Annotated in this window: 45 protein-coding genes; 39 read left to right on the forward strand and 6 right to left on the reverse strand. The window is 54.6% G+C overall.

Going from position 1 to position 46429, the window contains the following annotated elements; translation table 11 throughout:
* Positions 1-370 precede the first annotated feature (370 nt).
* From PFRI_RS07435 to PFRI_RS07445, 3 genes are all read right to left on the reverse strand, one after another.
* Positions 371-1345 carry an ABC transporter permease gene (locus PFRI_RS07435; protein WP_072630075.1) on the reverse strand — a complete coding sequence of 325 codons (975 nt, stop codon included), beginning with the start codon at positions 1343-1345 and terminating at the stop codon, positions 371-373.
* Positions 1338-2345, reverse strand: a complete 1008-nt coding sequence (locus PFRI_RS07440; RefSeq protein ID WP_072630117.1) for an ABC transporter permease — start codon at positions 2343-2345, stop codon at positions 1338-1340. Before PFRI_RS07440 ends, PFRI_RS07435 begins: the two co-directional genes overlap by 8 nt.
* A gap of 132 nt (positions 2346-2477) precedes the next feature.
* Positions 2478-4181 carry a peptide ABC transporter substrate-binding protein gene (locus PFRI_RS07445; RefSeq protein ID WP_072630076.1) on the reverse strand — a complete coding sequence of 568 codons (1704 nt, stop codon included), beginning with the start codon at positions 4179-4181 and terminating at the stop codon, positions 2478-2480.
* Between the two features lie 328 nt (positions 4182-4509).
* Here PFRI_RS07445 and PFRI_RS07450 point away from each other — a divergent pair, with 328 nt between their 5' ends.
* The 38 genes from PFRI_RS07450 to PFRI_RS07635 all read left to right on the forward strand — a co-directional run bounded on the left by PFRI_RS07450 (position 4510) and on the right by PFRI_RS07635 (position 42918).
* Positions 4510-6330: an ABC transporter ATP-binding protein gene (locus tag PFRI_RS07450; protein WP_072630077.1), complete on the forward strand. Its 1821-nt coding sequence runs from the start codon at positions 4510-4512 to the stop codon at positions 6328-6330.
* A gap of 1 nt (position 6331) precedes the next feature.
* The gene (locus PFRI_RS07455; protein WP_072630078.1) at positions 6332-6706 is read left to right on the forward strand and encodes a bleomycin resistance protein; all 375 of its coding nucleotides are present in this window, start codon (positions 6332-6334) and stop codon (positions 6704-6706) included.
* A 7-nt stretch (positions 6707-6713) separates the two neighbouring features.
* Entirely contained in the window at positions 6714-7886 is a 1173-nt protein-coding gene (gene argE / locus PFRI_RS07460) for an acetylornithine deacetylase (protein ID WP_072630079.1), read from the forward strand.
* Positions 7886-9226 carry an NAD(P)/FAD-dependent oxidoreductase gene (locus tag PFRI_RS07465; protein WP_072630080.1) on the forward strand — a complete coding sequence of 447 codons (1341 nt, stop codon included), beginning with the start codon at positions 7886-7888 and terminating at the stop codon, positions 9224-9226. The genes argE and PFRI_RS07465 overlap by 1 nt, the downstream gene beginning before the upstream one ends.
* Positions 9227-9283: 57 nt before the next feature.
* Entirely contained in the window at positions 9284-10459 is a 1176-nt protein-coding gene (locus PFRI_RS07470) for a M20 aminoacylase family protein (protein WP_072630081.1), read from the forward strand.
* Positions 10460-10472: 13 nt separating this feature from the next.
* Positions 10473-11639 carry a M20 aminoacylase family protein gene (locus PFRI_RS07475; protein ID WP_072630082.1) on the forward strand — a complete coding sequence of 389 codons (1167 nt, stop codon included), beginning with the start codon at positions 10473-10475 and terminating at the stop codon, positions 11637-11639.
* A 67-nt stretch (positions 11640-11706) separates the two neighbouring features.
* Positions 11707-12501 (forward strand): glycosyl transferase, encoded by a 795-nt coding sequence (locus tag PFRI_RS07480; protein ID WP_072630083.1) that lies wholly within the window; start codon positions 11707-11709, stop codon positions 12499-12501.
* Positions 12502-12625: 124 nt separating this feature from the next.
* Positions 12626-13789 carry an isovaleryl-CoA dehydrogenase gene (locus PFRI_RS07485; RefSeq protein WP_072630084.1) on the forward strand — a complete coding sequence of 388 codons (1164 nt, stop codon included), beginning with the start codon at positions 12626-12628 and terminating at the stop codon, positions 13787-13789.
* Positions 13789-14097 carry a hypothetical protein gene (locus PFRI_RS07490; RefSeq protein WP_072630085.1) on the forward strand — a complete coding sequence of 103 codons (309 nt, stop codon included), beginning with the start codon at positions 13789-13791 and terminating at the stop codon, positions 14095-14097. Before PFRI_RS07485 ends, PFRI_RS07490 begins: the two co-directional genes overlap by 1 nt.
* Position 14098: 1 nt before the next feature.
* On the forward strand, positions 14099-15640 hold the full coding sequence (locus PFRI_RS07495; protein ID WP_072630086.1) for an AMP-binding protein: 1542 nt from the start codon (positions 14099-14101) through the stop codon (positions 15638-15640).
* Positions 15637-17241, forward strand: coding sequence for a carboxyl transferase domain-containing protein (locus PFRI_RS07500; protein ID WP_072630087.1), 1605 nt, complete (start codon positions 15637-15639; stop codon positions 17239-17241). The genes PFRI_RS07495 and PFRI_RS07500 overlap by 4 nt, the downstream gene beginning before the upstream one ends.
* A 65-nt stretch (positions 17242-17306) precedes the next feature.
* On the forward strand, positions 17307-19253 hold the full coding sequence (locus PFRI_RS07505) for an acetyl/propionyl/methylcrotonyl-CoA carboxylase subunit alpha (protein ID WP_072630088.1): 1947 nt from the start codon (positions 17307-17309) through the stop codon (positions 19251-19253).
* Positions 19250-19927: a glutathione S-transferase family protein gene (locus tag PFRI_RS07510; protein ID WP_072630089.1), complete on the forward strand. Its 678-nt coding sequence runs from the start codon at positions 19250-19252 to the stop codon at positions 19925-19927. The genes PFRI_RS07505 and PFRI_RS07510 overlap by 4 nt, the downstream gene beginning before the upstream one ends.
* Positions 19924-20787 (forward strand): hydroxymethylglutaryl-CoA lyase, encoded by an 864-nt coding sequence (locus tag PFRI_RS07515; protein ID WP_072630090.1) that lies wholly within the window; start codon positions 19924-19926, stop codon positions 20785-20787. The genes PFRI_RS07510 and PFRI_RS07515 overlap by 4 nt, the downstream gene beginning before the upstream one ends.
* The gene (locus PFRI_RS07520) at positions 20787-21575 is read left to right on the forward strand and encodes a crotonase/enoyl-CoA hydratase family protein (protein ID WP_072630118.1); all 789 of its coding nucleotides are present in this window, start codon (positions 20787-20789) and stop codon (positions 21573-21575) included. The genes PFRI_RS07515 and PFRI_RS07520 overlap by 1 nt, the downstream gene beginning before the upstream one ends.
* Positions 21576-21904: 329 nt before the next feature.
* Entirely contained in the window at positions 21905-22270 is a 366-nt protein-coding gene (locus tag PFRI_RS07525; RefSeq protein ID WP_072630091.1) for an NADH-quinone oxidoreductase subunit A, read from the forward strand.
* On the forward strand, positions 22261-22794 hold the full coding sequence (locus PFRI_RS07530) for a NuoB/complex I 20 kDa subunit family protein (protein ID WP_072630092.1): 534 nt from the start codon (positions 22261-22263) through the stop codon (positions 22792-22794). Before PFRI_RS07525 ends, PFRI_RS07530 begins: the two co-directional genes overlap by 10 nt.
* Before the next feature lie 21 nt (positions 22795-22815).
* The gene (locus tag PFRI_RS07535) at positions 22816-23424 is read left to right on the forward strand and encodes an NADH-quinone oxidoreductase subunit C (protein ID WP_072630093.1); all 609 of its coding nucleotides are present in this window, start codon (positions 22816-22818) and stop codon (positions 23422-23424) included.
* A 172-nt stretch (positions 23425-23596) separates the two neighbouring features.
* Entirely contained in the window at positions 23597-24820 is a 1224-nt protein-coding gene (locus PFRI_RS07540; protein ID WP_175549239.1) for an NADH-quinone oxidoreductase subunit D, read from the forward strand.
* Positions 24821-24906: 86 nt separating this feature from the next.
* Positions 24907-26082, forward strand: coding sequence for an NADH-quinone oxidoreductase subunit E (locus PFRI_RS07545; RefSeq protein ID WP_072630095.1), 1176 nt, complete (start codon positions 24907-24909; stop codon positions 26080-26082).
* Between the two features lie 27 nt (positions 26083-26109).
* Positions 26110-26838: a helix-hairpin-helix domain-containing protein gene (locus tag PFRI_RS21345; RefSeq protein ID WP_072630096.1), complete on the forward strand. Its 729-nt coding sequence runs from the start codon at positions 26110-26112 to the stop codon at positions 26836-26838.
* A 12-nt stretch (positions 26839-26850) separates the two neighbouring features.
* The gene (locus PFRI_RS07555) at positions 26851-27078 is read left to right on the forward strand and encodes a DUF5337 domain-containing protein (RefSeq protein WP_072630097.1); all 228 of its coding nucleotides are present in this window, start codon (positions 26851-26853) and stop codon (positions 27076-27078) included.
* 7 nt (positions 27079-27085) lie between these two features.
* The gene (nuoF, locus tag PFRI_RS07560) at positions 27086-28387 is read left to right on the forward strand and encodes an NADH-quinone oxidoreductase subunit NuoF (protein WP_072630098.1); all 1302 of its coding nucleotides are present in this window, start codon (positions 27086-27088) and stop codon (positions 28385-28387) included.
* Positions 28384-28713: a hypothetical protein gene (locus PFRI_RS07565; RefSeq protein WP_084649640.1), complete on the forward strand. Its 330-nt coding sequence runs from the start codon at positions 28384-28386 to the stop codon at positions 28711-28713. Before nuoF ends, PFRI_RS07565 begins: the two co-directional genes overlap by 4 nt.
* Positions 28714-28832: 119 nt before the next feature.
* Positions 28833-29255 (forward strand): DUF5333 domain-containing protein, encoded by a 423-nt coding sequence (locus tag PFRI_RS07570; protein WP_072630099.1) that lies wholly within the window; start codon positions 28833-28835, stop codon positions 29253-29255.
* A 3-nt stretch (positions 29256-29258) separates the two neighbouring features.
* On the forward strand, positions 29259-31253 hold the full coding sequence (nuoG, locus tag PFRI_RS07575; RefSeq protein ID WP_072630100.1) for an NADH-quinone oxidoreductase subunit NuoG: 1995 nt from the start codon (positions 29259-29261) through the stop codon (positions 31251-31253).
* On the forward strand, positions 31250-31654 hold the full coding sequence (locus tag PFRI_RS07580; RefSeq protein WP_072630101.1) for a YNQ4 family lipoprotein: 405 nt from the start codon (positions 31250-31252) through the stop codon (positions 31652-31654). The genes nuoG and PFRI_RS07580 overlap by 4 nt, the downstream gene beginning before the upstream one ends.
* A 7-nt stretch (positions 31655-31661) precedes the next feature.
* Positions 31662-32702: an NADH-quinone oxidoreductase subunit NuoH gene (gene nuoH, locus PFRI_RS07585; protein WP_072630102.1), complete on the forward strand. Its 1041-nt coding sequence runs from the start codon at positions 31662-31664 to the stop codon at positions 32700-32702.
* Between the two features lie 3 nt (positions 32703-32705).
* Entirely contained in the window at positions 32706-33200 is a 495-nt protein-coding gene (gene nuoI / locus PFRI_RS07590; RefSeq protein WP_072630103.1) for an NADH-quinone oxidoreductase subunit NuoI, read from the forward strand.
* The gene (locus PFRI_RS07595) at positions 33197-33604 is read left to right on the forward strand and encodes a carboxymuconolactone decarboxylase family protein (RefSeq protein ID WP_072630104.1); all 408 of its coding nucleotides are present in this window, start codon (positions 33197-33199) and stop codon (positions 33602-33604) included. Before nuoI ends, PFRI_RS07595 begins: the two co-directional genes overlap by 4 nt.
* Entirely contained in the window at positions 33601-34209 is a 609-nt protein-coding gene (locus PFRI_RS07600) for an NADH-quinone oxidoreductase subunit J (protein WP_072630105.1), read from the forward strand. The genes PFRI_RS07595 and PFRI_RS07600 overlap by 4 nt, the downstream gene beginning before the upstream one ends.
* Positions 34210-34293: 84 nt before the next feature.
* Entirely contained in the window at positions 34294-34599 is a 306-nt protein-coding gene (gene nuoK / locus PFRI_RS07605) for an NADH-quinone oxidoreductase subunit NuoK (RefSeq protein ID WP_072630106.1), read from the forward strand.
* Positions 34600-34603: 4 nt separating this feature from the next.
* Positions 34604-36706 (forward strand): NADH-quinone oxidoreductase subunit L, encoded by a 2103-nt coding sequence (gene nuoL, locus PFRI_RS07610; RefSeq protein ID WP_072630107.1) that lies wholly within the window; start codon positions 34604-34606, stop codon positions 36704-36706.
* A complete protein-coding gene (locus tag PFRI_RS07615; RefSeq protein ID WP_072630108.1) occupies positions 36706-38250 on the forward strand; it encodes an NADH-quinone oxidoreductase subunit M in 1545 nt (514 codons plus the stop codon). Before nuoL ends, PFRI_RS07615 begins: the two co-directional genes overlap by 1 nt.
* A gap of 14 nt (positions 38251-38264) precedes the next feature.
* Positions 38265-39707 (forward strand): NADH-quinone oxidoreductase subunit NuoN, encoded by a 1443-nt coding sequence (gene nuoN / locus PFRI_RS07620; protein WP_072630109.1) that lies wholly within the window; start codon positions 38265-38267, stop codon positions 39705-39707.
* The gene (locus PFRI_RS07625; RefSeq protein WP_072630110.1) at positions 39697-40455 is read left to right on the forward strand and encodes a biotin--[acetyl-CoA-carboxylase] ligase; all 759 of its coding nucleotides are present in this window, start codon (positions 39697-39699) and stop codon (positions 40453-40455) included. Before nuoN ends, PFRI_RS07625 begins: the two co-directional genes overlap by 11 nt.
* Before the next feature lie 15 nt (positions 40456-40470).
* The gene (locus PFRI_RS07630) at positions 40471-41244 is read left to right on the forward strand and encodes a type III pantothenate kinase (RefSeq protein ID WP_072630111.1); all 774 of its coding nucleotides are present in this window, start codon (positions 40471-40473) and stop codon (positions 41242-41244) included.
* Positions 41245-41250: 6 nt separating this feature from the next.
* Positions 41251-42918: a ribonuclease J gene (locus PFRI_RS07635; RefSeq protein ID WP_072630112.1), complete on the forward strand. Its 1668-nt coding sequence runs from the start codon at positions 41251-41253 to the stop codon at positions 42916-42918.
* 3 nt (positions 42919-42921) lie between these two features.
* Here the strand turns inward: PFRI_RS07635 and PFRI_RS07640 are convergent, their stop codons facing one another.
* Positions 42922-43389: a MarR family winged helix-turn-helix transcriptional regulator gene (locus tag PFRI_RS07640; RefSeq protein WP_072630113.1), complete on the reverse strand. Its 468-nt coding sequence runs from the start codon at positions 43387-43389 to the stop codon at positions 42922-42924.
* Positions 43390-43616: 227 nt separating this feature from the next.
* Here PFRI_RS07640 and PFRI_RS07645 point away from each other — a divergent pair, with 227 nt between their 5' ends.
* Complete coding sequence (locus PFRI_RS07645) at positions 43617-44045, forward strand: hypothetical protein (protein ID WP_072630114.1); 429 nt, start codon at positions 43617-43619, stop codon at positions 44043-44045.
* 59 nt (positions 44046-44104) lie between these two features.
* Here the strand turns inward: PFRI_RS07645 and PFRI_RS07650 are convergent, their stop codons facing one another.
* Both PFRI_RS07650 and PFRI_RS07655 read right to left on the reverse strand, forming a co-directional pair.
* Complete coding sequence (locus PFRI_RS07650; protein WP_072630115.1) at positions 44105-45568, reverse strand: DEAD/DEAH box helicase; 1464 nt, start codon at positions 45566-45568, stop codon at positions 44105-44107.
* 209 nt (positions 45569-45777) lie between these two features.
* Complete coding sequence (locus PFRI_RS07655) at positions 45778-46356, reverse strand: hypothetical protein (RefSeq protein ID WP_111445492.1); 579 nt, start codon at positions 46354-46356, stop codon at positions 45778-45780.
* Positions 46357-46429 lie beyond the last annotated feature (73 nt).

Below are 46429 nucleotides of genomic sequence, written 5' to 3' on the forward strand. Positions count from 1 at the left end.
GAAAACAACGTCAGATCAGGAAGTAGAACGACCGCAACAAGCGCCACTGCCGCGCGAGCGGCTTAGTCCCAGTCCGCACACCCGACCTTCGACACTTCTTGCTCGACAGTCATTTCAACGGTTCAAAATCCGGTAACCGCTGTTATGTGATGCAGCTACATTGTCGTGATGCTGTCTAATCATTTCGCTAAGCCGCGCAGATGCTGACCGTGGGGGGCATATCGACATGGTTTCTATGCGCTTAATGTTGGCAACATCCGCAATACATTTGAGCAAAGCACCAAACTCACCATATATGCCGCCCATGGGGCGGTCGGCATATGCGCGGCGGGCTTGAAAGCCCTTGATTCCGCGTGTTGTCGTTGTTGCGTTACCGCCCTCTAATCCGAGGATCGAGTGCATCCCGCAGACCATCGCCCAAGTAATTCACCGACAAAACCGTCAATGAAATCGCAATACCGGGCAAAACAACGCGCTCAGGGTATTCGGTCATGCGCGGCACGCTATCGGCCAGCATCTTGCCCCATGTGGGGAAGTCGGACGGGAAGCCTACACCGAGGAAGGACAAAGCGCTTTCGGTAATGATCGCGGTCGCCAGACCCAAGGTTGCAGAAACCATAATGGGGGACATGATATTGGGCAGCAAATGCCGTGTGATGATCTTGTAGGGCGTCGTGCCGATAGAGCGGGCGGCGAGGATGAATTCGCGCTCTTTCAGGGCCAATATCTCGCCCCGCACGATGCGGGCTGTTTGCATCCAGCTTGTGATGCCGATGATGCCGACGATGAGCACGAACATACCGCCCTCTGGGCCATAGGCCGCGCGGAGAGGTTGGCGGAAGAGGGTAACTGCGACCAGCAAAAGGGGCAGCAAAGGCAAGGACAGCACGAGGTCCGTGAAGCGCATCAGCACACCGTCGAGGCGTTTGAAGTAGCCGGAGAGGACGCCGATGAGCGTTCCAAGAACCAGCGCAAGGATCATCGCGGCCCAGCCAACGGCCAAGGACGTGCGCCCCCCTTTGATCATATTGGCGAGCCCATCACGCCCTAGATTGTCGGTGCCAAGCGGGCGGTTCCACGAGACCTTCGCATCACCATCCCAGAGCCAAGTGTAGATCGGGCGAATGTCTTTATTGCGGATGTCGAGTTTTTGCGGATCGATCTGCCAGATCAGCGGGCCAAGGATCACAAATAGCGTGATAAAGATTAAGAAGCCGCCGCCAAACAGAGCCCCTTTGTGCTTGCGGAACTGGTCCCAAACGTCTTTCCACTGGCTGCGTGGGGGCTTTTGCGGCTCTTTGTCTTGTAGGGCCGCAATCGGATCTATCTGGGCGATATCAGTCATAGCGGATCCTCGGATCAAGTACGCCGTAGAGAATATCGGCAATCAGGTTAAACAGCACGATCAGGATCGCAAAGATGAAGGTGAGCGTCAGAACCATGGGTATATCATTGGCGAACAAAGCGGTGAGCAATAGTTGCCCGATGCCGTTCACCTTGAACACGTTCTCTGTGATGATCGCGCCGCCAAAGATCGCGGGCACGCCGAGCGCGATGACGGTGACCACTGGGATCATTGAGTTTCTGAGCACATGCACCATGACGACGACGGCTTCTGAGAGGCCTTTGGCGCGGGCCGTGCGCACATAATCTTGGTTCAGGTTCTCGAGCATGGACGCGCGCATGTAGCGGCTGATCTGCGCGGTGGTTTGCAAGGCGAGCACCATAACCGGCATGATCATCTGCATGAACTGCACTTTGAAGCTGGCCCAATCGGTGACCACATGGGTGGTGTCATAGATCGAAGGGAGCCAACCAAGCTGCACAGAGAAAAGCACAATGAGCAGGGGGCCCGTGAAGAACGGCGGGATTGAAAAGCCGATCATCGAAACAAACGTACCGGTCTGATCAAAGACAGAGTACTGACGATACGCGGAATAGATGCCAATCGGCAAGGCGATCAAAACACCAACAATATAGGCCATCGCAACAACCCAAAGTGTCTGTGGCATACGCTGGATTACGATGTCCATCACCGGGCTGCGGGTCTGCCAAGAGATGACGCGCTGCACGCCTTCTGTGTAGGTTGTACCCCACATCCAATCCCAAAACACCATCGGTTCGATGATGAAGAACTGATAGAGCCATTTGAAGAAACGGATATGCGATGGCTGACCAAGGCCAAGCGCTTCGCGCATTTTTTCTTTCACTTCGGGGGGGACTGTCAGGGGAACCTGCGCCATGGGATCGCCGGGCGCGAGTTCCATAAGCATAAAGATCACGAGCGCAATGAACAAAAGCGTCGGAATAGACAGAAGCAGACGTCGTATCGTGAAAGTCAGCATGGGCGTCCAGACTTGAAGTTCAGGTGTGTTAGCGACTGTGCCTCGATAGGCAGAACGGCAAACAAACCAAGTTGGTGAAAGAATGCGCCCCGCCAGCAAATAACCGGCAGGGCGCAAGACCGTTAGGTCGATTTAGTCAACACGGTGCCAGTCTGCGATATTCCACAGCTCTGAGTCCCAAACGTTCAGGACAACACCACCAAGTGAATTGGCATGTGCAGAAACACGTGCACGGTTCACCAGTGGGATGATCGTGTTTGTGTCTTTCGTTACCATGTCGTTCATTTTACGCGCGATTTCGCCACGCTTGTCGATGTCGCCTGTGCGGCCAAGCTCGTCGATCAACTCGTCATATGCTGGATCGCAGAAACGGTTGATGTTCTCACCCTGCCACTGGCTGGATGGCTTAGGCTCGTTACCACAACGGTACGCTGCAAGGTACTGCTGCGGGTCTGTGCCGTTGAAGGTGTTGGCATACATTTCCACGTCCGCGTAGAACTTCTGGAACGTGTCGGGCGACCCTGGGTCACCGCCGAAGAAGACAGACGCGTCAAGATTGCGCAGCTCTGTTTCAACACCGATCTGGCTCCACCAGTCTTTGATCAACGCTTGGAAGTCCTGACGAACAGCGTTTGTAGATGTCTGGTACAGAAGGGAAAGCTTCATGCCGTCCTTTTCACGTACGCCGTCACCGTCGCTGTCAACCCAGCCAGCACCTTCGAGCAACGCTTTCGCTTTGTCGAGATCCTGTGTCAGGCAGGATGTGTTGTCAGATGCATAGATCGCTGGTGCAGGCACGAGGTTACAAGTCGGTGTACCTGCCTTGCCGTAGCCAACTTCTGTCAGCAATGCACGGTCGATAGAGATCGACAGAGCTTCACGAACAGCCGCATCGCTGAGGATCGGGTGTGGTTCTGCAACAGTTGAACGTGTCTCTGCTGGCAGATCTGGGCTAGGGTTCGTCATGTTCATCTCAAGACGCTCAACCAACGGGCCGAAACCTGCGATTGCTTTACCTTTGCCGGCTTCTTCCATCTTTGCGATGACGTCTGGTGCCAACTGAAGGTTCCAAGCGTAATCGAATTCGCCTGTCTCAAGAACAGAACGACCCGCGCCGTTTGCGTCGCCGCCACCTTTGAAGTTCACTTTCGCGAACGCAGGCTTAGCTGGGTCACGGTAGTTCGGGTTTGCAGACATCTGGATCACGTCGTTTGGACGGAAATCGTCAACGACGAAGGGGCCTGTGCCGATCGGCTTGAAGTTCGCGTCTGTGCACTCGGGTGCTTTGGCACCAAGGCAATCAGCAAACTGTGCTGCCTGAATGATTGGGGACTGACCACCAACAAACGGACCATATGGATTTGGCTTTGCCTCAGCGAATGACACTTTGACTGTAAGGTCATCAATCGCTTCAACGTTCTCAACACCGTCAAAGAATGCCAACTGCGCACAGCCGCCTTCTGGGTGCATACAGTATTCAGCCGTAAATTTTACGTCTGCGGATGTCACAGGCGTGCCGTCCGACCAAAGCAAACCCGCTTTGAGTTTCCATGTGATCGACTTGAGATCTTCAGAAACGCCGCCGTTTGCGACTGTTGGGACTTCCTCTGCGAGGAAAGGCACCATTGCACCGGTTTCATTGTAGCGCGCGAGCGGCTCGATCACGAGCGACGCTGATTCGACATCCTTGGTACCGCCCGAAAGGAACGGGTTCAGGATGGAAGGCGCTTGCCAATAGATGATGTTGACAGTGCCGTCTGATCCGCGCTCAGCCATAGCCATAGGGGCCATCACAAAGCTCGCAGCCGCACCCAACATGAGTGTACGAAGCATCATAAAAAGTTCTCCTTGTTGAATGAAATCAACGCCCTAACGGCACGATCCCATAGTCTTTTATAGTCAGCTTGCCGCTGACCTCTTCTCAACAGTCGAAGGATACAAATTGTCGCCGCTAGATCTGGATTACCCAAACAACGACACACAAACATCCCCCAACCACTACCCCTATCGAAACATAAGCTGAGGAAAATGCAAGCGTCTTCACGGCGAAAATTCTGAGGAAATTCAAAAAGCTGCTTTGTTGTGCACAACGCCGAGGAAAGGTTTTGACATCGCGTGTGATCTGCACTTAGCCTGATTCAATTCATCGTATGGGGAAGACAGAATGCTCGATCAACCAATCGCCCAAATCGAAAACCTGCGGGTCGAATTTCAGACCAAAGATGGTCCTGTGGTTGGGGTTGAGGATGTTTCTTTCTCGATCAATTCGGGTGAAACGGTTTGTGTCGTGGGCGAATCTGGCTCTGGTAAATCCGTGTCGTCGCTCTCTTTGATGCGGCTCGTGGAATATGGCGGTGGTGAAATCGCAGGCGGTCGCCTCATTTTTGATCGTAAAAATGACGGCCCTATGGATTTGCGCGAAGCCGGCCCTGATTTAATGCGCACGATTCGTGGCAACGAGATCGGCATGATTTTCCAAGAGCCGATGACAGCGTTGAACCCTGTTTTCACAATCGGACGTCAGTTGACTGAAGGCTTGCGCGTTCACAAAGGGCTAAGCAAAGCCGAAGCGCAAGAGCGCGCGCTAGAGCTAATGCGCCAAGTGCGTATTCCCGAGCCTGAGAAGCGCTTGGATCAATATCCACATGAGTTATCCGGTGGCATGCGCCAGCGTGTGGTCATCGCGATTGCATTGGCGTGCGAGCCACGTTTGTTGATCGCGGATGAGCCAACGACGGCTTTGGACGTGACGATCCAAGCTGAGATTTTGGCGCTGATGGATCGTCTCAAGCGCGAAACAGGCACCGCTGTTATGTTCATCACCCATGATATGGCCGTGGTCGCACAGATGGCGGATCGCGTCGTAGTGATGTTCCGCGGTAATAAGGTGGAAGAGGGCACAGTCGAGGAAATCTTCGAGAACCCGCAACATCCTTATACGAAAGCGTTGCTGGCGGCGGTTCCGAAACTTGGCGAGATGCGCGGTAAATCAGCGCCAGAGCCGATGAAACTGCTCGGCACGGATCAAGGCGAGATCAAGCCGATCCCCGGCACCAATGAGCCATTGCTTGCAGTCACTGGCCTGACGACGCGCTTTCCTGTCACGGGCGGTTTGCTGCGCCGTGTGGTTGCGAATGTGCACGCCGCCGAGGATATTTCGTTCACGATTAACAAAGGTCAAACCTTGTCGCTGGTAGGGGAGTCCGGTTGTGGCAAGTCTACTGTGGGTCGCTCTTTGTTACGTCTGGTAGAGCCGATGAGTGGTCAGATCACGCTCGATGGCAAAGAGATCATGGACATGAACCAATCCGAGCTGCGCGCGAGCCGTTTGGACATGCAGATGATTTTCCAAGACCCGTTTGCATCGCTCAATCCACAAATGCAGTTGATTGACCAAGTCGCGGAACCCATGCGCAATTATGGCACCGCGTCGGGAAAGGCGCTGACGGACCGTGTCGAGATGCTGTTTGATCGCGTTGAGCTCCCGCGCTCTTTCTTGCGCCGATTTCCACATGAGTTATCGGGCGGCCAACGCCAGCGCGTGGCAATTGCGCGGGCTTTGGCGCTGAACCCGAAGTTGATTGTTGCGGATGAGGCCGTCTCGGCCTTGGACGTGTCCGTGCAAGCGCAGGTGGTGAACCTGATGATGGAACTGCAAGCGGAATTGGGTCTGAGCTATCTGTTTATCAGCCACGACATGGCTGTGGTGGAACGCGTAAGCCATTATGTTGGCGTGATGTATCTGGGCCGTATTGTTGAAATGGGTCCGCGCGCGGCGGTGTTCGAGAACCCGCAGCACGCTTATACGCAGGCATTGATGAAGGCGGTTCCGATTGCCGATCCGCGCAAGCGCAAGGATGAACGCGATTTGAACTTCAAACCGATCCCGTCGCCGATGCATCCTGTTGGCTATGACCCTGAGCCGTCGAAATACTCAGAGGTGACGCCAGAGCATTTTGTTTTGTTGACGGATAGCGGATACTAAAATGCACCTTAAGCAGATCACACCTTTTGTGCCCTGCACGTCGCTCCAAAAGCAGATTGGCTTTTACCGAGATATTCTGGGCTTCGCGGTTGGGGGGCAAGCTTCGAACTATGCATTCTTGCGGCGCGATGATGTGGCGATCCGGCTTGTGGAAGTGTATGCATCCGTTGATCTGCACGCAGCAGAACGTGAGAGTTCATTTTACGTTGATGTAGTTGGCCTTGATGCACTCTATGCGACGCTTAAGCCAGCGCTTGATACGCTTGCGCAAGGCCGTGTTCGCGCGCCCTTTAATCAAGACTACGGGCAACGAGAATTCCATGTCACCGATGAAGACTGCACGCTGATCTTTTTTGGTGAAGCTTTAACAAACTGAGAGCCTTATGACCAAAACGCTGACGCCCTTTGAGTTGATGACCAAGCTCATCAGCTTCCCCACGGTCTCACGAGACAGCAATCTGCCTCTGATTAACTGGGTCGAAGAATACCTCAATTCCCACGGGATCACCTGCCATCGCTTTTACGACGACACCGAAGGGCGCATCGTCGAAAAGGCCGCACTCTTCGCCCATGTCGGTCCAGAACAGGACGGCGCAATCGTGCTCTCTGGTCACACGGATGTTGTGCCGATTGACGGCCAGCCTTGGGACACCGACCCGTGGACGGTCACTGAAAAAGAAGGCAAATACTACGGGCGCGGCACCTGTGACATGAAAGGCTTTGACGCGTTGGCGATCTGGGCCTTGGTTGAAGCGCATAAGCGCGGAGTGAAGCGGCCACTGCAAATCGCACTTAGTTTTGACGAGGAAATCGGCTGCATAGGCGCGCCGCCTATGATCAACCGTATGCTCGAAGTGCTGCCCAAAGCCTCTGCCGTGATCGTCGGCGAACCCAGCATGATGCAAGCGGTGACGGGTCACAAAGGCGGGCGCGGATATATGACCCATGTGAAGGGCTTTGAGGTGCATTCGTCGCTTATCCACACGGGCGTCAACGCGATCATGTATGGGGCCAAGCTGATTGAGTGGGCCAATGAGGTGAACGCGCAGAACATGGCGGCGGAACCGTCAGAGGTGGCGCTGCAATTTGATCCGCCGTTCACCACTGCCCATGTGGGCATCATCGAGGGCGGCACAGCCCATAACATCACCGCAAAAGATTGCCACTTCGGCGTCGATTTCCGCGTTGTTCCCGGCGAAAACCCACTGGACTACCGCGATCGCTATTTCGAGAAAGTGCGTGAAGTCGAAGCGTTGATGCAAGCCGTTGTACCCGAGACGTCAATCGCGTTGAAAGAGCGTTTCAACGTGCCGCCTTTGGTGCCCGAAGAGAACGGCGAAGCAGAAACACTCGTGCGCCAGATCACAGGTGACAACGCGTCCCACAAGGTCAGCTACGGCACCGAAGCAGGGCAATTTCAAGAGCGTGGATACTCCGCTGTCATTTGCGGCCCCGGTGACATTGCGCAGGCGCACCAACCAAATGAATATTGCACCGTTGCACAATTCAACGCGGGGCATGACTTCATGGAGAAGCTGCTTGAGCGCTTGATGTAATGGCCTTTCCGATCAACGATCAAAGCCCTGTTGAGCATAGTGCCGCGCTTCCGGCTGAGACCGATGCAGTCGTGATCGGCGGTGGCATTATCGGCGTTATGACCGCTTGGGAATTGGCGAAGGCGGGGCTTAAGACCGTACTCTTGGAAAAGGGGCGCGTCGCGGGGGAGCAATCTTCAAGAAATTGGGGCTGGATCCGCGCGCAAGGGCGCGACAAAGCGGAAATCCCGATCATGCTTGAAGCGCAAGCCATGTGGGGCGAACTCGACGCGCATGTGGGCGGTGTCGGTTTGGCGACGACTGGCACGTTGTTTATGGCCGCCAAGGACGAGGATATGGCAGGCTATCAAGACTGGCTCGATCTTGCGGCCCCCTATCAACTCAGTTCCCGCCTTTTGAGCGCGCATGAGTTGGCAGACCACATTCCACAAGCCAACGCGCGTTGGGCAGGGGCGCTTTATACGCCGAATGATCTGCGCGCGGAACCTTGGATTGCTGTCCCTGCCTTGGCGCGCGCAGCTGTGGATGCGGGTGTCACCATCATCGAAAATTGTGCGGTGCGGATGCTCGACATTGAGGCTGGTAAAGTCACTGGCGTTATCACCGAAATGGGCCGCATCAAAGCGCGCCAAGTGGCGCTTGCGGGTGGCTCGTGGTCCTCGCTTTTGCTGCGCCGTCATGGCGTTTCGATCCCGCAACTCTCTGTGCGTGCGACAGTGGCTGCGACGGACGTGCTGCCCGAAGTTGTCTCTGACAGCGGCGTCGATGATCGTATCGCGTGGCGTCGCCGCGCGGATGGGGGCTATTCGCTGGCCCCATCCGGTTTTCACGAGTTGTTCGTTGGTCCTGATGCCTTTCGCGCCGCGATGGGTTTTTTGCCGCAACTGATCCAAGATCCGCTCGGCACGCGCTATTTACCCGCCGCACCAAAGGGCTTTCCTGATGCATGGAGCACCAAACGCCGCTGGAGTGCGACGGAGCAAAGCCCGTTTGAGCAAATGCGCATCCTTAACCCTGCACCGAACGCGCGCAAAGTCACCAAACTCGCGCGCGATTTCGAAGACACGTTTCCGACCGTCGGCACGGTGAAGATAAAAGAGGCGTGGGGCGGCATGATCGACGTGATGCCTGATGTTGTGCCTGTGGTAGATACCTGCGCTGCACTGCCTGGCTTGACGATTTGCACAGGTATGTGTGGCCACGGCTTTGGCATCGGTCCCGCATTTGGACGTATCACAGCGAAACTTATGCAGGGCAAAGCGACAGGCCATGACCTCAGTCGTTTCCGCCTAAGCCGCTTTTCTGATGGTTCCAAACTAGAGTTGGGTCCAAACCTATAGCCCTTGCCCATCGCGCAGAGATAGGACAGGCTGCGCCTAAAGCTGGGGAGAAAACACATGCCAATTCACAACCGTTTCGCTGATTTACATCCCGAAATTACAGAGTGGCGCCGTCATTTACACACGATCCCCGAACTGGGCTTTGATCTGCCAAAAACGGCCGCTTATGTAGAGGAGCGCCTGCGCGAGATTGGCGTAGATAAGCTTGAGACGGGTGTTGCGCAGACAGGCATGGTGGCTGTGATCAAAGGCAAGACCGACACATCTGGTCGCGTGATTGCCCTGCGCGCGGATATGGATGCTCTGCCGATTCACGAGACGGCGAATGTCGATTACAAATCGACCCATGACGGAAAAATGCATGCTTGTGGCCATGACGGTCACACTGCCATGTTGCTTGGCGCTGCGAAATATCTGGCGGAGACGCGTAATTTTGATGGCACGGCTGTGCTGTTTTTCCAACCTGCGGAAGAGGGCGGGGGCGGCGGCAAAGTCATGGTCGATGACGGCGTAATGGATCGCTACAACGTCGACGAAGTCTACGGGCTGCACAATATGCCCGGTGGTCCTGCTGGCGCATTTGCTATTCGTTCCGGCGGCTTGCTCGCGGCGGCCGATGAGGTGGTGATCAAGATCACAGGCAAAGGCGGCCACGGCGCGGTTCCTCATGAGGCGATTGATCCCAACATTGCAGCGGCCCATATTCTGCTGGCCTTGCAAAGCATTACCAGCCGCAATGTAGACCCTCTGAAAAGCGCGGTTCTGTCGATTTGCACCATGAGCAATGACAGCGCTGCCTTTAACGTGATCCCGCAGACAGTTCAGCTTGGCGGCACTGTGCGTACGCTCGACCCTGAAGTGCGTGATTTGGTCGAGAAACGTTTCAAAAAGATCGTCGCTGCGACTGCCGACGCTTATGATTGCGCGGTCGAGGTTCACTATGAGCGCGGCTACCCCGTCACAGTAAACGCAGAGGCCAACACCGCCTTCGCCGCCGATGTCGCGCGCAAAGTTGCGGGTGAAAACGCGGTGGATGACAACACAGCACCCATCATGGCGGGCGAGGATTTCTCATATATGCTTGAAGCGCGCCCAGGTGCTTATATCTTCCTCGGTAACGGGGAAGGCGGCGCAATGGTTCACCACCCTGAATATGTCTTTAACGATGATGCGATCCCTGCGGGCTGTTCTTGGCTTGCGGGAATGGTCGAAACCCGAATGCCTGCTGCTTAAAGGAGCCTAACTGATGCCTATCAAAAACCGTCTCGCCGAAATGCTGCCCGAAATTACAGAGTGGCGCCGTGATCTGCACGAGCACCCTGAGATCCTGTTTGAGACGCACCGCACGTCTGCGATCGTTGAAGAAAAGCTCGCCGCTTTCGGTTGCGATGAGGTCGTCGGCAAGATTGGCCGCACAGGCGTCGTTGGTGTGATCAAAGGCAAGTCCAACACCTCTGGCAAAGTCATTGGCTTGCGCGCTGACATGGATGCGCTGCCGATCCACGAAGAAACGGGACTAGAGTATGCCTCTAAAACGCCTGAAGCGATGCACGCGTGTGGTCACGATGGCCACACTGCGATGTTGCTCGGCGCTGCGAAATATCTCGCGGAAACGCGCAATTTTGACGGCACAGTTGTTGTGATCTTCCAACCTGCTGAAGAGGGCGGCGGCGGTGGTCGCGAAATGTGCGAAGACGGCATGATGGATCGCTTTGGCATTCAGGAGGTCTACGGCATGCATAATTGGCCCGGTCTGCCGGTTGGTGAATTCGGCATCCGCTCAGGTGCTTTCTTCGCTGCGGCTGATTTGTTCACGATCGAACTCGAAGGGCGGGGCGGTCACGCGGCAAAGCCAAGTGAGACGATTGATACTACAGTGATGGCGAGCCAATTGGTGCTGTCTTTGCAAACCATTGCGTCGCGCAACCTTGATCCGGTCGAGCAATTGGTGGTCTCTGTCACGTCCTTCGAGACGTCCTCTAAGGCGCATAATGTGATCCCTCAAAAGGTCTACATGAAGGGTACCGTGCGCACGCTTAGTCCTGCAGTTCGCGATATGGCGGAACAGCGGATGGGCGAGATTTGCGCAGGCGTCGCGGCCACCTACGGCGGCACGATAAATCTAGATTACCAGCGCAATTACCCTGTGATGGTGAATTCCGAAGAGCAAACGGCCTTCGCCGCTTCCGTCGCTGAATCCGTTACAGGAAAACCCACCCGAGAAGAGCCACAAGTGATGGGGGGCGAGGATTTCGCCTTCATGCTTGAGGAACGCCCGGGCGCTTATATTGTCGTCGGGAATGGCGATTCCGCGGATGTGCATCACCCAAAATACAATTTCAACGATGAAGCCAGCCCTTTCGGCGCAAGCTGGTGGGCAGAAATCGTTGAACAACGCATGCCAGCCGCTTAAAGCGGCGGCTTTTCATATTGCTGCGCCTGCGTTAGAGCGTGCGCAGCAATCAAGAAGGACGACCACCATGATCACCGCATGCTGTATCAAATGGGGCAAACCCTTTGGCCCGGAATACGCGAACCGCCTCTATTCCGGCGTGCGCCGCAATACGACAGGTGATCTGCGTTTCGTCTGCGTGACCGAGCACCCTGAGGGGCTGCACCCAGATATCGAAGTTGTACCGCTCGAGTTCGAGACGTTCGATGATGAGATGACCAAAGCGCATACAGAAAACGGCTGGTCCAACGAGATGCGCAAGATCACTTTGTTCAAGCCCGGCTTGATCCCGAACCACTCAGGTCGCCTCATGGGGTTTGATCTGGATGTGGTGATCACAGGCGATTTGATGCCGATCTGGAACCACGCGCCGGGCAAAGTCTCTATGCGCCACGATTGGATCGAAAAGCGCAAAGGCAAGGGCACTGGCCACGGCTCCGTCTTCCTGTTTGACCCTGATCAGCACGACTATCTCTATGGCGATATGGCCAAAGACCCGCGTGGCCGCGTCATTGAATCGCGTGGCAACGAGCAGCGATACACCTGGAGCCGCGCGCTGGCGAATGGGGATTTTGAGTATCTTCCCGAAGATATGATTGTCTCTTTCAAGCATGGCTGTTTGCCCATGTGGCCCTTGAACTATTTCAAAGAGCCTGTGTTGCCTGAGGGGGCCAGCGTTGTCTGTACGCATGGCCGTCCCAAAACGGCAGAGGCTGTGACTGGATATCCGGGTTTTCTGCACCGCCATTCCCGTCCTTGCTCTTGGATGAAAGATCATTGGATTGACCGTGCAAAGGCTGATTTGGGCGACGCGTTCGCCTAAACCTCCTTTGCAAAGGAGGTTGCTTAGTCTTTTTGCAAAAAGACTGCCTGCGCGCTGCACTTGACGGAATCGCATAGCTCCGACATTATCTGAACAAGCGTTCAATAAAATCGGAGCCACCACAATGTTCATGCACTCAATGAGTTTCGATCTGGGCGAGGACGTCAACGCCCTACGCGATATGGTACACCGTTGGGCGCAAGAACGCGTAAAGCCAATGGCTGCTCAGATTGACAGCACCAATGTCTTTCCACATGAACTCTGGGCTGAAATGGGCGAACTTGGACTGCATGGTATCACTGTGGACGAAGACTTTGGTGGCTCGAAAATGGGCTACCTTGCCCATGTGATCGCTGTTGAGGAAATCGCACGCGCGTCTGCCTCTGTTTCCCTCAGCTACGGGGCACATTCCAATCTTTGCGTCAATCAGATCAGCTTGAACGGCACACCTGAGCAAAAGGCGAAATATCTGCCCAAACTGGTTTCCGGCGAACACGTCGGCGCACTTGCGATGTCCGAACCGAACGCAGGCTCTGACGTGGTTTCGATGAAACTCCACGCCGAAAAGCGTAATGATCACTACCGCCTCAATGGTAACAAATACTGGATTACCAACGGTCCCGATGCCGATACGCTCGTGGTCTACGCCAAGACTGACCCCGATGCGGGCTCCAAAGGAATGACCGCCTTTCTCATCGAAAAGTCGATGACAGGCTTCACAACATCGAACCATTTCGACAAACTCGGCATGCGCGGCTCCAACACCGCTGAGTTGATCTTTGAGGACGTCCAAGTCCCCTTTGAGAACGTGCTGGGCGAAGAGGGCAAAGGCGTGCGCGTGCTGATGTCAGGGCTAGATTACGAGCGCGTTGTGCTGTCTGGCATCGGAACTGGCATCATGGCCGCCTGCCTTGATGAAATCATGCCCTACATGGTCGAGCGCAAGCAATTTGGCCAAAGCATTGGCAATTTCCAACTGATGCAAGGCAAGATTGCGGATATGTACACGAAAATGAACACCGCGCGCGCCTATGTCTACGAGGTCGCGCGCGCTTGTGACAAAGGGCAGGTGACCCGCCAAGACGCGGCTGCCTGCGTGCTCTATGCATCTGAGGAAGCGATGGTTGTTGCGCACCAAGCCGTGCAAGCGATGGGCGGGGCAGGGTTCCTCAATGACAGTCCTGTTGCGCGCATCTTCCGCGATGCCAAGCTGATGGAAATTGGCGCAGGCACTTCAGAAATCCGCCGCATGCTGGTAGGTCGCGAATTGATGGGAGCGATGTCTTAATGCCCCGTTGGCTGCTCTGGACGCCGATTGTGGCGCTCACAGTGGCCACTGCGTTCCTTGGCCTGCGCGCGGGCTGGCATGTTTCGGCTTTGACCGAAAGCGATGTGATCAACCGCGCTGCTGCGGACTATCTCAGAGGAGACGTCAACCGCCGCGCAAGCGATTGCGAAGCAAGGCCGTCCGACGCAGGCGATATCTGGCTTATTGTGACCTGTACTTCACAAGCCGGCGAAACCGAAGTGTATCAAGCCAGTCGATACGGTCGCGTCCAGCTCGGTTCAGCCTCATACGGCAAACCTGAAACATGATATGCTAGACCCCCAACACAGCTATTTCGAAATGCGCGAAGCGTTCCGCTGGAACCTTCCTGAGCGCTTGAACATGGCGCAGCAATGTCTTGTGCATCCAGCTGAAAAGATCGCCCTCTATGAGCTCGAGTCTGGCCCGGTGACATATGCTGCGCTCGAAGCGAAGAGCGTCGCACTCGTGCGAGCGATGAGCGCACGTGGCATAAAACGTGGCGATCGCGTCGGTGTGCTGCGCTCCCAAGATGCGTGGACCGCTGCAGCTCACCTCGCCATTTGGTCCATCGGTGCAATTTCTGTTCCACTCTTTACGCTGTTTCAAGGAGACGCGCTCGATACACGCACAGGCGATGCCGGTGTTTCGCTCATCATCACAGATGCCGCGAATGCCAATCGCAAAATGACCGCGCCTGCATTGGTCCCCGACACATCACATGTCGTGCACGGCGAAAAACTCCAGATCGCGGATACTGGCCCCGATGACCCTGCTTGCCTGATCTACACGTCTGGCACCACAGGCGCACCCAAGGGCGCGCTGCACGGCCATAAAATGCTCACCGGTCATCTGCCGGGCGTTGAAATGAGCCATGATTTCTTGGGCCAGCCTGATGATTGCCTCTGGACCCCCGCTGATTGGGCATGGATCGGTGGTCTCTTCGATGTTCTCATGCCGGGTCTCGCGCTTGGTATTCCTGTCGTTGCTGCGCGCTTGGCCAAATTCACGCCTGACGCGTGCTGCGATGTGCTGCGCCGTGCGCCCGTGCGCAATGTGTTTTTCCCACCAACAGCGTTGCGTATGCTCAAGGCGGCGGATGTTGAAATCAAATCTCTCCGCTCCGTCGCCTCGGGCGGGGAGCCTTTAGGTGCAGAAATGCTCGACTGGGGCCGGCGCGCTTTCGGGCTGACGATCAATGAATTTTACGGCCAAACAGAATGCAACATGATCGCAAGCTCGAGTAGCGCTCTTTTCGCGCCGCGCCCCAATTGCATCGGCAAACCTGCCGCGGGTTTCGAGATTGCGGTTTTGGATGAGCACGGCCAACCCACAAAAAACGAGGGGGATATCGCGGTGCACAAAGGGGCAGCGTCGATGATGCTAGAGTATTGGCAACGGCCGGAGGCAACGAACGAAAAATTCAAAGGTGATTGGATGCTCACTGGCGATCGCGGCATTTGGGACACTGACTATCTACGTTTTGTCGGTCGTGAAGATGATGTGATCACCTCTTCAGGTTACCGCATTGGCCCCGCTGAAATAGAGGATTGCTTGCTCGCTCACAGTGCCGTTGCAACGGTTGGTGTTATTGGCAAGCCGGATGCACTTAGAACGGAAATTGTGAAGGCGTATGTTGTACTTAAGCACGGAACCTCGCCTAGCAATGAATTGGCAATAGAGCTTCAAGCATTCGTGAAAGAACGCCTCGCAAGCTACTCTTATCCAAGGGAAATAGAATTTCTCGAGGAATTACCCATGACGGTCACAGGCAAAGTCATTCGCAAAGAATTAAAGGCGCGCGCACGCGCTGAATTGGAAGGTCATTCATGAAGCTCACCAGCAAAGCGCTCCCGAATTCTGCGGAGTTTAAAGCAAACGTCGCAGCGCATGAGGATGCACTCGCCCAGATCGCAGAGGTTGCGAATACAGCGGCCCTCGGCGGGCCTGAAGCGTCTCGTGAGCGCCACGTCAAGCGCGGCAAAATGCTCCCGCGTGAACGCGTCGCTAATCTACTTGATGCTGGCTCTGCGTTTCTTGAAGTCGGCGCAACCGCCGCACATGGGATGTATGAGGGGGTCGCCCCAAGCGCTGGCGTGATTGCTGGCATAGGCACGGTCGAGGGTCATGAGGTCATGGTGATCTGCAACGATGCGACGGTGAAGGGCGGCACATATTACCCTATGACTGTCAAAAAGCACTTGCGCGCGCAGGAGATCGCAGAAGAAAATAATCTGCCATGCGTGTATCTTGTTGATAGCGGTGGTGCGAACTTGCCCAACCAAGACGAAGTCTTCCCTGATCGTGATCACTTTGGGCGCATCTTTTACAACCAAGCGCGGATGAGCGCGAAGGGCATTCCACAAATTGCAGCTGTCATGGGCTCGTGCACGGCGGGCGGCGCATACGTGCCTGCGATGAGCGATGTGACGATCATTGTGCGCGAACAAGGCACAATTTTCCTTGCTGGCCCGCCTCTGGTCAAGGCGGCAACGGGCGAAGTGGTCACAGCCGAAGACCTTGGCGGCGGTGATGTGCATACGCGGCTTTCCGGTGTTGCCGACTATCTGGCAGAGGACGACGCGCACGCACTTGCACTGGTGCGCCGCGCTGTAAGTCATTTAAATCGCAGCAAGCCAAGCACGGTGACGTGGCAAAACAGCGAAGAACCAGCCTATGATCCAAGCGAGCTTTTTGGTGTCGTTCCTGCTGATTTGCGCACGCCTTACGATATTCGCGAAGTGATCGCGCGTATCGTGGATGGCTCGCGGTTTGATGAGTTCAAACCGCGCTACGGTGAGACCTTGGTCACCGGTTTCGCGCACCTCAAAGGGTGCCCCATCGGGATAATCGCAAACAACGGCGTGTTGTTTTCTGAGGCGGCGCAAAAGGGCGCGCACTTTGTTGAGCTCTGCTCGCAACGCAAAATTCCACTTGTGTTCTTGCAAAATATCACAGGATTCATGGTGGGGCGTAAGTATGAGAACGAAGGCATCGCGCGGCACGGCGCAAAGCTTGTCACGGCTGTCGCAACGACGTCTGTCCCTAAAATAACCATGCTTGTTGGCGGCTCTTTCGGAGCGGGAAACTACGGCATGGCAGGGCGTGCATATCAGCCACGTTTCCTGTGGACTTGGCCGAATAGCCGGATTTCCGTGATGGGTGGACCGCAAGCGGCGGGGGTCCTTGCAACGGTCAAGCGCGATGCAATTGAGCGTAAGGGCGGGGCATGGTCAGCGCAGGAAGAAGCAGAGTTCAAGCAGCCAACTATTGATATGTTTGAAGAACAAAGCCATCCTCTTTATGCTTCTGCGCGCCTTTGGGATGACGGTATTATCGACCCTAGAAAGAGCCGGGATGTCTTGTCTCTTAGCTTATCTGCCGCATTGAATGCACCAATCGAGGACACACGTTTTGGCGTGTTTAGGATGTAGGTTAATATTAATGTTTTACATTCACTTACGCTCGTTACCAATTGATATTAAGTTGGATATTCAAAATGTTTGATACCATTCTAATTGCCAATCGTGGAGAAATTGCTTGTCGCATTATGCAGACCGCACAAGCGCTTGGTGTGCGGTGTGTCGCAGTTTATTCCGATGCAGATGCTTCAGCGCGCCATGTGGAAATGGCCGATGCCGCTGTGCATATTGGTGGTTCTGCACCAGCCGACAGTTACTTACGCGGTGATGTTGTTATTCAAGCCGCGCTGGATACAGGCGCACAAGCGATCCATCCGGGGTACGGCTTTTTGTCGGAGAACCCTGAGTTCGTCGAAGCGGTTGAAGCCGCGGGCTTAACGTTCATAGGGCCAAGCGCGCATGCTATCCGTTCAATGGGATTAAAAGACGCGGCTAAGTCATTGATGGAAAAGGCCGGTGTGCCTGTCGTACCTGGGTACCATGGTGCGGATCAAAACGATAGTTTGCTGGCTGAAAAAGCGACCGAGATTGGGTATCCTGTATTGATCAAAGCGGTCGCTGGTGGCGGTGGCAAAGGCATGCGCCTCGTCGAAAGTGAGGGGGCTTTTGCTGCCGCACTTGAAAGCGCGCGTTCGGAAGCCAAAAAGGCTTTTGGAAATTCTGACGTCCTTGTTGAGAAATTCGTAACGAAACCGCGTCATATAGAAATCCAAGTGTTTGGGGATGGCTCGGACGCGGTGCATCTGTTCGAGCGCGATTGTTCGCTTCAGCGGCGCCACCAGAAGGTGATTGAAGAAGCACCGGCGCCCGGCATGAACGACGCGGTGCGTGCAGCTATGGGCAAGGCTGCTGTGCGCGCTGCAAAAGCGATCGGGTACTCTGGTGCGGGAACGGTAGAGTTTATCGTGGACGGTTCTGATGGTCTGCGCGAGGACGGTTTTTGGTTCATGGAAATGAACACGCGCTTGCAAGTTGAACATCCTGTGACGGAAGCGATCACAGGCGTGGATTTGGTGGAGTGGCAATTGCGGGTTGCTGCAGGTGCGCGTTTGCCTAAGAAGCAGGAGGAGTTGAAGATTGAAGGGCATTCCTTCGAAGCACGTCTGTACGCGGAAGACGCAGCAAATGACTTTCTGCCCGCAACAGGACGCTTAACGCATCTCATGTTCCCGAGCGACACGCGTGCAGACACTGGCGTGCGCAGCGGCGATTACATCAGCCCTTACTATGACCCGATGATCGCAAAAATCACCGTGCACGGCGCGACGCGGGCTGTGGCTTTGGGTAAACTTCGAAATGCATTGGCAAAAACGCAAGTGGCGGGCACGGTCACCAACCTGAATTTCCTGCATGCACTCGCGTGCCACGAAGGATTTGCAAATGGGGATGTCGACACTGGTTTGATCGGACGGGATCAGGCGATGCTGACCGAAGCCAAGCCGCTTTCGGTGACTGTTTTGGCCAGTGCGGCGTTGAGTGCCGCAAAGCTGGACACTTCAGCCTCCAATCTTGGTTTTTCGCTTTGGCAGCCGCTCGCACGTCAAATCGTTCTTACGCAAGGAGAGGAGTTATTCACTTGCGTGTTAAGGTTCATCACGCCGCGCGAAGTCGAGATCCAAACGCCGATTGGCAAAGCCGTTGCACACTTTAAAAATGACGCTTGGACAATCGGTGGAATGCCGGCAACGCACACGATTACGATAGCGGAACAGGTGCACGTGTTTGGACCTGAGGGGGCGACGTTCACACTGTTCGATCCGCTCCAGCAAAGCAGTGCGGCAAGTGGTGATACAGATCTAATTCTTGCTCCTATGCCTGGGTCCGTGAAGTCAGTACTTGTGAAAAACGGACAAAATGTGGCGCTTGATCAACCATTATGCGTGCTAGAGGCTATGAAAATGGAACATTCATTGTTGGCGCAACGTATTGGAGAGGTTGCAGAGATCTACGTCAAGGAAGGCGATCAAGTCGAGGCGGGCGCGGCGCTTATTCGTCTTGCCCCAGATGCGAGCGATGTAGAATGACTCGCATCGTTTTGCATCACGCACCGCAAACGCGCTCAATGCGCAGTCTGTGGTTGCTTCATGAGTTGGGTGTGCCATTTGAAGTTGCCCATCAAGGTTTCGACAAGAGTTTGCGAGATCCGAAATACTTGAAGCTTTCACCCGCAGGACGCGTGCCCGCGCTGGAGATCGACGGGCAACGCATGTTCGAGACCGGGGCGATCACAGAGTACCTGTGTGAGCGGTTTCCAGAGGCAGGTTTGGGCCGTGATATTGGCTCGAGCGAACGCATGATGTGGCTCGTATGGGTGCATTTCGCCGAAACCATCAGCCAGCATGTGGCGGCGTTGACCCAGCAGCATTTAGTACTGCGGGATGATACGATGCGCAGTGCGGCTGTTATGACACTTGAAGCAGCGCGGCTGGGCAAATGCTACGACGCGCTTGAAACGCAACTTGAAACGACGCGCGCCAGCAGTGGGATGCTTTTGGCTGGTGGCTTTTCAGCGGCGGACGTGAGCGTGGGGCAGGCGGTCTATCTGGGACGGAAGTTTCGGACGTTGGATCAGCATCCCGCGGTCGCTGCTTGGTTTGGCCACCTCGAAGCGCGAGACGCATTCCGCGCAAGCCTGCCGGACAAAAGTGAGGAACTCTACACGCAAGACTTTTATCCAGCGTGGGAGATGCCAACATGAGCGAGACTGTTGAGCTTTTCGAGGTTGGTCCGCGCGACGGGCTTCAGAACGAAGCCACGCTTATCTCTGCGAAAGACAAGATCGCTCTGGTCGATTTGTTAAGCACGGCAGGCTTTGCAAGGATAGAGGTTGCAAGTTTTGTCAGTCCCAAATGGGTGCCGCAAATGGCCACAAGCGCGGATGTGCTGGCAGGGATCAAACGTAAGAGCGGCGTTTCTTATGCCGCGTTGACGCCCAATGCGCGCGGTTTCGAGGGGGCTGTCCAAGCGCGCGCGGATGAAGTGGCGATCTTTGGCTCTGCGAGCGAGGGGTTCTCCAAGGCGAACATCAACGCCACCATTGCAGAAAGCTTGGAGCGGTTCGTGCCTGTTGTTGAGGCGGCGAAAGCGATTGGCATTCCTGTCCGCGGGTATATTTCGTGCACGATAAATTGCCCCTATGACGGACCAACTCCACCAGAAGCGAGCGCGCGCGTGGCGCAAGCGCTTCATGAGATGGGGTGTTATGAACTTTCGCTCGGTGATACGACGGGACACGCTTACCCGAATGAAATCACAGCCATGTTGCGCGCGGTGAAGTCTGTGGTGCCAAACGCCAAGCTCGCGGGTCATTATCATGATACCAGCGGACGGGCTTTGGCAAATATCGAGGCATCACTCACGCAAGGGGTGCGCGTGTTTGATACATCAATCGCGGGGTTGGGTGGGTGCCCTTATGCGCCAGGTGCATCGGGCAACGTTGCGACGGAATACGTTGCCGCGCGGCTCGCCGAGCTGGGTTATCAAACCGGCCTCGACCTGGAGGTTTTAATGAAAGCCGCTCAAATGGCACGTGGATTGCGGGGTAAAGGGACAATATGATCTTTGAGACGATTAAACTAAGCACGGATGCGCGCGGTGTTGCGCAGCTTGTTCTGGCGCGCTCTGTGAAACACAACGCGATGTCGGAGCAAATGCTCGACGATTTGCTGGCCGCTGCACACCATATCGCCAACGACCCTGCGATCCGCGTTGTGGTCTTAAGTGCTGAGGGGAAAAGCTTTTGCGCAGGCGGTGATCTGGCGTGGATGCGCGCGCAGATGGACATGGATCCAAAAACCCGCAGTGCGCAGGCGGGCAAACTCGCGTATATGTTGCAAGCGCTTGATACATTGCCGCAACCGCTGATCGGGCGCATTCATGCCAATGCATTTGGGGGCGGTGTTGGCCTTGCAAGCGTGTGCGATATCGCAATTGGCGTCGAGGGCGCGTTGATGGGGTTGACCGAAACCCGTCTTGGCCTGATCCCCGCCACGATTGGACCTTATGTTGTCGCTCGCATGGGAAGCGCGAATGCGCGCCGCGTGTTCATGTCGGGACGCCGCTTTGATGCGCACGAAGCACAAACCTTGGGTCTGCTGGCTAAGGTCGTGGCACCGGATGCATTGGATGACGCGATTGAGGCAGAAGTGACCCCGTATTTGTCGTGTGCACCTGGTGCAGTGGCGGATGCAAAAGCACTCGTGCGTGCCTTGAGCACACCGATTGATGCGCAGACAATAGAGCATACGATTGAAGCGCTTGCGCAGCGTTGGGAAAGCCCGGAATCGCTCGAAGGGATTAGCGCATTTTTCGAGAAACGTGCGCCGACTTGGGCAGAGCAAGAGTAAAGGCACCAGAGCGCAGAGACCTATCAGACGACAACCTTGTTAACGCGTTGGAATCGCGCTGTGCAAGGCGCTGAGTCCCGCCCTTGTGATCACAAAATTTGAACTACCCTGCGACTTCGTCACCAAGGATTTATCACGTTTTTTCCCCATTTGACGAAAAGGTCATGAAAACAAGGGCGTTGAGCGCTAACACGCGTGATCAATTCTTGCATCGGTGGAGTTGACCCTCTGTGCACGGCTCGGTAAACCCCAACTGAGCCAAACTAGCCATTTGAGCGTGCCGAGCTGTGCAAGTGACACGCGCTTAAAACCGAAGGGATCCATTCTTCGTGGACGATATAGCAAGAGAATACCTCCCCATTATCATTTTTCTGGCTGTTGCCATTGGCTTGGGCCTTGTCCTGATCCTCGCGGCAATTGTGCTTGCAGTGCGCAACCCTGACCCTGAAAAAGTGTCGGCCTATGAGTGCGGATTTAACGCATTCGATGACGCACGTATGAAATTCGATGTGCGCTTCTACCTGGTCTCGATCCTCTTTATCATTTTTGATCTTGAGATCGCATTTCTGTTTCCATGGGCCGTCGCGTTCAAAGATATCAGCATGGTTGGTTTTTGGTCGATGATGGTCTTCCTCGCGGTTCTCACCGCAGGCTTTGCCTATGAGTGGAAAAAAGGAGCGCTGGAATGGGAGTAGTTGTTGGAGCAAACACCGCAGGGGGTGATCGCGATCACGGCACGGCTGCGCTGAATGCAGAGCTGGCCGATAAGGGCTTTTTGCTGACCTCAACGGATGACATTATTAACTGGGCGCGCACAGGCTCTTTGCACTGGATGACCTTTGGTCTGGCCTGCTGCGCTGTCGAGATGATGCACACCTCTATGCCACGCTATGATCTTGAACGTTTCGGCACAGCACCGCGTGCTTCCCCACGACAGTCAGACCTGATGATTGTGGCTGGTACGTTGACCAATAAAATGGCGCCAGCTTTGCGAAAAGTTTACGATCAGATGCCAGAGCCACGCTACGTGATTTCGATGGGCTCCTGCGCAAACGGTGGCGGTTACTATCACTATTCCTACTCCGTTGTGCGCGGCTGTGATCGCATCGTGCCTGTGGACATTTATGTACCCGGTTGCCCGCCCACGGCAGAAGCGCTGCTGTATGGCATCATGCAGCTTCAGCGCAAAATGCGCCGCACCGGAACAATTGCGCGCTAAGGCGCGTTTGAGGAGACTGTCATGAGCGCAGCGCTGCAAGAACTAGGCACTCACATCGAACTCAAACGCCCCGACTGCGTCCTTGGTTGGGCGATCGAGCAGGGCGAGCTGAATGTGACCGTTGCCCCCGCGAATATCGTTGATTTGGTTGAGTTTCTGAAAACTGACTCAAGCTGCAAGTTTTCCAGCTTGGTGGATATTACGGCAGTGGACTACCCCGAGCGCGGCAAGCGGTTCGATGTTGTTTACCACTTCCTCTCTATGTATATGAACCACCGCATCCGTTTGCGCCTGCATGTGCGCGAAGACGATATGGTCCCGTCCATCGTTGACGTGCACCCAAGCGCGAACTGGTTCGAACGCGAAATCTACGACATGTTCGGGTTGTTGTTCTCGGGCCACCCCGACTTGCGCCGCATCCTGACGGATTATGGTTTTCGCGGCCATCCGCTGCGCAAGGACTTCCCCACGACGGGTTATACAGAAGTGCGCTACGACGAAGTCGAAAAGCGCGTTGTGTATGAGCCTGTGAGCTTGGTGCAAGAATACCGCCAGTTTGATTTCATGTCCCCATGGGAAGGCGCGAAATACGTGCTGCCCGGTGATGAAAAGACGGAGGAGGCGAAATGATCTTTGTCGTAGCTCTTATCGCATCTTCGGTTGTGATATATCCTTTCTATAAATTGCTTCCTGTCTTTGGATATCCTTCTCAACTTTCGTTTTTGGCGGCTTTTCCGCCAATCGCTCTACTTTTCATGTGGTTGATGGCTCTGAAAGTTGATGAGTTGGGAGGAGGCAAATGATGGACGGCTCCAAGTTCGACGATAACTCTGTAGATGCGCTCTCGGGCGAACAGAAAATCCGTAATTTCAACATCAACTTCGGCCCGCAGCACCCTGCGGCGCACGGGGTTTTGCGTCTTGTCCTAGAGCTCGACGGCGAGATCGTTGAACGTTGCGATCCCCACATTGGCCTGCTGCACCGTGGCACAGAAAAGCTGATGGAAAGCCGCACGTACCTGCAAAACCTGCCATATTTCGACCGTCTCGATTATGTGGCCCCGATGAACCAAGAACACGCTTGGTGTCTCGCGATTGAAAAGCTCTGCGGTGTCGAAGTTCCGCGCCGCGCATCTTTGATCCGTGTTCTGTATTGCGAGATCGGCCGCGTGCTGAACCACTTGCTCAACGTGACCACGCAAGCGCTCGACGTTGGCGCGCTTACCCCGCCGCTTTGGGGCTTTGAGCAGCGCGAACAGTTGATGATCTTTTACGAACGCGCCTGTGGTGCCCGTCTGCACGCAGCATACTTCCGTCCAGGCGGTGTGCATCAGGACCTGCCAGATGCGCTTCTCGATGATATCGAAACATGGAGCTATGAGTTTCCAAAGTTCATGGACGACATGCATGGGCTTCTGACCGAAAACCGCATCTTCAAACAGCGTAACGCTGATATTGGTGTGGTCACGGAAGAAGACATTCTGAACTATGGCTTCTCCGGCGTTATGGTGCGTGGTTCTGGCTTTGCGTGGGATTTGCGCCGCGCGCAACCTTATGAATGCTACGACGAGTTCGAATTCCAAATTCCTGTTGGCAAGAACGGCGATTGCTATGATCGCTACCTGTGCCGCATGGAAGAGATGAACCAATCCGTCTCCATCATTCAGCAAGCCATCACCAAACTGCGCGCTGAACCCGGTGACGTTATGGCGCGCGGCAAACTCACGCCGCCCAAACGCGGTGACATGAAAACCTCGATGGAAGCACTGATCCACCACTTCAAACTCTACACCGAAGGCTTCCACGTGCCTGCGGGTGAAGTCTACTGCGCCGTTGAAGCCCCTAAGGGTGAATTCGGGGTCTACCTTGTGGCGGATGGATCAAACAAACCTTACCGCTCTAAAATTCGCGCGCCGGGCTTTTTGCACCTTCAAGCGATGGATCACATCACAGTGGGCCACCAGCTCGCCGACGTTGCCGCGATTATCGGCACAATGGACGTCGTCTTTGGCGAAATTGATCGGTAGCCCATGACACACGCTGCTCTTCCTCTCTTTAAAAATATCCCCGCCGGAGGCTCCCCAGCCTTCAACGGGAACAAAGGACCGTTCTAATGCTCCGCCGTCTTCACAAAGAACAGCCCGACAGCTTTGCCTTCACGCCTGACAATCAAGCGTGGGCAGACGCGCAGATCACCAAATACCCTGAGGGCCGCCAAGCCTCTGCGATCATCCCGCTTTTGTGGCGCGCGCAAGAGCAAGAGGGCTGGCTCACACGTCCTGCAATTGAACATGTGTCTGACATGCTCGACCTTGCCTACATTCGCGGTCTCGAAGTGGCGTCGTTCTACTTCATGTTCCAACTGCAACCCGTAGGCTCGGTCGCGCACATCCAGATTTGTGGCACATTGTCGTGCATGATTTGTGGTGCCGAAGACCTCGTTGCGGTGTGTAAAGAAAAGATCGCCGACAAGCCGCACGCGCTCAGTGCGGACGGCAAGTTTTCTTGGGAAGAGGTCGAATGCCTCGGTGCCTGTGCCAACGCCCCAATGGCGCAGATTGGCAAAGATTATTACGAGGACCTCACAACTGAGGGCTTGAGCAAACTGCTTGATGACATGGCTGCTGGTAACGTGCCTACGCCGGGTCCGCAGAACGGTCGTTATTCCTGTGAGCCGCTAACTGGTTTGACCAGTCTCAAAGATCACGACAGTGGCAAGACCAAATATAACGCGTCTGTACAACTCGCCAGTGACATCGGCGACACGATCAAACGGATCGATGGAACAGAAGTCCCACTTCTGGCGCCATGGCAGGGCAAATCAGGATCCAAACCTGTAAGCAAAGCCAAGCCCGCCGCGAAGAAAACCGCAGAGCCAAAGCCTGCGGCAAAAGCATCGGCTGATGCCACTGGTGATACACAGCAAGCAGCGAAGGCTAAATCCAAAGCCAAACCCGTTCCAAAGACCGCAAAATCAGAAGACGCGCCAAGCGCAAGCGCTGGCAAGAAGCCAAGCACGCTGAAAGCCGCGCGTGAAACTGGCGCGGATGATCTCAAAATGATCAAGGGCGTCGGCCCCAAAATGGAAAAACTGCTAAATTCGCTGGGCTTCTTCCATTTCGATCAGGTCGCAAAATGGTCGGATGAAGAAGTGGCATGGGTCGATCAAAACCTCGAAGGATTCAAAGGTCGCGTATCGCGTGATAATTGGGTGAAGCAAGCCGGAGTGCTTGCAAGCGGGGGCGACACAGAATTTGCATCCCGTGTTAAAAAAGGGAGCGTCTACTGATGCCTCTAAAAAACTGGGAGAGTCATAATGAGTGATCATAAGAAAAATTCAGCCTGTCAAATGGGCTGCTGGGCAATGGCAGCTGTCGCTGGCTTGCTGACGTTTGTCATGCTTTTGACGGTTGGTGGGTATACCTTTATGCCAGCTGCCTTTGTCGGTGCGATAGCGTTTATCCTGCTTGGCCTTTTGTTCGGCTGGCTATTTTGTACACCACTGCCTTCGGCCGTCGATCGGTCTGCGACTGGTTCGACGAGTGCAGCTGCAACATCTGGTTCAACAGCACCAAGCGCAGGCGCGACAGCTTCTGTAGCGGCAGGCGCATCGGCTGCGGTTGCGAGTACGAGTACTTCTTCTGCTTCTGCAGCAGCCAAAGCTGCAGCAGCCAAAGCAGCAGCCGATAAAGCCGTAGCAGACGCAGCATCTGGTGAAGACTATGATGGCGACGGTGTGCGTGAAGGCGCGAATGAGGGCACCAAGCCCGCCACGCTTACAGCTGCACGCGAAGGTGGTGCTGACGATCTAAAGCGGATCAAAGGTATCGGACCGAAGCTTGAGAAACTCTGCAATACAATGGGCTTCTTCCACTTCGATCAGATCGCCGCTTGGACGCCTGACGAAATGGCTTGGGTCAATGCGAACCTCGAAGGCTTCAAAGGCCGTGCAACCCGTGACAAATGGATTGAACAGGCCAAGCTTTTGGCGTCGGGTGCGGAGACAGAATTCTCCAAACGCGTCGACAAAGGTTCGGTTTACTAAGGAAAAACTCCAATGGGCCAAGACAATTCGGAAGACGCATTGGCGAAAAAGGGCCGCATGGTCGCGCTCGTTATCGCCGGAGCAATGGTCTTTTGGATCTTGGCCCAATGGATCGGACCACAGCTTGGCATGCCAGGCAGGTTCGCTCTACTCATCGATTTTGCAGTGCTCGCTGCACTCGTTTGGTCGATGATTGTGACGTATCAAATCTGGCGCGCGCGTCAGGACACGAAAGGATGACCCTAAGATGCTAGCCGATAAGGATCGCATTTTTACCAATCTCTACGGCATGCACGACCGTACCCTCAAGGGTGCGCAGGCGCGTGGACATTGGGACGGCACAGCCGCGATCATCAAAAAGGGTCGTGATTGGATCATCGATCAGATGAAAGCCTCTGGCCTTCGTGGTCGTGGTGGTGCGGGTTTCCCGACGGGTTTGAAGTGGTCCTTCATGCCCAAAGAAAGCGATGGGCGTCCGGCGTATCTTGTTGTGAACGCGGATGAATCCGAGCCGGGCACCTGTAAAGACCGCGAAATCATGCGCCATGATCCGCATACGCTGGTGGAAGGCTGCCTGATCGCGAGTTTCGCGATGAACGCAAACGCTTGCTACATCTACATTCGCGGTGAATACATCCGCGAGAAAGAAGCGCTGCAAGCCGCGATTGACGAAGCTTATGAAGCAGGTCTCGTCGGCAAGAACGCAGCTAAATCCGGTTGGGATTTCGATATCTACCTGCACCACGGAGCAGGGGCGTATATTTGCGGCGAAGAGACTGCATTGCTCGAAAGCCTTGAGGGCAAAAAGGGCATGCCACGGATGAAGCCACCGTTCCCCGCGGGCGCGGGCCTTTATGGCTGCCCGACAACTGTCAACAATGTTGAATCGATTGCTGTTGTCCCCACGATCTTGCGTCGCGGCCCTGAATGGTTCGCTGGCTTTGGTCGCGCAAACAATGCGGGCACCAAGCTTTTTGCGATCTCTGGTCACGTGAACAACCCCTGCGTTGTTGAAGAGGCGATGAGCATCTCGTTTGAAGAACTTATTGAGACACACTGCGGCGGCATCAAAGGTGGCTGGGACAATCTGAAAGCGGTTATTCCCGGTGGTTCCTCCGTTCCTTGTGTGCGCGGCGAAAAGATGCGTGACGCGATCATGGATTTTGACTACCTGCGTGGCGATCTTGGCTCTGGTCTTGGCACTGCGGCGGTGATTGTCATGGACAAAGATACCGACATCATCAAAGCGATCTGGCGTCTGGCGAAGTTCTACAAACACGAATCTTGTGGTCAGTGCACGCCGTGCCGCGAGGGCACAGGCTGGATGATGCGCGTTATGGAGCGTCTGGTTCAGGGTAACGCTGATCCATCCGAGATAGATATGCTATGGGACGTCACCAAGCAGGTTGAGGGCCACACGATTTGCGCACTCGGCGACGCGGCGGCTTGGCCAATCCAAGGTCTGATCAACAATTTCCGCGATGAGATCGAAGATCGCATCAAGGCGCAAGTCTCTGGCAAAACCACCCGTGCGGTGGCGGCGAAGTGATCCGTTTTGCGCTCATATGTTCTGTCGCTCTTGGCGCGCTGGCTGGTTGTTCGGACCCAACAAGGCAAGTGTTGTTTGACGGGTTGCCGTTCAAAGGCCGTTTGAGCGCAGACAAAGATGACAAGCGCAATTTCGTAGCGACTGCGGCTCCTGTTAGTCAAAGCTTAGAGGGCGCGCGCGAAGCGGCTCGCTTTGAGGGCACAAGCTATTGCGTGCGCAAATACGGACGCTCCGATATTGAGTGGGCCGCAAGCCCAGATGCAGAAGCAACTGCATTGAACATTGTCGAAGATGTGCTGACTGTCCAAGGGCGGTGCTCGGAATGAGGAAAACCAAAGAAAATAGGGATGTTATTGCATATCAAACCGCTCAAGCCCCATCTCAGGGTCAAGGTTTGACACATGTTCAAGCCGCTAGAGCAGTTTGCATGACAGGAGATACATCCATGCTAGTCAACCAGTCTTTTACCCGCCTCATCATAGCGTCTTTTGTTGCCGCGGCCCTTTTGTTGTCCACGCCTGCCTTTGCAGCCGGGCTTCAGGATGAAACCAAGATCAACAATGGCCTGCTGGCTGTCGGCATTGCGGATGAAATTCGCAATCGTTGCGACAGCATCAGCGCACGCACGTTTACAGCGCTTGGATTCCTGAATGGTCTCAAGCGCGAAGCGCGGGCCAAAGGCTATTCCAACGACGAGATTAACGCCTACACCAAAAGCAATGCTGAGAAGGCCAAGATGCGCAAACGCGGTCAGGCCTATCTCGCGCAGAATGGTGCATCCACATCCGACGCCGCGTCCATGTGCCGATTGGGCCGCGCCGAAATCGCAAAACGCAGCCAAATTGGCGTCCTTCTAAGAGCAAGGTAATCCATGTCCGACCTACGCAAGATCATCATCGACGGTAACGAAGTCGAAGTAGACGGGGCCATGACCCTCATTCAGGCCTGTGAAGAGGCGGGGACCGAAATTCCTCGTTTCTGCTATCACGAGCGTCTGACAATTGCCGGCAATTGCCGCATGTGTCTTGTGGAGGTCGTAGGCGGCCCGCCCAAACCAGCCGCGTCGTGCGCGATGCAGGTGCGCGATTTGCGTCCCGGCCCAGAAGGTCAGCCGCCTGTGGTAAAGACCAACTCGCCTATGGTTAAAAAAGCACGTGAAGGGGTGATGGAGTTTTTGCTGATCAACCACCCACTCGATTGCCCGATCTGCGATCAGGGCGGCGAGTGTGATTTGCAAGACCAAGCCATGGCTTATGGCGTCGATTTCTCGCGTTTCCGCGAACCAAAGCGCGCGACAGATGATCTGGATCTAGGTCCACTTGTTGAAACCCATATGACGCGGTGTATTTCGTGCACGCGCTGTGTGCGTTTCACATCAGAGGTCGCTGGCATCACTCAGATGGGCCAAACGGGTCGCGGCGAAGACGCAGAGATCACGTCTTATTTGGGCGAAACTTTGGACAGCAACTTGCAAGGCAACATCATTGACCTTTGCCCCGTTGGCGCTTTGGTCTCCAAGCCCTACGCGTTTACTGCGCGTCCTTGGGAGCTGACCAAGACTGAATCCATCGACGTCATGGACGCTTTGGGTAGTTCGATCCGCGTGGATACCAAAGGTCGTGAAGTGATGCGTATGTTGCCGCGCAACCATGATGGCGTGAACGAGGAATGGATTTCTGACAAGACACGCTTTGTCTGGGACGGCTTGCGCCGTCAGCGCCTTGATCGTCCGTATATTCGCGAGAACGGCAAATTGCGTGCATCCAACTGGGGTGAGGCGCTTGGCGCTGCTGCCACGGCGATGAAAGGCAAGAAAGTTGCGGGTCTGATTGGTGATTTGGTGCCTGTTGAAGCCGCTTTTGCACTGAAGCAGATTGTCGAGGGCATGGGCGGCAACGTTGAGTGCCGCACCGACAAAGCGAAACTGCCTGCTGGCAATCGCTCTGGCTACGTTGGCAACGCAACCATCGAGGATATCGAGGCAGCACAGAACATTCTGATCGTTGGCAGTGATCCCAAGACCGAAGCACCTGTGCTGAACGCACGTATTCGCAAGGCCTGGACACAGGGAACCAATGTTTCCTTGATCGGTCAGGCGGTGGATCTGACTTTTGAGCACACGCATCTGGGCACGGACCGCGCAGCGCTTGCCGATGCCAGTGGCTTTGATCTGGTGATCGTTGGGCAGGGCGCATTGCAAGAAGCGGACGGCGAGGCAGTTCTGGCGACTGCCATGGCGCTTGCAGAGAAAGCAGGCGGCAAAATGCTGGTGCTTCATACAGCTGCGGGTCGTGTTGGTGCGATGGACGCGGGATGCACAACTGAAGGCGGCGTTGAAGCGGCAACTAAGGATGCTGAGGTGATTTACAACCTTGGTTCTGACGAAGTCGACATCGATGCGGGCGCATTTGTGATCTACCAAGGTAGCCACGGTGATCGCGGAGCACATCGCGCGGACATCATTCTGCCGGGTGCTGCGTATACAGAAGAGCAGGGGTTGTTCGTCAACACTGAGGGCCGTCCACAGCTCGCGATGCGCGCTGGTTTTGCGCCCGGTGAAGCGAAAGAGAACTGGGCAATCTTGCGCGCGCTTTCTGCTGAACTCGATGCGAAATTGCCATACGACAGTCTTGCAGCATTGCGTACAGCGCTTGTTTCAGAGGTTCCCCATCTCGCAGAGATTGATGAGGTTCCACAGAACGCGTGGCAACCGCTTCCCGCAAAAGCGATGGGCAAAGCGGACTTCCGCAATGCGGTCAGCGATTTCTACTTGAGCAACCCTATCGCGCGCGCAAGCGAGTTGATGGCAGAGCTAAGCGCAGGTGCGAAAGCGCGCCGCCAAGCAGATAAGATCGCCGCCGAGTGAGAAACGTAGCGATCATATCCCCATTTGCGCTGGCGCTTGCTGGTGCGGTATCCGGATGCGAGCAGCAAACGGGCGATAAACCCGCGCCGTTCAAGCCGCTATATGAAGGCGTGCAAACATGGCTTCTCGATGGTGACTTGGTCAGCTTTCAAGTTAAAATGAAGGGCGCACGCGACAATTCTGACGTGGATGCCTATGCAGAATGTGCCGCTGCGCAGTACGCGTTAATCAGAGGTTATGGTTTTGCGCGTCATTTACGCACAAACACGGCCGAAGAGGGTGGCACATGGGTCGGGGATGCTGTTTACACCATCTCGCCAGCGCTCCCGCGTGGGCTGAAGACGATAGATGCAGAAGTCACGGTTTCGGCCTGCGACGAGAACAAGATACCGACGGTGTGAGGACCTAATGTACGACTTTTTCACCACCACAACATTGGGCATGGGCCTGACAATCGTTGGGCAAATCTTCTTGCTCGTGATTCCTTTGCTGCTCGCGCTTGCATTCTTGATGTACGCCGACCGCAAAATCTGGGCTGCTGTCATGATGCGCCGCGGACCTAACGTCGTTGGCGTTTTTGGATTGCTGCAAAGCTTCGCGGACTTCTTGAAATACATCGTGAAGGAAGTCGTCTTCCCTGCGGGCGCGGACAAAGCGGTCTTCTTGATGGCGCCGATGGTAACATTGGTGATGAGCTTGATCGCTTGGGCGGTTATCCCGTTCAATGAGAACTGGGTTTTGTCCGAGATCAACGTCGCGATCCTTTATGTATTCGCGGTGTCCTCGCTCGAAGTATACGGCGTGATCATGGGTGGTTGGGCGTCCAACTCCAAATATCCGTTCCTTGGCTCGCTTCGCTCTGCTGCGCAGATGATCTCTTACGAGGTCTCTATCGGTTTGATTATTATCGGTATTATCCTGTCATCCGGTTCGATGAACTTTGGCGCAATCGTTGCTGCACAAGATAGCGATTACGGATTGCTCAGCTGGTATTGGCTACCGCATTTCCCGATGTTGGTTCTCTTCTTTATCTCGGCCTTGGCGGAAACCAACCGTCCCCCATTCGACCTTCCCGAAGCGGAATCGGAATTGGTGGCGGGCTATCAGGTTGAATATTCCTCGACGCCGTTCCTGCTGTTCATGATCGGGGAACTTGTTGCCGTCGTTCTGATGTGCGCACTGATTTCGCTGATGTTCTTTGGTGGATGGCTCTCCCCAATCCCAGGCTTGCCGGATGGCATCTTCTGGATGGTGGGCAAAATGCTTTTGGTGTTCTTCTTCTTCTCCATGGTGAAGGCGATCACACCGCGCTACCGCTACGACCAGTTGATGCGCATTGGTTGGAAAATCTTCCTTCCGATGAGCTTGGCTTGGGTCGTGTTCGTGGCATTTGCTGCAAAATTTGGATGGTTCTGGGGCGTTTACGCGCGCTGGACTGTGGGAGGCTAAACGATGGCTGATTTCGATTATGGCCGCGCGGCCAAGTACTTCCTGCTTGCGGACTTCGTGAAAGGCTTCGGTCTTGGTTTGAAATATATGTTCGCGCCCAAAGTGACGCTGAACTACCCGCATGAGAAGGGCCCACTTAGCCCGCGTTTTCGAGGTGAGCACGCTTTGCGTCGTTACCCGAATGGCGAAGAGCGTTGCATCGCATGTAAGTTGTGCGAAGCGGTTTGCCCTGCGCAAGCGATCACCATTGACGCGGAACCGCGCGATGACGGCTCGCGCCGCACCACACGTTATGACATCGACATGACCAAATGCATCTATTGTGGTTTCTGCCAAGAAGCCTGCCCAGTGGACGCGATTGTCGAAGGTCCGAACTTTGAATTTGCGACTGAGACCCGTGAAGAGCTGTTCTACGACAAGGACAAATTGCTCGAGAACGGCGATCGTTGGGAAGCGCAGATTGCGCGCAACCTTGAGATTGATGCGCCCTACCGATGACTGATGCGAACAACCCCTTTGCCATGATGATGGCCCAAGCTCAGGAGATGGCGAAAGCTTTCAATCCTGCGCTGGCTGGCGCGTCAACGCAGGCGATGGAAAAACTTTGGCCGACAATGACGAAGGACATGATGGAAATGTCGTTCGGCAAAGGCGCGTCCAAAGAGGGGTTGGATGCGAAAACGCGCCTTTTGCTGACGCTGGCTGGTTTGACCATGCAGGGCGCGCAGAATGAAACGCAGTTAAGAATGACCGTGCGCCATGCCCTTGCGGCGGGTGCGAAAAAAGATGAAGTGACCGAGACCATCGCGCAAATGTCGATGTTCGCAGGTTTGCCAGCGATGACCCGCGCGATGGAATTCGCGAATGAGGTTCTATCAGAGACCAAGGATGATGAGACATGAGCGTCGCCGTATTTACCTTTTACCTCTTTGCGATCTGCACGATCACGGGCGGCTTGTTTACGGTGATTAGCCGTAACCCTGTGCACTCGGTCTTGTGGTTGATCCTTGCGTTCTTGTCCTCTGCGGGCCTGTTCGTGCTGCTTGGCGCGGAGTTCGTGGCGATGTTGTTGATCATCGTTTACGTCGGCGCAGTCGCGGTTTTGTTCTTGTTTGTGGTCATGATGCTCGACATCGACTTTGCCGAACTAAAGGCGGAAATGGCGAAATACATGCCGCTCGCTTTGCTCATTGGTCTCGTGCTGCTGATGCAATTCACCATGGCCTTCGGAGTCTGGGAAGCCAGCGACAAAGCAGCTGGCCTGCGCGACGCGGTGACGCCAACGGATGCGCACAACACCGAAGCTTTGGGCTTGTTGCTCTATGACAAATACTTCCTGATTTTCCAGTTGTCTGGCTTGATCCTGTTGGTTGCGATGATAGGCGCGATTGTTCTGACATTACGCCACCGCACGGATGTTAAGCGTCAGGATGTGATGGCGCAGATGCACCGTGATCCAGCCAAAGCGATGGAACTCAAAGACGTGAAACCGGGGCAGGGGCTTTAACGCTACTCGCTTGAAGAATTATTAAGCCCGAACGGGCAAACACGGGCGGTCGCCACCGCCAAGAATAAAGAACTGAGGGACGACATGATCGGACTAGAACATTACCTGACAGTGGCAGCGACGCTGTTTGTCATTGGTATATTTGGCCTTTTTGTGAACCGCAAGAACGTCATTATCCTGCTCATGTCGATCGAGCTGATGCTGTTGGCGGTCAACATTAACCTTGTTGCCTTCTCCAGTTTCCTTGGGGATTTGGTCGGGCAAGTGTTTACGCTCTTCGTTCTGACAGTTGCCGCCGCAGAGGCCGCGATTGGCCTTGCGATCCTCGTCTGCTTCTTCCGTACACGCGGAACGATTGCGGTCGAAGACGTCAACGTGATGAAAGGCTGATCAGATGGAAACGCTCATTCTTTTCGCGCCTCTTGTCGGGGCTCTGATCGGTGGATTTGGCTGGCGTCTCACAGGTGAGCGCGCAGCAATGTGGATCACCACGGGACTGCTGTTTGTCGCATGTGCGTTCAGCTGGATTGTGTTTCTGACCCATGATGGTGTAACGGAGAAAATTCAGCTCTTGCGTTGGATCGAAAGCGGTTCGTTGAGCACAGACTGGGCGATCCGTATGGACCGTTTGACTGCGATCATGTTGATCGTGATCACCACAGTGTCTGCGCTCGTGCATCTATATTCCTTTGGTTACATGGCAGACGATCCGCAGTGGAAAGAGGGCGAAAGCTATAAGCCGCGCTTTTTTGCGTATCTGTCGTTCTTTACCTTTGCGATGTTGATGCTGGTGACATCCGACAACCTTGTGCAAATGTTCTTTGGCTGGGAAGGTGTGGGCGTCGCCTCATATCTGTTGATCGGTTTTTACTACCGCAAACCAACGGCGAATGCGGCAGCGATCAAAGCTTTCGTCGTTAACCGTGTCGGCGATTTTGGCTTCGCGCTTGGTATCTTCGGGCTTTATTATCTAACCGATAGTGTCAAATTCGATGACATCTTTGCAGCCGCACCTGCGCTTGCGGAAACGACTGTCCACTTCCTTTGGGCAGATTGGAATGCAGCCAACTTGATCGCTGTTTTGTTGTTCATCGGTGCGATGGGTAAATCGGCGCAATTGTTCCTGCACACTTGGTTGCCAGACGCGATGGAAGGCCCGACACCTGTGTCTGCCTTGATCCACGCCGCAACCATGGTGACCGCGGGTGTCTTCCTCGTTTGCCGCATGTCGCCATTGATGGAATATGCGCCGGAGGCGACGGCCTTCATCACAATCCTTGGAGCAACGACAGCATTCGTCGCCGCAACCATCGGCCTTGTGCAAAACGACATCAAGCGCGTGATTGCGTACTCAACAATGTCCCAGCTCGGTTACATGTTCGTTGCCGCTGGTGTTGGTGCCTATTCCGTTGCGATGTTCCACCTCTTCACACACGCGTTCTTCAAAGCGATGCTTTTCTTGGGGGCGGGTTCCGTGATCCACGCGATGCACCACGAGCAGGACATGCGTAATTACGGCGGTTTGCGTAAGAAAATCCCATATACATTTGCGGCGATGCTGATTGGTACGTTAGCGATCACAGGTGTTGGTATTCCGCTGACGGGGTGGATTGGTTTCGCTGGTTTCGCGTCGAAAGACGCGGTGATCGAGAGTGCGTTCGCGGCTGATCCGATGGGCTATGCCTTCTGGATGCTGGTGATCGCGGCGCTGTTCACGTCGTTCTATAGCTGGCGTTTGATGTTCTTGACCTTCTTCGGAAAACCACGTGGCGACAAGCATACCCATGAGCATGCGCATGAAAGCCCGATGGTTATGTTGGTGCCCCTTGGAGTACTTGCAGTCGGTTCGATCTTTGCGGGTGCGATTTGGTACAGCAGTTTCTTTGGCAAAACCAATGAGATCGCGAGCTTCTTTGGTGTGCCCTACGCCGAAGCTTCCGAGCATGGCGAGGCCAAAGATGACCACGGCGAAGCGAAAGATGATCACGCGGCCCCTAAAGACGACAAGAAGAAAAAGACGTCTTATGCGTTCACCGGCAAGCCGGGTGAGGGCGCGATCTATACGGGCAAAGACAACCATGTCATTCATGACGCGCACTATGTGCCGACTTGGGTGAAGCTGAGCCCGTTTATTGCGATGGTGATCGGTTTCTTGATGGCGATGTGTTTCTATATTTGGGATCCGAAAATGCCCAAGCGCACTATGGAGCATAACCGTCCGCTCTATAACTTCTTGCTGAACAAGTGGTACTTTGACGAGCTCTACGATGCGATCTTTGTAAAGCCCGCGTCGATGATCGGCCGCTTCTTTTGGAAGCGCGGCGACGGTGATGTTATCGATGGTACGCTTAACGGTGTAGCTATGGGCATCGTGCCCTTCTTTACCCGCCTCGCAGGTCGCGCGCAGTCCGGCTATATCTTTACTTACGCCTTCGCCATGGTCATCGGAATTCTGGTTCTGGTCACGTGGATGACGTTCTCCGGAGGAGCGCAATAATGGATAACCTTCTTTCCATTGTCACTTTCATCCCTGCGCTCGCAGCCTTGATCCTTGCGCTTTTCTTGCGTGGCAGTGACGAAGCGGCGGCGCGTAATGCCAAGTGGCTCGCGATGATCGCAACAAGTGCGACATTCATTGTCTCGCTGTTTATTCTGTTCCAATTCGACAGCTCCAACACCGGTTTCCAGATGGTGGAAGAGGCGTCATGGATAATGGGCATGCAGTACAAGATGGGCGTGGACGGAATTTCCGTGCTCTTCGTGATGCTCACCACCTTTATGATGCCCTTGGTCATTGCGGCGAGCTGGAATGTTGAAACGCGTGTCAAAGAATACATGATCGCGTTCTTGCTCTTGGAAACGCTGATGCTCGGCGTGTTCATGGCGCTGGATTTGGTGCTGTTCTACGTCTTCTTCGAGGCGGGCTTGATCCCGATGTTCCTAATTATCGGTATCTGGGGCGGCGCGAACCGTATTTACGCGAGCTTCAAGTTCTTCCTTTATACCTTCCTCGGGTCAGTCCTGATGCTGGTGGCGATGGTCGCAATGTTCGTGAACGCGGGCACAACTGACATTCCAACGTTGATGACGCACACCTTTGGTTCCGAGAGCTTCTCACTTTTGGGCATCCACGTTGTTGGTGGTTTGCAAACGCTGATGTTCTTAGCCTTCTTTGCCAGTTTCGCAGTTAAAATGCCGATGTGGCCTGTGCATACATGGTTGCCGGACGCGCACGTTCAGGCTCCGACAGCAGGTTCTGTTGTTCTGGCGGCGATCCTTTTGAAAATGGGCGGCTACGGTTTCTTGCGCTTCTCCTTGCCGATGTTTCCAGTCGGTGCGGATGTTTTGACACCGCTAATCCTGTGGATGTCTGCGATTGCGATTGTTTACACTTCTCTCGTTGCACTAGTGCAGGAAGATATGAAAAAGCTGATCGCTTATTCATCGGTCGCGCATATGGGTTATGTGACGATGGGTATCTTTGCGGCGAACCAGCAGGGTATTGACGGTGCAATCTTCCAAATGATCAGCCACGGCTTTATCTCTGGCGCGCTCTTCCTCTGCGTCGGTGTGATTTATGATCGTATGCACACACGCGAAATCGACGCTTATGGTGGTCTTGTGAACCGTATGCCAGCCTATGCGCTGATCTTCATGTTCTTCACGATGGCGAATGTGGGTCTGCCCGGGACATCTGGTTTCGTTGGTGAATTTCTGACGCTGGTCGGCGTGTTCCAAGTGAACACATGGGTCGCTGCGGTTGCCACAGCAGGCGTGATCCTGTCAGCCGCTTATGCGCTATGGCTTTACCGCCGCGTCGTGATGGGGGATCTGATCAAGGAAAGCCTGCGCACGATAACTGATATGACAACGCGCGAGCGTGCGATTTTTGCGCCGCTTGTGGTGATGACGCTGCTCCTTGGCGTTTATCCGGCGCTGGTCCTCGATATCATCGGCCCTTCGGTAGAAGCGCTGGTTTCCAACTATGAAACGGCACTGGCGAGCGCACCAAACGCAACCGCCGCTGTCGCCTCGCACTAAGAAAGACGCTGAACATGATACAGGCTGACCTGAACATCATTATGCCGGAAATCATCCTGTCGCTTTTTGCGATTGGTGCATTGTTGGGCGCGGTCTACACGAGCAAGGACAAGATGGGTCCGATGCTGGTTTGGGCAACGGCGGGTGTCTTCCTGGCGCTGGCGCTTTGGATTGGGGTGAACGGGCAGGGCACGAACCCTGCGTTCGGCGGCATGTTCGTCGATGATGCGTTCTCGCGTTTTGCCAAAGTGGCGATCCTTTTGTCCTCTGCGGCTGTACTGGTGATGAGCCAAGAATACATGCAGCGCAAAGGCTTGCTGCGTTTTGAGTACCCCGTGTTGGTCGCGCTCAGCGTTGTTGGCATGATGGTTATGGTCTCTGCGGGAGATCTGATGACGCTCTATATGGGCCTTGAGCTGCAATCACTTGCGCTCTATGTGGTCGCGTCATTGCGTCGTGACAGTGCGCGTTCCACTGAGGCGGGTTTGAAGTACTTCGTGCTCGGCGCGCTGAGCTCTGGCCTTTTGCTTTACGGTGCATCCCTAACCTACGGTTTCGCAGGCACCACGCTGTTCTCGGGCATTATCCAAACCGCGACGGAGGGACATACATCCATCGGTCTACTCTTTGGTCTCGTCTTTATCATCGCGGGTCTTGCGTTCAAAGTGTCTGCGGTTCCGTTCCACATGTGGACGCCAGATGTCTATGAGGGTTCGCCGACACCGGTCACTGCGTTCTTCGCAACCGCACCTAAAATCGCTGCAATGGCATTGTTCGCGCGTGTTTTGCACGATGCCTTCGGTAGCGCTGTCAGCGATTGGAGCCAGATTATTGCGCTTTTGTCCGTCGTTTCTATGTTCCTTGGTGCCTTCGCGGCGATTGGTCAGACAAATATCAAACGTCTGATGGCGTTTTCCTCTATTGCGCACATGGGCTACGCGTTGATGGGCCTCGCGGCGGGCACGGTTTTGGGCGTGCAAGCGATGCTCGTATACATGGCGATTTACGTGACCATGAACATCGGTACATTCGCCTTTATCCTTTCGATGCAGAAAGACGGTCAAGCGGTCACTGATATCGGATCGCTCAACCAATATGCCAAGCGTGAGCCGGGCAAAGCCCTCGCGATGTTGATCTTGCTGTTCTCCATGGCAGGCGTGCCGCCGATGGTTGGCTTCTTTGGTAAGTTCTATGTGCTGCGCGCCGCCTATGATGCGGGCCTTGCATGGTTGGCAATCGCAGGCGTGATCGCTTCGGTGATTGGTGCCTACTATTACTTGCGCATCGTCTTTTACATGTATTTCGGCGAAGTGCCGGATGAGACGCTCGACAAGAGCCACTCGCCTGTGCTGTGGGGCTTCTTGATGGCTTCTGCGGCGATCATGGTGTTGGGCTTGGTCAATCTCTTTGGGATTGAAGGCGCAGCGGCCGCAGCGGCAGCAACGCTTGTTAACTAATACGGGCTTCCCGCTGGGCTATGGCCGCAGGGTCTTGGCTGAAGTTGATAGCACCAACGCAGAAGCTGCACGTATTGCAAAGTCACTCGCAGGGCCGGAGTGGATTTTGGCCCTGAACCAAACAGCGTCTCGTGGACGCCGCGGGCGCGCGTGGCGCTTTCCCAAAGGCAATTTTGCAGGCACGCTTGTGCTACACCCGACAGAGACACCCGACATTGTTGCGTTGCGCTCATTCGTGGCATCCCTCGCGCTGTATGATGCGTTCATTGCATGTGGTGTGCAGGCGCACTGCCTCGCGCTGAAATGGCCCAATGATGTGCTGCTGAATGGTGGCAAAGTCGCGGGTATTTTGCTCGAGAGCATCGGGGCAGGCGGCTCAGTTGGGCATCTTGCTATTGGTATCGGCGTTAACCTCGCTGATGCGCCCGCACCTGCTGAGGTTGAAGTGCAAGCAATGCGTCCCGTTTCATTGCTCTCCGAAACGGGTGTCGCGATTAATCCTGAAGAATTCCTTGATCTCCTTGCCAGCGCATATGCGCGGTTGGAGCTTCAATTCACTACCTACGGCTTTTCACCGATCCGCGAAAACTGGCTCGCGCGCGCGGCTAAAATTGGCGAGGTGATCACTGCGCGCACAATGGCGTCAGAAACCGTGGGCACGTTCGAGACAGTAGACGAGCAGGGCAACCTTGTTCTAAAAACCACCCAAGGCCGCGTGGTAATTGCTGCGGCGGATGTATTTTTCTAATTTCGGAGAAAGCCGATGCTTCTGGCGATTGATTGCGGCAACACGAATACGGTTTTCTCGATTTGGGATGGTGAAAAGTGGCTGTGCACATTGCGCACGTCAACTCATCATGGCCGTACCGCGGATGCCTATTTCACTTGGTTCAGTACTTTGGTCAATCATTACAAAATTGACCTCGATATCAAGGATGTGATCATTTCATCAACTGTGCCGCGCGTTGTGTTTAACCTGCGCGTCTTTGCGGATCGTTTCTTTGGCTGCCGCCCTCTGGTTGTTGGCAAACCTGAATGCAAGCTTCCTATCGCTCCGCGCGTGGATGGCGGCACACAAGTCGGGCCGGATCGTCTCGCGAATGCTGCGGCTGCCTTTGATCGTCATGGCGGTAATATTGTTGTTGTTGATTTTGGCACAGCGACCAATTTTGATGTGGTCGCAGAAGACGGCGCTTATGTGGGCGGGGTCATCTCTCCGGGGGTTAATCTGTCACTTGAGGCGCTGCACAACGGGGCTGCGGCATTGCCGCATGTGGACATTTCCCAACCCGAGCACGTAATTGGGACAAATACGGTTGCCTGCATCCAGTCAGGCGTTTTCTGGGGCTATACGGGCCTGATCGAAGGCATTACGAACCGCATTAAGAATGAATATGGCAAGCCGATGAAAGTGGTTGGCACAGGCGGACTTGCCCCGCTGTTTGCAACCGCACAAAACCTGTTCGATGTGATCGAAGATGACCTCACAATGCATGGTCTGATCGTGATCCACGAGCATAATAAGAAGAACGGATAAACCGAAATGAGCGCAGAGCGTTTGATCTACCTTCCCCTTGGCGGGGCAGGCGAAATAGGCATGAATGCTTATGTCTATGGCTACGGAAAACCGGGCAAAGAAAAGCTGATCCTTGTGGATATTGGCGTGACCTTCCCGGATATGGACGGCACGCCCGGGGTGGATTTGATCCTACCCGACATCACTTGGCTGAAAGAACGCCGCAATGATCTAGAGGCGATCTTTATCACACATGCCCATGAGGACCACGTTGGTGCGATTGGTCACTTCTACGAGCAGCTTCGCGTTCCGATCTATACGCGTGCCTTTACGGCGAATATTGCGCGCCGCAAGTTGGATGAATACGGGGTTGAGGCGAAGGCCGTAACGACTGTGTCGCCTTGGCCCGAAGTTGTGAAAGCAGGACCATTCTCAGTTGGCTTCCTACCGATTTCACACTCGATCCCCGAAAGCTCTGGTCTTGTGATCGACAGCCCTGACGGGCGTGTCTTGCACACAGGTGACTTCAAAATCGACGAAACGCCATTGGTGGGCGAACCGTTCGACGAAAAACTCTGGCGTGAGGTGTCCAAGGATGGCGTCAAAGCACTGGTGTGCGATTCCACGAACGTCTTTTCTTTGAATGAAGGCCGCTCTGAAATCACGGTCGGTCCTGAGATCGAAAAGCTGATCTCTGATCAACCGGGCATGGTTGTCGCAACAACATTCGCCTCCAACGTGGCACGCGTAAAGACGCTGGCAGAAGCCGGTGTGCGGGCCGGGCGCTCTGTTGTGCTACTTGGTCGTGCGATGCGCCGTATGGTCGAGGCGTCTATTGAAACGGGCGTGCTGAAAGACTTCCCGACGTGTATCAGCTCTGAGGATGCCGCGACGCTGCCGCGTGAGAACGTGATGCTTTTGGTGACAGGCTCCCAAGGGGAACGACGTGCCGCCTCGGCGCAACTCGCGCGGGGTAAGTACCAAGGTTTGACGCTGAAAGAGGGCGATACATTCCTGTTTTCCTCTAAAACCATCCCGGGCAATGAGCGTGGCGTGATCTACATCATCAACCAACTCTCAGAAAAGGGTGTGGATGTGATTGATGACAGTTCTGGCCTGTATCACGTGTCAGGTCACGCGAACCGTCCCGATCTGGAGAAGATGCACGAAATTACGCAGCCTCAAATGCTGATCCCTATGCATGGTGAACATCGTCACCTGCGCACACACGTGAAGATCGCAGAGGCCAAAGGGCTTTCAGGGATCGTTGCTGTGAACGGTATGATGATTGATCTCTCTGGCAACAAGCCAAAGGTCGCGGATTATATCGAAACGGGCCGTACATATCTGGACGGCTCTGTGCAGGTTGGTGCGCTTGACGGTGTTGTGCGGGATCGTATGCGCATGGCGCTGAACGGGCATATCACTGTGACGCTGATTTTGGACGAGAACGACGAATTGCTGGGCGATCCATGGTGTGAACTCATGGGTCTCGCCGATCAAGGCAAATCACGCGCGCCACTCGTGGATGTGGTTGAGGAAGATCTGAGCCAACTTATCGGGCGTTCAAACGGTAAGACGATGCGCGACGACAAGAAGCTCGAAGAAGCGATCAAACGTTGCGTGCGTCAGAGCTGCAACGCTGAGATTGGCAAAAAACCGGAAGTCACGATTGTTGTGAGCCGTCTTTCCTAAGGTCTAGAGCCGGTTCTGATCGAGCCAACCAACAAGACGAAAAAGCTGAGCGGTGAGGGATGCTATGTCCTCATCGCTCCACCCCTCTAGCATTTGCACATAGTCGGGCAGTAACGCGCGCTGCACTGTCATCAAATGCGCGATCCCGGCTTCGGTCAGAAGAACCTGCTTTGCGCGCGCATCCCCTTTGATCGATTCAAAACGCGCCCATCCCATCCCTTCGAACTTGGTGACCATTTTGGACACGGCAGGCTGTTTCACTTCTACAGCCGCAGCGATGGCAGTCACGCTTTGCCCCTCTGGCATTCGCTGCGCGAGGTGATTGAGAACCGAGAATTGCGCCTCTGTCAGCCCGAATCGATCCAGCATTTGCCCCATGCGCGTGCTGAAAAGTTGCGTGTTGATGCTCAAGGCTGTTCCCAATTTCACATATTTTTCAACGTGTTCAGGTGGTTTCATATCTGTTTTCATTTTTGCTCTTGCGATTTATTCCTTGGAATATAATTAATATTCCACGGAATGCAGTTAAGAAAGGTAAGACCGATGTTCTGCACACTAAAAGATAAAGCCTTAAACGCCCCCTCTGGATCCACGCAACAGCAACGGTTATAGGCTTTGCCGCATTCCAAGGGACACGCATCTATCTCGACCGCCTTTATGCGGCCTCGGGACATCCTGTAGACTTCGCAACAGGGCAGTTGGCCTTCGATGGCGCAACGACGTTCGGCTACTATGAAACGATGCGGGCGGCGGGGACCTTTGGCACATATATCCAAACACAACTGTTCGACTTCGCTTTTATCGCCTCGGTGATCCTGTTTGGCATTTGCCTTGGCACGTTGATCGCCCGCATGGGCGTGCCGCGCAAAGCGACGTATATGATGGGGATCGGCGCTGCCTTCTTCGCATTCCTAGGCGGCAGCTTTGACGCTTTGGAAAACCTGACGTCTTTCGGCTTGATGCAGTTTGAGAACGGCATCCCGCAGATCCTAGCCTACATCTACTCCGGCTTCGCTGCGCTGAAATTCATCTCTTTGACCATCGCTATGGCGCTTGCACTGGCGGCTTTGATCATGGGAGTGATCTCAAAGGGTCTTGGGATGATGCGTCGCCCGACGGCTGATTAACAAAAAAGCCCCGCGAGAGGTAAACTTTCGCGGGGCTTTTATCTAATCTATTGAGCGTCTTAATTTTCGCTACGTTCTTCAAAACTCATCGCGATAAAGCCGGGAAGATGATCGCCCAAGCCGACAACTTTATTGTCATTGCCGCGACCTCGTCCACCACGTCCACGATTTTCCTTCGGTGCAGGTTTTTGCACTTCAGGCGCTGCCGGCTCTTTTTTCATCTCAACCGCTTCAGCTGGTGCTTCGACGACGACGACGACGTCTTCTTTGGGCGCAGATTTACGGCTGCGTGAACGCGTGCGCTTTGGCTTTTCTTCGTGATCCGGCTTGGCTTCGACCGCTTGAACATCCTTTGCGGGATCTTCTTTACCCGCCAGAGGGTTATCAATGCGCGTCACTGTCTTTTGGATCAGCTTTTCGATGGCATCAAAGTTCTTTTCATCGCGCGGCACGCAAATCATCATCGCTTTGCCATCACGGCCAGCACGACCTGTGCGGCCAATCCTGTGCACGTAGTCTTCGGCGTGGCTCGGCACATCATAGTTGAACACATGGCTCACCGCAGGGACATCAAGTCCACGCGCGGCGACGTCAGAGGCAATCAAGAATCGCAACGATCCATCGCGGAAAGCATCCAAAGTTTTGGTGCGCTGGCTCTGATCCAGATCACCGTGAATAGGCGCAGCATCATAACCGTATTTTTTCAGAGACTTAGCGACCGTATCCACATCCATCTTACGATTGCAGAAGATGATCGCGTTCGTGCATTTCTCACCTTCGTTGTCGATCAACATACGCAAAGCTTTACGCTTTTCCGTGCCTTCGCGATCCTTGCGCGAGGCTTTGAACATCATCACAACTTGTTCGATATTCTCGGAAGAGGTCGCCTGACGGGCAACCTCGATGCGGGCAGGGTTGGACAGGAACGTGTTGGTGATCCGCTCGATCTCAGGGGCCATCGTGGCAGAGAAGAACAGCGTTTGACGCGTAAACGGCGTGAGGCTGAAAATGCGTTCAATGTCGGGGATGAAACCCATGTCGAGCATGCGGTCCGCTTCGTCGACTACCATAACCTGCACGCCAGTCAGGAGCAATTTGCCTCGCTCAACGTGATCGAGCAAACGACCAGGCGTTGCGATCAGAACGTCGACGCCTTTATCGATCAAGCGGTCCTGCTCTTTGAAGGACACGCCGCCGATTAACAACGCTTTGGTAAGCTTGGTGTGATATTTCGTGTATGTGTCGAAATTTTCAGCAACCTGCGCGGCCAATTCACGCGTTGGGCACAAGACCAGCGAGCGCGGCATGCGCGCGCGCGCACGACCTTTGCCGAGAAGTGTGATCATTGGCAGCGTAAAGCTCGCCGTTTTCCCTGTTCCGGTTTGAGCGATGCCCAGCACGTCCTGGCCGAGGAGTGCAGGTGGAATCGCACCAGCTTGAATAGGGGTAGGGGATTCGTAGCCAGCATCTTCGATGGCTTTGAGGACCTTTGGGTCCAAGTTCAGATCAGAAAACTTTGTCATGTATATCCGTGGCTTACAGACACAATCTGGCCCGTACAACTTAAATAGACCAAATCCGATTGATTGAGTGTCTTTGCACTCCATGGGTCTTGGCGCAGGAGATAGCGAAAAAGCACGGTTTGGTCAAATCACGCTGCGCCTTTAAGCGTTAAACACCAAAACCTTGGCAAGAATATCGCATATTGTTTCTCACTGCGCGACAATGCGAGCTATTCTGGAAACTGTTCCGCAATAGCTGCGTTTAGATCGAGCCTATGCCAGTGGAGTAAGTCGTGCGCTGCTAGGCCCGCGAGCAGTTCCGGACGCGCTGTGCACACTTCGTCGTAGAATGCGCGCAGCCCTTTTTCGCCGTCTCTGGCTTCTATTTGGCTAAGAAGTTCATGCATGCTCAGGCCACCAGTTCCTTGATCAAAAGGGGCTTTTAATTCGGCGCGGTAAGCGCCCTTTTCCTTGCGGTACGTGTAGCTCTTTATCCAATCAATCCACGTCGCTCCGTGCAAATGGCACAAGCGCGTCTGCTCTAGTTCTTGTTGGCCGGGGTTTTGACTGTCTTTCAGAAAAGCATTGTGAATTTTGACTGAAAAACCGTCTATCCCAGTGCGATAAATCATTTTGCCAGCAACATGACTTAGAAAACCGCCATTCAAATGCGCGCCATACGTCGGGTATAGGCTTTCAGTTATGCGTCGACGCTCTGGCATTGGCAGTTTGAATGATTTGAACGGGCGCGGTTCCGTGTCAGCGTTTTTCGATGTCAAAGCCTCGATAGGGCGAATGCGAGCGCACAAACAATCTGTGTTTATACCGCTGCTACCCCAAAACCCGAATTTTTTCATGGGTTATGACGCGGAAATTGTCTGA

The sequence above is a fragment of the Planktotalea frisia genome (genome assembly GCF_001890925.1).
Lineage (GTDB): Bacteria > Pseudomonadota > Alphaproteobacteria > Rhodobacterales > Rhodobacteraceae > Planktotalea > Planktotalea frisia.

Coding starts and splice junctions, on each gene's coding strand:
- PFRI_RS07485 (WP_072630084.1), top strand. CDS start 12,626: ATGTTCATGCACTCAATGAGTTTCGATCTGGGCGAGGACGTCAACGCC.
- PFRI_RS07445 (WP_072630076.1), bottom strand. CDS start 4,181: ATGATGCTTCGTACACTCATGTTGGGTGCGGCTGCGAGCTTTGTGATG.
- nuoK (WP_072630106.1), top strand. CDS start 34,294: ATGATCGGACTAGAACATTACCTGACAGTGGCAGCGACGCTGTTTGTC.
- PFRI_RS07640 (WP_072630113.1), bottom strand. CDS start 43,389: ATGAAAACAGATATGAAACCACCTGAACACGTTGAAAAATATGTGAAA.
- PFRI_RS07615 (WP_072630108.1), top strand. CDS start 36,706: ATGGATAACCTTCTTTCCATTGTCACTTTCATCCCTGCGCTCGCAGCC.
- PFRI_RS07440 (WP_072630117.1), bottom strand. CDS start 2,345: ATGCTGACTTTCACGATACGACGTCTGCTTCTGTCTATTCCGACGCTT.
- PFRI_RS07595 (WP_072630104.1), top strand. CDS start 33,197: ATGACTGATGCGAACAACCCCTTTGCCATGATGATGGCCCAAGCTCAG.
- PFRI_RS07540 (WP_175549239.1), top strand. CDS start 23,597: ATGGACGGCTCCAAGTTCGACGATAACTCTGTAGATGCGCTCTCGGGC.
- PFRI_RS07510 (WP_072630089.1), top strand. CDS start 19,250: ATGACTCGCATCGTTTTGCATCACGCACCGCAAACGCGCTCAATGCGC.
- PFRI_RS07555 (WP_072630097.1), top strand. CDS start 26,851: ATGGGCCAAGACAATTCGGAAGACGCATTGGCGAAAAAGGGCCGCATG.
- PFRI_RS07630 (WP_072630111.1), top strand. CDS start 40,471: ATGCTTCTGGCGATTGATTGCGGCAACACGAATACGGTTTTCTCGATT.
- PFRI_RS07535 (WP_072630093.1), top strand. CDS start 22,816: ATGAGCGCAGCGCTGCAAGAACTAGGCACTCACATCGAACTCAAACGC.
- PFRI_RS07480 (WP_072630083.1), top strand. CDS start 11,707: ATGATCACCGCATGCTGTATCAAATGGGGCAAACCCTTTGGCCCGGAA.
- PFRI_RS07530 (WP_072630092.1), top strand. CDS start 22,261: ATGGGAGTAGTTGTTGGAGCAAACACCGCAGGGGGTGATCGCGATCAC.
- PFRI_RS07495 (WP_072630086.1), top strand. CDS start 14,099: ATGCTAGACCCCCAACACAGCTATTTCGAAATGCGCGAAGCGTTCCGC.
- PFRI_RS07470 (WP_072630081.1), top strand. CDS start 9,284: ATGCCAATTCACAACCGTTTCGCTGATTTACATCCCGAAATTACAGAG.
- argE (WP_072630079.1), top strand. CDS start 6,714: ATGACCAAAACGCTGACGCCCTTTGAGTTGATGACCAAGCTCATCAGC.
- PFRI_RS21345 (WP_072630096.1), top strand. CDS start 26,110: ATGAGTGATCATAAGAAAAATTCAGCCTGTCAAATGGGCTGCTGGGCA.
- PFRI_RS07570 (WP_072630099.1), top strand. CDS start 28,833: ATGCTAGTCAACCAGTCTTTTACCCGCCTCATCATAGCGTCTTTTGTT.
- PFRI_RS07500 (WP_072630087.1), top strand. CDS start 15,637: ATGAAGCTCACCAGCAAAGCGCTCCCGAATTCTGCGGAGTTTAAAGCA.
- nuoL (WP_072630107.1), top strand. CDS start 34,604: ATGGAAACGCTCATTCTTTTCGCGCCTCTTGTCGGGGCTCTGATCGGT.
- nuoF (WP_072630098.1), top strand. CDS start 27,086: ATGCTAGCCGATAAGGATCGCATTTTTACCAATCTCTACGGCATGCAC.
- nuoG (WP_072630100.1), top strand. CDS start 29,259: ATGTCCGACCTACGCAAGATCATCATCGACGGTAACGAAGTCGAAGTA.
- nuoN (WP_072630109.1), top strand. CDS start 38,265: ATGATACAGGCTGACCTGAACATCATTATGCCGGAAATCATCCTGTCG.
- nuoH (WP_072630102.1), top strand. CDS start 31,662: ATGTACGACTTTTTCACCACCACAACATTGGGCATGGGCCTGACAATC.
- PFRI_RS07465 (WP_072630080.1), top strand. CDS start 7,886: ATGGCCTTTCCGATCAACGATCAAAGCCCTGTTGAGCATAGTGCCGCG.
- PFRI_RS07545 (WP_072630095.1), top strand. CDS start 24,907: ATGCTCCGCCGTCTTCACAAAGAACAGCCCGACAGCTTTGCCTTCACG.
- PFRI_RS07505 (WP_072630088.1), top strand. CDS start 17,307: ATGTTTGATACCATTCTAATTGCCAATCGTGGAGAAATTGCTTGTCGC.
- PFRI_RS07490 (WP_072630085.1), top strand. CDS start 13,789: ATGCCCCGTTGGCTGCTCTGGACGCCGATTGTGGCGCTCACAGTGGCC.
- PFRI_RS07515 (WP_072630090.1), top strand. CDS start 19,924: ATGAGCGAGACTGTTGAGCTTTTCGAGGTTGGTCCGCGCGACGGGCTT.
- PFRI_RS07435 (WP_072630075.1), bottom strand. CDS start 1,345: ATGACTGATATCGCCCAGATAGATCCGATTGCGGCCCTACAAGACAAA.
- PFRI_RS07635 (WP_072630112.1), top strand. CDS start 41,251: ATGAGCGCAGAGCGTTTGATCTACCTTCCCCTTGGCGGGGCAGGCGAA.
- PFRI_RS07450 (WP_072630077.1), top strand. CDS start 4,510: ATGCTCGATCAACCAATCGCCCAAATCGAAAACCTGCGGGTCGAATTT.
- PFRI_RS07650 (WP_072630115.1), bottom strand. CDS start 45,568: ATGACAAAGTTTTCTGATCTGAACTTGGACCCAAAGGTCCTCAAAGCC.
- nuoI (WP_072630103.1), top strand. CDS start 32,706: ATGGCTGATTTCGATTATGGCCGCGCGGCCAAGTACTTCCTGCTTGCG.
- PFRI_RS07475 (WP_072630082.1), top strand. CDS start 10,473: ATGCCTATCAAAAACCGTCTCGCCGAAATGCTGCCCGAAATTACAGAG.
- PFRI_RS07600 (WP_072630105.1), top strand. CDS start 33,601: ATGAGCGTCGCCGTATTTACCTTTTACCTCTTTGCGATCTGCACGATC.
- PFRI_RS07455 (WP_072630078.1), top strand. CDS start 6,332: ATGCACCTTAAGCAGATCACACCTTTTGTGCCCTGCACGTCGCTCCAA.